This is a genomic window from Nocardioides sp. (assembly GCF_025965415.1).
GTDB lineage: Bacteria > Actinomycetota > Actinomycetes > Propionibacteriales > Nocardioidaceae > Nocardioides.
On record NZ_JAOPWY010000038.1, the window covers coordinates 1 to 55,601 of the forward strand.

Below are 55,601 nucleotides of genomic sequence, written 5' to 3' on the forward strand. Positions count from 1 at the left end.
ACCGTCGGTGTCGACCTTGTTCGGGTCGGTGCCGAACTGGTTGACCTCGGGGCCGTCGGCGATACCGTCGTTGTCGGAGTCGCCGTCGAGGGGGTCGGTGTCGTGCTCGTTGACCTCGTCGCCGTCGCTCAGGCCGTCGTGGTCGGAGTCGTGGTAGCGCGCGTCGGTGCCGCGCTGGGACTCGTCGCCGTCGCTCAGGCCGTCGTTGTCGGTGTCGGGGTTGCGTGGGTCGGTGCCGCCCTGGGACTCGTAGAGGTCGTCCAGGCCGTCGTCGTCGGTGTCGACCTTCAGCGGGTCCGAGGTGTACCCGCCGAACCACCAGTAGCCGTAGACCTCGGTGCCGTCGTAGAGGCCGTCGCCGTCGGTGTCGCGGTTCAGCGGGTCGGTCTCGTGGACGTTGACCTCGGCGCCGTCGGCGAGGTCGTCACCATCGGTGTCGCTGGAGAGGGGATTGGTCTCGTGGACGTTGACCTCGGCGCCGTCCTTCAGGCTGTCGCCGTCGGTGTCGGCAGACGTCGGGCTGGTGTGGTGGACGCGCAGTTCGGCGCCGTCCTTCAGACCGTCGTCGTCGGTGTCGGCGAGCGTCGGGTCGGTGTCGAAGTCGCGGACCTCGTCGCCGTCGAGCAGGCCGTCGTCGTCGGAGTCGTCGTTGGTCGCGTCGGTGCCCAGGTCGGCCTCGACGTTGTCGTTGAGGTTGTCGAAGTCGGTGTCGCGCAGGGTCGGGCTGGAACCGTTGCGCACCTCGTCGCCGTCGTTGAGCGAGTCGCCGTCGGAGTCGACCTTCAGCGGGTTCGAGCGGTGGAAGAAGGCTTCCTTGCCGTCGACGAGCGAGTCGCCGTCGGTGTCGGCGGACGTCGGGTCGGTCTCGAACCAGCGGATCTCCTGGAGGTCATCCAGGCCGTCGTCGTCGGAGTCCTTGGCGTTCGGGTCGGTGCCCAGGTCGCGCTCGTCGGCGTTGCTGATGCCGTCGCCGTCGTTGTCGTCGAAGGAGTCGTCGTAGACCGGAGCCTCGTCGACGACGTTCGGGTCGGTGCCGTCGCCGTAGATCTCCTGCGGGTCGTCGCGGCCGTCACCGTCGGTGTCGGCCTTCAGGGGGTTGATCTTGAAGTCGTTGACCTCGGCGCCGTCGGGGAGGTAGTCGCCGTCGGTGTCGGACTTCAGCGGGTTCGTGCCGTGGGTCTTGACCTCGGCGCTGTCGGAGAGGCCGTCGTCGTCGGAGTCGGCGCGGTACGGGTTCGTGCCGTTGGCCTTCTCCTCGACGTCGCTCAGACCGTCGTTGTCGGTGTCAGCCTTCGGGTCGACCGGGGGGATCGGGTCGACGGGCTTGTCCTTGGCGAGCGGGTCGGTCTTGTCGACGAAGATCTCGACGAAGTCGCTGCGGCCGTCCCCGTCGGAGTCAGCTGCCAGCGGGTCGGTCTTGAACTGGATCTCGACGAGGTCCTTGATGCCGTCGGAGTCAGAGTCCTTGCGGTTCGGGTCGGTGTCGTACTTCTTGACCTCCACACCGTCCGCGAGGCCATCCATGTCGCTGTCGGCCTTCTTCGGGTCCGTGTGTGCCTTGTACTCGCCCCGGTTGCGCAGGCCGTCGTGGTCGGGGTCGGCCTTGGCGTCGTTCTTGTCCGGGTTGGTGCCGTTCTTGATCTCCCACTTGGTGGGGATGCCGTCGCTGTCGCGCGAGGGGGCAGCGGAGGCGGGGGCGGCGAGAGCCAGGCCCGAGGACAGCGCGAGCGCTGAGATCGACAGGGCGGCCGCGATGGTGCGCGAGGACGACTTCAAGGCGTTCAACCTGTTCTGTGAGTGCGGCTCTGGGGAGATCCAGGCGTCGCGATGGGTGCTGCCGGCGGTGCTCCGCCCCGGGCCGTACTCGCGCTCGTTCGAGACCAAGCTGTGGAAGGCTCCGGGCTTCACGATGCGCAAACGGCGCCTGGTTCAGGCTTCCAGAAGGACGCCGTCCTGTCCGCTGAACTACTGGAACCGGCACAGGGAAGAGGTGAACGAGAACCCCTGGGATGGCGGCGCGACGTCGATCCGCACCCCTGATGGCGTCGCTTTCCGGTGCGCCATGGTGACCGGGCACCGTCCCCAGCACCTCACGCCGGCAGAGCTCGCCTTGGTCCCAGGCGGCCCTCATGCACACGGCGTGGCGGATGCGCAGCGTCTACGGCACGGTCCGAGGGATCAGCGGCATGGCGCTCGGTGCAGACACGTGGTGGGCGCTCGGAGTCCTTGCCTCGGGCATGCGCCTGGAGGCCTACATCCCCTTCGAGGACCAGCCGGCGAAGTGGCCCGAGGCGACCGTGAGATGTGGGTCGAGCTGCGTCGCCGGGCCAAGGCTGAGACGAGGCGATTCGCTACGTGAGTGTGGCTCGGGACAACCAGGAGGCGTTGGTGGCGCTCCTGTCGCACCACGGCGCGACCCTGTGGGCGCCGTGGAGCCTGCGGCCTACGTACGAAGCGGCCTTTCTGGCCTCCTGGACTCTCGACCCGGAGGACGGAGCGGAGCACCGGGCGCGTGGTCTGCGCTGCGAGATCCGCGACGCCCTGGAGCAGCGCAAGCACCGGGCCTTGTTCAAGGCGTCCCCTCAGGTAGCCGAACTGATCGCCGATTCCGAGCGCAAGAGTGACGCCCGATCCATGGCCCCCCACACGTCAGAAGCGGCTGCACTCGGCCGCTCCTTTCGACACGCTGCGCCAGCCTGTGGACGTCGCGAACCAGATCGAGACGCTGGCGATCGGGACGCAGACAAGGTGGCGACCTCGATCTGCTCGGAGAGCTCAGACGACGAGCGGCGAGCGGCGGGGGGCGATGCTCAGTGGGTCGGGTCGGCGATGCCGACGTAGCGGGTCTCGAGGTACTCCTCGATGCCCTCGGCGCCGCCTTCGCGTCCCAGACCGGACTGCTTGACGCCGCCGAAGGGCGCTGCCGGGTTGGAGATGATGCCGGTGTTGATGCCGAGCATGCCGGCCTCGATCGCCTCGGTCAGGCGCAGGGTGCGGGCCAGGTCCCGGGTGTAGGCGTAGGCGGCGAGCCCGTACTCGCTGGCGTTGGCCAGCTCGACGGCCTGGGCCTCGGTGGTGAACGTGACGATGGGCGCGACGGGCCCGAAGATCTCCTCGTTCAGGATGCGAGCTGTGGGCGGGACGTCGCTGATCACGGTCGGGGGGTAGAAGTAGCCGGGACCCTCCGCAGGCGTACCGCCAGTGATGATCGTGGCGCCGGCTGACCGGGCGTCCTGCACGAGCTGGTGCACCGCTTCGCGGCTCTTGGCGTCGATGAGAGGGCCGATCTGGGAGCCGTCCTCGGTGCCGCGGCTGACGACGAGCTCACCCATGGCTGCGGCGAGCCGGGCGGCGAACTCGTCGGCCACCGACTCGTGGACGATGAACCGGTTGGCGGCGGTGCACGCCTCACCCATGTTGCGCAGCTTCGCCTTCATCGCACCGTCGACGGTGGCGTCGAGGTCAGCATCCTCGAAGACGAGGAACGGGGCGTTGCCACCGAGCTCCATGCTGGTGCGCAGGACCTGCTCGGCGCTCTGGCGGAGCAGGTCTCGGCCCACGGGGGTGGAGCCGGTGAAGGACACCTTGCGCAGGCGCGGGTCGGCCAGCAGCGGGGAGGTGACGGCGCGGGCGCTCGTGGTGGGGACGACGTTGAGCACTCCGGCCGGCAGGCCGACCTCGTCGAGGATGGAGGTGAGGAGCAGGGTGGTCAGCGGTGTGAGGTTGGCCGGCTTGAGGACCATCGTGCAGCCAGCGGCGATGGCAGGTGCGATCTTGCGGGTGGCCATCGCGAGCGGGAAGTTCCACGGGGTGATCAGCAGGCAGGGTCCGACGGGACGCTTGTGGGTCAAGAGGCGGGTCACTCCGTCAGGGGCGACCGAGTAGCGGCCCGCGATCCGCGGCGCCTCCTCGGAGAACCAGCGCAAGAACTCGGCGCCGTAGGCAACCTCGCCGCGGGCCTCTGCGAGCGGCTTGCCCATCTCGAGGGTCATCAGCAGGGCGAAGTCGTCGGCGCGGGCGGTGACGGCCTCGAACGTGGCGCGCAGCAGCTCGCCGCGGGTGCGGGGTGCCGTGGCGGCCCAGGCGTCCTGAGCGTCCACGGCGGCGGCCAGGGCGGCCTGGCCGTCCTCCGCACTGGCGTCAGCGACGCTGGTCAGCGTCAGGCCGGTGGCGGGGTCCTCGACGTCGAACCTGTCGCCGGAGGACGACTCGACCCATGTGCCGTCGAGGAAGAGCTGCGTGGGCACCTTGGCCAGCAGGTCGCGCTCGACATCGGTGAGGTGCGACGTGTCGTTGCTCATGCGTGCAGTCCTTCGAGGTCGATGATCTGGCGAAGTGCCTGACCGGCGGCGAGGCTGTCCATGGCCTTGTTGATGTCGGCCAGCGGGATGGTGTCGGAGACGAGAGCCTCCACGGGCAGCCGCGAGTCTCGCCACAGGTCGGCGAAGATCGCGACGTCGCGCCTGGGGACCGCCGAACCGAGGTAGCTGCCCACGATGGACCTGCCGCCGGCGACGAGCGCGAGGGGGGAGATCGACGATCGCGCGTCAGGTGCGGGAAGGCCGACGGTGATGGTCGTGCCTCCAGCATCGGTCATCTGGACCGCGGTCTCGAAGGCTCGGGCGTTGCCGGCCGCTTCGATGACGATGTCGGCCCGTATGTCGCCCTCGAGTGCCTCGGCGGGGGAGTAGGTGGCTGCTGCGCCGAGCTTCTCGGCCTGGCGGAGCTTGGTGTCGACCCCGTCGACGCCGATGACCTCGACACCGTCCACGGCGAGCGCGGTGAGCAGTGCCGCCATCCCGACTCCTCCGAGCCCGACCACGCACACCCGCTGGCCCGGCTTGGGGCGCGCGGCGTTGAGGACGGCGCCGCCGCCGGTGAGGACCGCGCATCCGAGCAGCGAGGCGACGGGTGCGGGGACGTCATCGCCCACGGCGACGACAGAACGTTCGTCGACCACGGCGTGCGAGGCGAAGGCTGAGACGCCGAGGTGGTGGTGCACGGTCTCGGTGCCGCGCCGCAGACGGATGCCACCGTCGAGGAGCGCGCCGCGCTCGTTGCTGGCGCTGCCGCGCACGCAGGGGCGGATTCCTTGGGTGGCGCAGCCGGAGCACTCCTCGCAGCGGGGGAGGAACGTCATGACGACGCGCTGGCCCGGGCGCAGGGTGCGCACCTGGGCGCCGACCTCCTCCACGATGCCGGCGCCTTCGTGTCCCAGCAGCATGGGTACGGGTCGGCGTCGATTGCCGTCCACGACCGAGAGGTCGGAGTGGCACACACCGGCCGCCTCCATCCGCACCAGCACCTCGTGGGGCCCGGGCGGGTCGAGCTCGAGCTCGGACACGACGAGAGGGTTGCTGTCGACGAAGGGGGTGGGGTCGCCGATTCGTTCGAGGACTGCTCCGGTGATGCGCACCGATGTTTCCTTCCTGCAAGCCGCGCGGCAGATGCCCTGCGGAGGTGGATGGGTCACGTGAGGGGCGAGGCAGCCTTCATGGGTGGGCTGGCGGCCTCGGGCGACGATGGCGTCGACGGGTCCGCAGCGCCGGCGCCGGGGGCTGCATGGGTGCTCGATCCGGGCTTGGTCTTGAGCTCGAAGCGGCGGATCTTTCCGGATCCGGTGCGGGGGATCTCCGACACCTCCACGATCCGCGACGGGACCTTGAAGTAGGCGAGGTTCTCGCGGCACACGGCAAAGACCGCTTCGTGGTCCAGCGGCTGACCCGACGTGGCCACGATGAAGGCGACCGGCACCTCGCCGAGGTCGCGGTGGGGCTCGCCGACCACCGCGACGTCCTCGACGCCCGGGCAGCTGAAGATCACGGTCTCGATCTCGGCCGGGGCGATGTTCTCCCCGGCTCGGATGATGAGCTCCTTGACGCGTCCGGTGATGGTGACGAACCCGTTGGGGTCGCGTCGCCCCAGGTCTCCGGTCCGGTACCAGCCGTTGGTCAACGATGCCGCAGTCGCTTCGGGCAGCCGGTGGTAGCCGAGCATCACGTTGGGTCCTTGCACCCACAGCTCGCCCTCCTCGCCGGCAGGCACGTCGCTCCCACTGGCATCCACGAAGCGAACCGACACGCCGGGAAGCGGTACGCCGCACGAGCCGGGGACTCGCCCGCCGCGGGGGGCGTTCATCGTCACCATGGTCGAGGTCTCGGTGATGCCGTAGCCGTCGAGGAGCGGCACGCCGGCGTAGTCGTCGAACTCCTCGTTGAGGCTGCCCGACATGATGGCTCCGGCCGAGATGCACAGGCGCAGGTCCGGGGCGTGCAGCCTCCCTGCTTCCGAGCGGCTGTTCAGCAAGTACTGGAACATCGTCGGGACGCCAGGGAAGACCGTGACTCCGTCGCTCGCGAGTCGAGCGGCGACGTCACGCGGGGAGAACTTGGGGAGCAGCGTGGCACGGGCCCCCGCGGCGGTGACTCCGACGACCGAGAGCACGAGGGCGTAGGAGTGGAACAGCGGCAGGCACGACAGCAGGTGGTCGTCGGAGCTCAGCTCCGCGATGGGGATCCAGCAGGCCGCCACCACCCACAGGCACCCGCGCTGGGTCAGGTGAACGCCCTTGGGCCGCCCGGTCGTGCCGCTGGTGTAGAGCATCCAGCAGCAGGTGTCGAGGTCGGTGTCGTCCGGGGCCGCGGCCTGTGGGTCGCGCGCGAGCAGGGCGTCGTACCCCACGAGCCGGACGTCCGGCGGCAGTTCCACGGTGCCGGACAGGTCGGGGTCGTCACCGGTCACGAGCACGGTACGGATGTCCAGGGAGCCTGCTCGGATGCTGGCCAGCATCGCGGGAAGGTGGGCGGTATCCACCACGGCCACAGTCGCTGAGGAGTTCTCGGCGATGTAGGTCAGCTCGGGCACGGTGGCCGTGGGGTTGGCGCAGACGGTGACGACGCCTGCGCGCGGGGCGACCAGGTAGCCCTCGACCACCTCGACGGAGTTGTCGAGGTAGAGCAGCAGCGAGTCGCCGTCGGCCATGCCGAGGTCGACGAGGTGACCGGCCAGCGTGGCAGTCCGCGCCTCGAGCTGTGCGTAGGTGAGGCTCTGGCGGGTGTCTGTGTACGCCACGTGGTCCGGGCGGTTGGCGGCGTGTGCCGCCAGAAGCTTCGGCACGGTGGTGATGACGGAGGTGTCGATCATGGTGGCTCCCTAACTAATGAGTGTTAGTTAGTTGCAGCATAACCAGCGTCCCATGGTTTGACCAGACCCCCTCCCCCGACGACGCAGACGCGGCCGGGTGTTGCTGCAACGCGATCGGTGTCGGCCGCTACTCTCGCGCCATGGTCCTTCCCGGCAATCCTCCCATCGGTCGAGACGACCGGGCCGCGGTGTCCCCGTCCGCGGTGCTCGACGCCGCGCTGACCGTGTTCGCCGAGCGCGGCTACCACGGGACGTCGGTCAAGGAGATCGCCCTGCTGCTGAAGATCCGCACGCCCAGCCTGTACAACCACATGACCTCCAAGCAGGGCCTGCTGGAGGAGATCATCGGCTCCACCAGCCGTGGGGTCTGGGCGGACTTCCAGGCCGCGGTGGACGGCAAGGACGATGTCAGCACCCGGCTGCACGACGCCGTGTACGTGTACGCGCTGCGGCACGCCACGAGACGACGCGAGGCCGTGGTGGTCAATCGCGACATCTCCAGCATCGAGGAGCCTGCCCGCACGGACATCCTGGACCTGCGCCGCCGGCATGAGCACGGGGTCCGCGCGTTGGTGCAGGAAGGTATCGACGCCGGGGTGTTCATGGACCAACCGGCGTCACTGGTCTCCTTCGCGATCCTCGAGATGTGTGTCTCGATCGCTCGGTGGTTCCACCCCGGTCTGGCCTTCACCGCCGAGGACGTGGCCGAGCACTACAGCCGCTACGCACTGCGCATCGCGCGCGGCGAGCAGGATGTCGACGGATCCGATGTCAGCGGATCGGCCCCTGCACCATCCTGACGGCCTGGGTCGCGAAGTTGCGTGCGACGTCCTCCGCGGTGAAGTCGCCGCCCTCGTGGAACCAGCGCGCCGCGCTCACGCACATCTCGCGGATGGCGAAGGAGGCGAGCTTGGCCGAGGGCACGTCGAACAGGCCGCTGTCCACGCCGTCGCTGATGATCTGACGGAACCGGCGCTCCTGGAAGCGCCGTAGTGACTGGGCGCGGCTCAGGTCGTGCTCGGGCAGGTGCCGCGCGTCCTGGTTGACCACGAGCGCCTCGCGGCGGTGGACGGCGTGGCGCAGCGCGTAGGCGTACGTCGCGGCGTAGAGCCGGTCATGCAGGTCGACGTGGGCCTCGATCGCCTCCTCGAGCTCGGCCCCCACGTGCGCCAGGGTCTCGAACACGATCTCGACGAGCAGGTCGGACTTGGCCTCGATGTGGTTGTAGAGGCTGGGTGCCCTCAGGCCGACGGCGTGTGCCACGTCCTTCAGTGAGGTCCCGTAGTAGCCCCGCGTCGCAAAGAGCGTGAGAGCGGCCTCGAGGATGTCGGACCGCGTGACGGGACTCAGCCCCGAGGCGCGCCGATCGAGTCGCGCGGCCGCGCCGTCCTGCTCCTGCGCCAGCTCCTTCATGTCTGTGCCCTTCCGCTGCAAGTCGACTCGGCCCCGGGGTTGACGTGACAGGCATCACCCCTCAGAGTGTGCTAACTAATGCACGTTAGTTACCGAGAGGATACCCCGATGTCCCGACCAAGCACCACCTCAGAACCGGACTGGGCGGCCATTGCGCAGCGTTCTGACTTCCAGCAGCTGGTGGCTCGTCGCCGCCGGTTCGTCGTGTCCGCACTGAGCTTTGCCGCGATCTGGTTCGGCGGGTTCTTGCTGATGACCTCCTATGCGCACGGGTTCATGCAGCAGCTGATCGTGCCCGGGTTGTCGGTCGCCTACGTGCTGGGCTTCTCGCAGTTCGTCATGATCTGGGTCCTGACGGCCCTGTACCTGCGCTCGGCCGGCGGGACGTTCGACGAGCTGGAGCGAGGCGTGGTCGCGGGCGCCGGCTACCGGCACGCCACGGCGGGAGTCGACGCATGAACCTCACCCGGCTCTTCTTCTTCGGTGCCATCTTGGCCATCACGATCGGCATCACGATCTGGGCCTCGCGCCGCACCAGCACGACCAGCGAGTTCTTCGCCGCTGGCCGCTCGGTCACCGGCCGGCAGAACGGGCTTGCCATTGCTGGCGACCTGATGTCGGCGGCAACGTTCCTCGGGTTCACCGGCCTCATCTACCTCGCCGGCTTCGACGGTTGGGTACTGGCGACGGCAGCCATCTTCTCGTTCCTGCTCATCTTGATGCTGTTCGCCGAGCGCATGCGCAACGCCGGTCAGTACACGATGGCCGACGTGCTGTCGTTTCGGCTCTCCCGGCGCCCGGTGCGTGCCGCGGCCGCCAGCACGACGCTGGTGGTCGTGGTCTTCTACCTGATCGCCCAGCTGGTCGGAGCCGGTGTGCTCATCCGCGCACTCACCGGCCTCGACTTCACGGTGGCGGTCATCCTGACCGGCGCCGCCATGCTGGCCTACGTCGTCTTCGGGGGCATGCTCGCCACCACGTGGGTCCAGATCGTCAAGGCCGCCATGCTGCTCGCCGTGGGTGCTGCGATGTGCGTGTTCATCCTGTGGCAGTTCCACTTCAACGTCTTCGAGCTCTTCGACACCGCCGCCTCCAGGCACCCACTGGGAGACAACTACCTCGGCCCGGGCGGGTCCAACCCGAACCCGCTGAACACACTGTCGGCCGGGCTCGCCTACGCGATCGGGACGGCCGCGCTGCCGCACATCCTGATCCGGTTCTTCACCGTCCCCGACGCGCAGGCTGCCCGACGTTCGGTCGGGTGGGCAGTCGGCCTCATCGGCGTCTTCTTCGTGATGACCTCGATCATCGGCTACGGCGCACGTGCCTTGTTGCCGACCGGGTCCGAGGAGGCCACCGCAGGCGGCAACCTCACCGCTCCGCTGCTGGCCCAGCACCTGGGCGGCGGCGAAGGGACCTTCGGTGGCGACGTGTTCATCGCCCTGGTCAGCGCCGTCGCGTTCGCGACCATCCTCGCGGTCGTCGCCGGACTGCTGCTCTCGGCGTCCGGCGCCATCTCCCACGACCTGTGGTTCAACGTGTTGAAGCCGGACGCCAGTGCAGCGGAGCGCGAAGGCACGACCGTGGCGCGTGTCGCCGCCCTGGCCGTCGGCGTGGTCGCGGTCGTGCTGACCATCGCCCTGGGCGACTCGCTCAACGTCGCCCTGCTGGTGGGACTCGCGCTCTCGATCGCAGCGAGCGCGAACTTCCCGGCTCTGGTCCTGTGCCTGGCCTGGCGCAGGTTCAACACCGTCGGCGCACTCGTGGGCATCTTCGGGGGTCTCATCGCATCGGTGACGCTCATCATCCTGGGACCGCAGGTCTGGCCTGGCGGACCCGAGGCTGCACCGTTCCCCCTCACGTTCCCGGTGCTGGTGTCGATCCCGGTCGGCTTCGCCTGCTGCGTCCTCGGCACGCTGCTGAGTCCGCGACGCGTGGAGGACGAGCAGACCTACTACGAGCTGCTCGTGCGGTCGCAGACCGGCATCGGCGCCGAGGCGCCCACCGCACACTGAGCCGGGCAGTCGCGGCGAGGCCGAGCGAGCTGTTGGCTCGCTCGGCCTCGCTGGCGTTCGTCGCTGCCGACCGCTGACTGGTGGGTGGGACGCCGCAGGCCCGGGGACCAAGGTCCGGGACCCGAGCCCGGTCTCACGCCTGCGACTGGGCCTCTAGCTCGCCCAGGGGGCCGCGCAGGTCCTCGGGGATGGGGACGGTCGACTTGGCGGTGCGGTCGATGTAGACGTGGACCCACCGACCAGTGGCCGCGGCGGTGAGGGTCGGGTCAGGTCGTTCTCCGTCGAAGATGCCGATCTCGTAGACGACGCTGGAGTTGCCCAGGCGCTGGACGCGCAGGCCGACGGTGACGTACCCGGGGAAGCTGAGCTCGGAGTGGAAGCGGCACGCCGACTCGGCCACGACCCCGATGACGGCCTTGTGGGCGAAGTCGCCGCCGGTGTGCTCGGCGATCCAGGTGTTGATCGTGGTGTCGAACAGCTCGTAGTACTTGGCGTTGTTGAGGTGTCCGTACATGTCGTTGTCGGACCATCGCGTCAGGTGCGTCATGCGCACTGGGAAGGCCGACAGCGGACGCGGAGAAGGTTCGGTGCTCATAGGACCTCTTTCGTTGTTGACACCTCGTGACGACCGGCATAGTGTCACTAACTAACGCTCATTAGTAAAGGAGAGACCGGTGCACCTCAGTAACACCTTCACCGTCAGCCTCCCCGTGGACCAGGCCTGGGCCACGTTCCTCGACCTAGAACGCATCGCCCCCTGCCTGCCTGGCGCGGCGATCACTGATGTGGACGGCGACTCCTTCGAGGGCGGCGTCAAGATCAAGGTGGGACCGATCTCCGCGCAGTACCGCGGCACCGGGACCTTCGTGGAGAAGGACGAGGCGGCGCATCGCGTGACCATCTCGGCCAAGGGCAAGGACGTCGGCGGTCAGGGAAACGCCGAGGCCACCATCGTGGCGACCCTGAGCCCCCAGGGCGATGGGACGCAGGTCAAGGTCGACACCGACCTCGACCTCTCCGGACGAGTGGCGCAGTTCGGCCGCGGGGTCATCAGCGACGTCACCGGACGGCTGATGACCCAGTTCGCCAAGAACCTCGAGGCCGAGATCAACGCCGGTTCGCTCGGCGCCGACGCCGAAGCTCGCTCGCAGGGCACCTCCGATGGCGAGTCCAAGCCGCGTCCGCGCCAGTCCCTCGACGACGTCGAGCCCCTCGATGTCGTCGGCAGCATGGGTGACCTCGTGGCCAAGTACGCCCTTCCCGCGGCCGGTGCCCTCGTCCTTGCCGGGCTGGGTGTGGTCCTGCTGGGTCGCAAGAGCCGTGCCGGCACCGCTCCGTTCGCCGGAGGCTTCGGTGGCGGGTTCGGAGGCGCTCCTGTCAACATCTTCCTCACCCTGCCCGCCCCTCTTCTCGCACCTGGCACCTACCCGGTCCTCCCTGACCTGCGAGTCGTCTCGTGAGCACCATCAAGGTCGGCAACATCGCCGTCACGCCGCTGCTGGACGGCACTGGTCGCGAGTGCGCCCGGGACGTGCTCCAGCGCGATGGCGACGCCAGCGCGTGGGACGAACACCCCGGAGAGACGGACGCCGACGGCGACCTGCGCCTCACCCTGGGTGGGTTCCTGGTGCGCACCGCAGACCGCGTGGTGCTGGTCGATGCGGGCGTCGGCACCATCGACAACGGCCGCTACCGAGGCGGACTGCTGCTGGAGCAGCTGCGCGAGCAGGGCCTGGACACAGGCGACGTCACCGACGTCGCCTTCACCCACCTGCACTTCGACCACGTCGGTTGGGCCACCCAGAAGGGCCAGGTCGTCTTCGAGAACGCCACCCACCACGTCCACTCTGCCGACTGGAACTTCTTCGTCGAGGACGTCGACAGCGACCCGGGGGCGGTGCGCAAGCTCGCTCCGCTCCAGGCACGCCTCGACCCGTTCGACGCCGGCAAGACACTGGCGCCCGGCCTCGATGCGCGACCCGCGGTGGGGCACACCCCCGGCTCGACGGTGTACGTGATCTCCGACGGGGGCGAACGACTGGTCCTGCTCGGCGACCTGGCGCACCACCCCCTCGAGCTCACCCAGGACGGATGGAGCTTCCACTTCGACCACTCGAAGGAGCAAGCGTCCGCCTCGCGTCGCGAGATCGTCGAGGAGTTCGCCGACACCGAGACGCTGCTGGCCGCTGGCCACTTCCCCTACCTGCGCCCCGGACGGCTCGCCGCCTCGGGCGATTCCCTGACCTGGAACACCCTCTGAAGGAGAGACACACATGGACCTGAAGCTTCACGGAAAGAACGTGCTGGTCACGGGGGCCGGCAAGGGACTCGGTGCCGCCATCGGCCTCGCCTTCGCCCAGGAAGGCGCCAACGTCGCCTTCCACTACAACTCCTCTTCCGAGGGCGCCGAGAAGGCGGCCGCGCAGGCACAGGAGCTCGGCGTCCAGGCCATCGCTGTCGGAGCCGACCTCACCGACCCGGCAGCGGTCACCGCCGCGGTGGACGACGTCAAGGAACGCCTGGGTGCGATCGACATCCTCATCAACAACTCCGCTGCCACCCAGAGCAAACCGTTCCTGGAGACGACCGAGGACGACTGGGCACCCCAGATCGGGGTCACCGTCACCGGCACGCTCCGCGTCACCCAGGCCGTGGCCAAGCAGATGGTCGAGGCGGGCGTACAAGGCTCCATCGTCAGCCTCATGGGCGACTCCGGCCGCGTCGGTGAGTCCCGCCTCCTGGTGACCGCGACCACCCGGTCCACGACCGTCGGGCTGACCAAGTCGCTGGCCAAGGAGCTGGCACGCCACAAGATCCGCGCCAACGCGGTCTCGATCGCCCTGGTGCAGACGGGCAGCCTGGCCGAGCACACCGGCAACGCCGACGAGGAGAAGATGAAGCGCATCCTCTCGGCCTACCCGCTGCGTCGCCTCGGCACTCCCGAGGACGTCACCCCCACCATCCTGCTCCTCGCCTCCGACCTGTCGTCGTGGACCACTGGCCAGATCCTTTCGGTCAACGGCGGCTACGCGATGCCATGAGCAGCACTCGAGGCGCCACCGACCATGACGCACCCACCGGTGCGAAGGGACGCACCGTCCCCCGCAAGGAGGACCTGCGACTGATCACCGGGCGAGGAAACTTCGTCTCGGACATCGAGCTGCCGCGCATGAAGCACGTCGCGTTCCTGCGTAGCCCGTACGGCCACGCCCACGTCACCGGCCGCGACACGAGTCGCGTCGGCGATGCGGCAGACGCCGTCTTCACCGGCGCGTCCCCGGAGTTCCAGGACATCTGCCTGCGAGCCCTCTCGGCGCTGCCGACCTACATCGAGACCCCGCAGCCGCTCCTGGCCAGGGACAAGGTCCGCTTTGCCGGCGAGCCGGTGGCCGCCGTCGTCGCCGCCGACCGCTACCGCGCCGAGGACGCGCTCGAGCTCATCGACATCGACTACGACCCCTTGCCGGCCACCGTCACCGCGTGGCACAAGCCTGAGGTGCCCGTCCACGACGAAGCACCCGACAACGTGCTCCTTCAGCGCGAGTTCGAGGCCGGCGACGTCGACCAGGCGTTCAAGGACTCAGCCGTGGTGGTGGAGCGTGAGCTCACCACCAACCGCCACGCGGGCAACCCGATGGAGTGCCGCGCCGGGGTTGCCCTGTGGGACCGCACGGGGGAGAAGCTCACCTTCTGGTCCGGCACCCAGGTCCCGCACCTGGTCCGCAACATGGTGGCCGAGCTGCTCGGCATGTCCGAGGGCAACGTTCGCGTGATCGCCCCCGACGTGGGAGGCGGGTTCGGCACCAAGGCCGTGCTGTACCCAGAGGACGTCGCACTGTGCGTGATGGCGCGGACCATGCCGGGCACGGCCCTGAAGTGGGTCGAGGACCGCAGTGAGCACCTGCAGGCTGCCGCTCACGCCCGCGACCACCGCTACCTGATGAAGGTCGGGTTCTCCGAGGAGGGCAAGATCACCGCCGTCCAGGGTGACATCACCTGCAACATCGGCGCGTACTCGGTCTACCCCTGGACGGCCGGCATCGAACCGCTGATGGCAGGCGGCCTGCTCACCGGCCCCTACATGGTCGACAACTACCGGTGCGTCACCCGCGGGGTCACCACCAACACCGCCTACGCCGGCCCGTACCGCGGCGTCGCTCGCCCGGCCACGGTCTTCGCGATGGAGACGATGCTGAACCTGGGGGCTGCCGAGCTCGGCCTGACCGATCTGGAGATCCGCCGGATCAACCTCATCCCCGAGGACGCGATCCCCTACCGGATGCCGTCACGGCTGGTCGACGACTCAGGCTGGTACTCCCGCGCCCTGGAGCAGTGCGTCGAGACCATCGGCTACGACGACTTCCTCGTCGAGCAGCAGCGACGCAAGGACGATGACGAGAACCCCATCGGCATCGGGTTCGCCTGCTACAACGAGCTCACCGGCCTCGGCCGCGCGGCCGCGGCCGGCCCCCGGATGCCGTTCCGTACGGGTCACGACGCGTGCACGGTGCGCGCCGAGATCGACGGAAGCATCACCGTGCAGTCCGGTGTGACCAGCCAGGGTCAGGGCCTGGAGACCACCATGGCGCAGGTCGTCGCGGACGCCGTCGGCGTCGACTACGACGACGTCAACGTCCGCATCGGCGACACCAACGAGTCGCTGTGGGGCTTCGGTGCGTTCTCCTCGCGCCAAGCCGTCATCGGCGGCGGCGCCGCCCACACCAGCGGCGAGGCGCTGCGCGAGCAGATCCTCAAGCTCGGAGCAGCGGTCTACGAGCTCCCCCAAGAGGAGCTCCGCATGGAACGCGGACGAGTGCTGCACACCGTCAAGGGCGACATCGGCAGCCTCGCCGAGCTCGCCCGTATCGCCTACATGGAGTCCAACCGGCTCCCGCCCGGGTTCGAGCCCGGCCTGCAGGTCACCCGGTTCTACGACCCCATCCGCGGGGCGTTCTCCGCCGGCGCCCAGGTCGCGATCATCGAGGTCGAGAAGAGCTCAGGCATGCTCAACATCCTCAAGTGGGTGTGCGTCGAGGACGCCGGCAACGTGATCAACCCTCAGGTCGTCGACGGTCAGATCGCCGGCTCCATCGCCCAGGGTCTCGGCGGCACCATGTACGAGCACCTGGTCTACGACGAGCGCGGCAACCTCAGCACCGGCACCCTGCTGGACTACCTGATGCCGACCAGCCACGAGGTCCCTGAGCTCCACATCGGCCACCTGTCCAAGCCCGCCGACAACCCGCTCGGCGTACGCGGTGTCGGCGAGGGCGGGACGCTGGGCCCGAACGCGGTGGTGGCCGGCGCCATCCACAACGCCCTCTCGGTCGAGATGCGACACCTGCCGATCACGCCGGGCCGAGTCTGGGAGGCCATCCAGTGATCGTCTCGACCGATCTCGGTGAGCAGCTGTGGCAGCTGTCCATCGACCGCCACGACCGGCGCAACGCCCTCGACATCGACCACCTCGACCAGCTGCACGACCAGTTCGCCGCGGCGCTCCACGCCGGTGCCCGGTGCGTGGTCGTCACCGGTGAGGGAACGACGTTCAGCGCTGGCGCAGACCTCGACAGCGTCTACGACGACACCTTCACGACCGCTCTCTACCGCACGCTCGGAGCGATCACCGACGCCCCCGTCCCGGTCATCGCCGCCATGAACGGACCTGCCGTTGGTGCCGGCGCGCAGCTCGCCATCGCATGCGACCTACGCGTCGGCGGCGACCGGGCGTTCTTCACCATCCCCACCGCCCGCAACGGCCTGGCCGTCGACAGCTGGACCATCCGACGGCTCGCCCTGCTGACCAACGGCGCCGTGGCCCGCAACCTGCTCATCGGCGCCGCCACGCTCACTGTCGACCTCGCCCGACAGCTCGGTCTGATCGGGCGGGCCGGCGGCCTCGACGAGGCCATCGCGTGGGGCCGCGACATCGTCTCCATGGCACCCCTGAGCCTCGCGCACAGCAAGCGTGCCCTCGAGGTGCTGCTCGAACCAGACGTCGACGGCGCCGCAGAGCTCGAGAATCTCTTCGATGAGTGCTGGGCCAGCGACGACGTCGCTGAAGGCCGCTTGGCGCGCACCGAAGGCCGCACGCCCGTCTTCGAGGGAAAGTGAGACACCGATGAAGGCCGCTCCATTCGACTACGTCCGCGTGGACAGCATCGCCGGATGCGTCCGGGCGCTGCAGGAGGCCGACGGCGACGGCAAGATCATCGCCGGCGGCCAGAGCCTGGCCCCTGTCCTGGCGATGCGCCTGGCACGGCCCTCCCTGCTGGTCGACATCAACCGCATCCCCGGCATCGCGGCCATCGAGCACCGCGACGACGAGCTCAGAATGGGCGCCCTGGTCCGCCACGCCGACCTGCTCGAGCAGCAGCACTCACCGCTCCTGGCCGCGGCAGCCAGGTGGATCGGCCACCCCGCCATCCGCTCCCGCGGAACACTGGGCGGCAGCATCGCTCACTCCGACCCCAGCGCCGAGTGGCCGGTCGTCGCAGCCGCGCTGGAGGCGAGGCTGACCGTCCACGGCCCATCGGGATCACGCGAGGCCGCTGCCGGCGACTTCTTCCTCGGGCCCCTCGAGCCCGACCTGCAGACCGACGAGGTCCTGGTCCGCGTCGACATGCCGATCCCCGAGGCATGGGGCTTCGCCGAGCTCTCCCGTCGCCATGGAGACTTCGGGCTCGTCATGGCCGTCACCGCTCAGGTCCACGGCACGTGGCGCGTGGCGATCGGTGGGATCGCCGGTGTGCCACTGCGCGTGCCCGAGGCCGAGGCGCTGCTCAACGACACCACGAGCCCCGAGAACGTTCGGGCAGCGGCGCAGGCGGCTGCCGCGGCCGTCAGTCCCGGCGACGACCTCCATGCCTCGAGCCGGTACCGCAGCGCCATGGTCGAGGAGTATGCGCACCGCTCGATCACCCAGGCACTCACCCAAGCCACCGCTCGCCCGGTAGGAGTCAGCTGATGCAGGTCAACATGTCAGTCAACGGCACCCACGCCACCGTCGACGTCGAGCCACGCAGGACCCTCGCCGATGCGCTCCGCGAGGACCTCGGCCTGACCGGGACCCACCTCGGCTGTGAGCACGGCGTCTGCGGCGCCTGCACCGTCATGGTCGACGGGCAACCCGTTCGCGCCTGCCTGATGTTCGCTGTGCAGGCCGACGGCGCCTCCGTCACCACCATCGAGGGCCTCGCCTCCGACAGCGGCGAGCTGCACGCCGTACAGAAGGCGTTCTGCGACAAGCACGGCCTGCAGTGCGGCTTCTGCACCCCTGGCATGCTCATCTCTGCGCTCGACCTGCTGCACCGCGAGGAGAAGCCTTCACGCGAGCGGATCCGCGAGGAGATGTCCGGAAACATCTGCCGCTGCACCGGCTACGTCGGCATCGTCGACGCCGTGGAGCAGGCCGCCCAGGAGCTGGCCGACTGGAACAACGCCGGTCCCAGCGACACCACCGAGGACTCGACCGACGTCGCCAGCGCCGGGCAGACGGAGGACGCTGGCACGCCTGGACGAGGCGCCCACGTCCACACAAGCTCGACAGGGACCGCGTGATCGCGACTGCCCGCACGGGGCCGGCGGCTCCGACTCCCCCCGGGGACCCGGCACCCAGGTCATGTGCGCGTCCGCTCGAGCCGGCCGCGTCGCTCTTCCTCCCTCTTCGAGTACGCGGCTCTGCGGATGGCCTCGTCCGACTCGAGTCCGGTGCCCAGGCCGCCGCCGACGGTCGCCGCAGAGGCGACGAACCAGGCAAGCACGAAGAGGTCGCGGTGGTCGAGAGATGAGCCGAGGTAGCTCCCCATCACAGCCGGGTCGAGCACGAACAGCGCCCACAGCAGGTTGACCACGTAGAGCACGAGGTAGCAGATCAGCACGCCGGTGGTCACGGTCACGAGCGTCGAGGTGTTGTAGAGCCGGGACCTGTCCCGAGCCTCGGGCGAGTCCTCGTCCGGGCGGTCCCAGAGGTTCCCGTCGATGATGATCCAGGCGACGACGAGCGCGACCGAGACCACCGTCGCCACGACGAGGCGCCACGGCGAGAGCGAACCCGCAAGGAGCCACACCGTCGAGTTGATCGTCGCGACGGCACCGGTCGCAAGGGCCGCGACCAGTGCGGACTTGAGCCCGGGCACGAGGAGCCACGGCCGATTGGCGAGCACCATCCCGAGGAGCAGGCGCCAGTGTCCGGTCGAGACAGGAAGAGGGACCCGCTGCTCGCGGTCGGCGCTCCGGTCCTCGACCAGGCTGTCGACCAGCGAGCGGACCGCGCGGTGGGAGCGGGACTGCACGCGGAAGCCGCCGAGAGCCGGGAGCGAGACCACTGCTGCTCGTCGCTGGTGGTCGGTCTCGACCAGGAGGTACCTGCCGTCCGGGCCGCGCAGGGGGAGCTCGGTCAGGCCCACGACGACGTCCCACTCCTGGTCGTCGGCCCTGTCGCAGAGCCGATCCACCGCGGTCCCGACGTCCTCGGAACCGGTGGTGAACGGCTCGCTCACCAGGTCCATCTCCCAGGCGCCGCGATCCTGGTCGCGCGGAGGGTCGAGGTCGCAGAACCCACGCGCGATCTCGGTGGGGGACGCAGGATCGGCAACCACGCCGACGCGTAGGGCCCTCATCCCGGCACCGTAGGCACGTCCCATCCTCGGCAACAAGGCAGACGCCGTCGGCATTTCTGCCAATACCCGGGGAGCCCGACGCGCTGCCTTAATGGACGGAGCCGCTCGGTCCCGGGCAGCAGCAGCATCCGTCTCGAGGGAGGCAGCAGCATGAAGGCAGTCGTGTACGAGGGCCCGCGCCAGGTGAGCGTCAAGGACGTCCCGGACGCCCGGATCGAGAGGCCGACCGACGTCCTGGTGAGGATCACCTCGGCGAACATCTGCGGTTCGGACCTCCACATGTACGAGGGCCGGACCGACTTCGAGGTCGGACGATGGTTCGGGCACGAGAACCTGGGCCAGGTCATCGAGGTCGGGGAAGGCGTGGACAAGGTCCAGGTCGGTGAGTACGTCGTCCTCCCGTTCAACATCGCGTGCGGACACTGCAAGAACTGCGAGAGGCAGCTCACGAACTACTGCCTGACCGCGCAGCCGGAGCCGAAGATGGCGGGCGCCGCCTACGGCTTCGCCGACATGGGCCCGTACGGCGGTGGCCAGGCCGAGCTGTTGCGCGTGCCCTGGGGCGACTTCAACTGCCTGCGGCTCGGCGAGGACGCCGAGGAGCGCCAGACCGACTACGTCATGCTCGCCGACATCTTCCCGACCGGATACCACGCCACCGAGATGGCCGGCGTGAAGCCCGGCGACCAGACCGTCATCTACGGCGCCGGCCCGGTGGGGTTGATGGCCGCCCTCTCGGCGACCATCCGGGGGGCGAGCAAGGTCATGGTCGTCGACCGGCAGCCCGACCGGCTGCGGCTGGCCGAGTCGATCGGGGCGATCGCCATCGACGACTCGAAGGTCGATCCGGTCCAGGCCGTGCTGGAGCAGACGATGGGGCTGGGCGCCGACAACGGCTGCGAGTGCGTCGGCTACCAGGCGCACGACCCCGGCGGCCAGGAGCAGCCCAACCTGACGATGAACCGGCTGGTCGCCTCCGTGCGCTTCACCGGCACGATCGGCGTCGTCGGGGTGTACATCCCGCAGGACCCCGGGGCCAGTGACGAGCTGGCCAAGCAGGGCAAGCTCGCCTTCGACTTCGGCATGTTCTGGTTCAAGGGCCAGAAGATGGGCAGCGGGCAGGCGCCGGTCAAGAAGTACAACCGGCAGCTGCGCGACCTGATCGCCGGGGGCAAGGCCGAACCGTCGTTCATCGTCAGCCACGAGCTGCCGCTGGACAAGGCGCCGGAGGCCTACGAGCACTTCGACAAGCGGGACGACGGCTGGACGAAGGTCGTCCTGCACCCCGCCATGGCAGGCGCGTGACATGTCGAGGACGGCAGACGAACGGCGGGCAACCGGCGGCGACGTCGTGGGAGGGCGGCCATGAGCTCGACCATGGAACACGTGACATCACGCGCGGCCCGCGCCGGCCTGACGGTTGTCCGACAGGTTCGCTCGGTCCTCCACCCGGCATCGGACCGGCCGGCCGAGCCGGGCTCGACGGCGTCAGGGTGGCTCGCGGTCACCGTGCTGTGCGACCCGTCGGACCTGGCGGACACGCCGCTGCCCGCGCCGCTCGCCGAGCTCGGCGATGACGTCGAGGTGCGTCTGACCCCCGCCCCCGGCGACAAGGGGACCGAGCTGGCGGTCCGGCTGCGTGAGCGGGGGACCTCGGGCGGCGAGCGCGGTCGCCTCACCGGCAGCGACCTCACGTCCGACCTCCGCTCGGCTCTGCGGAAGGCCAAGCAGCTGATCGAGGTGGGGGAGGTGCTGGTCGTCGACCCCGCACCGCACGGGAGACGCACGGCGACTCCCGGCGGGGTGCTCCTGGAGGCGTGGACCAAGGTGGCTCCCAAGGCGGGTGTGCGATGAAGGCGGTGACGTGGCGCGGGATCAACGAGATCGGTGTCGAGGACGTCCCCGAGCCCACGATCATCAACGACCACGACCTCATCCTCGAGGTGGGTCTGAGTGCCACGTGCGGCTCGGACCTGCACCTGGTCGGCGGCTACATCCCCGCGATGCGTGCGGGGGACGTCCTCGGGCACGAGTTCATGGGCACCGTCGCCGAGGTCGGCGCCGGGGTGACGAGGCACCAGGTGGGCGACCGCGTCGTGGTGGTCTCCTTCACCAGCTGCGGCCGGTGCTGGTACTGCAAGGAGGGGTTGTTCTCGCTCTGCGACAACGGCAACCCCAACCCGGGGATCACCGAGGCGCTCTGGGGCCAGTCGATCGGGGGTTGCTACGGCTACTCGCACGCGATGGGGGGCTGGGCCGGCAGCCACGCCCGCTACATCCGTGTGCCGTACGCCGACCAGGGAGCCTTCGCCATCCCCGACGGCGTCTCCGACGAGCGGGCGTTGTTCGCGTCCGACGCGGCGCCCACCGGCTGGACCGGGGCGCACCAGGCGGGGGTGCGTCCGGGCGACGTCGTCGCTGTCTGGGGCGCAGGCGGCGTCGGCCAGATGGCTGCTCGCGCGTCGATGGTCATGGGCGCCGAGCGCGTCGTGGTCATCGACCGCTACGCCAACCGGCTGGAACAGGTGCGCACGCACATCGGCGCGGAGACCCTGGACTACGAACGGGAGGACGTGCTGGGTGAGCTGCGCGAGCTGACCGGGGGCCGAGGACCGGACGTGTGCATCGAGGCCGTCGGCATGGAGGCACACAGTCCGGGTCCGCAGCACCTGTACGACCAGGTCAAGCAGCAGGCACGGCTCCAGACCGACCGCCCCACGGCGGTGCGCGAGGCGATCTACGCCTGTCGCAAGGGTGGGACCGTGTTCACGCTGGGTGTCTTCGCCGGGTTCGTCGACAAGTTCCCGCTCGGGGCGATCATGAACAAGGCACTGACCTTGCGGGGAGCCCAGCAGCACGGACACCGCTACATCCCCGACATCCTCGAGCTCATGAGCCGTGACGAGGTGCGCACCGAGCACCTGGCCACCCACGTCATGTCGCTGGACGACGGTCCCAAGGGCTACCAGATGTTCAAGGAGAAGGAGGACGGGTGCGTACGTGCCGTCTTCCGGCCGGGTGACTGAGGGGCGTCGCCTCAGGATGCGAGCGGTGACGGGTGGACGTCTACCCCGTCCGTGCGCGGGGCGATGGGGGGAGGTAGCACCCCTCACGCTCCGCGCGGACCGCGGCTGACGTACGCGAGGGCGCACTCAGCTTGTGCATCAGGTGCTCGACGTGCGCGGCGACGGTCCGAGGCGTCACGGTCAACAGGCTGGCGATCTCGTGGTTGGAGCGGCCGTCCACCACGAGCCCGAGCACCTCGAGCTCGCGCGGGGTGAGCCCACGGCAGTCGGCGTGGGGGCTCACCAGCAGGATCGCTCTTGCCAGGCTCGGCACCTCGGTGGCAGCCAGCACGGTGACGCGCACGTAACCGCAGGATCCTCCATCGGTGTCTCGCGCGGGCCACAGGAAGGACCGGTAGACCTGACCGGCGCGCAGGCTCTCGTTGGCGATCTCGACCACGGGCGAGCCCGTGCGAAACACCCGGTCACCGTGCAGTCCGGGGAGCAGGCAGGTGGTGCCGTCCCGCAACAGCACGGCTCCCGCCTCTGCGCCCGGCACGATGCGGGTGCTGGCGAGCAGGGAACGTATGGGCGAGACTCCGCGGGCGACCAGCGGGGCGAGGCGGGCGAGCCGTCCGCGGGTGACGGCGGAGGGCAGCTCGTCGCTGGTGTAGAGCAGCCCCAGGAACCCGACGTGCGCACCGGCCGGCTCGAAGAGGGCGACTCCCAGCCCCTCGCGGTAGCCCGCCGGGATGAGGCAATCGGCCCAGGTGGGCAGGTCGCCCACCGGCACGGGCAGGTCGGCGACGCTGAGTGGTGGTCCACAGCGGTCGAGCCCGGCCAGCTCCAGATCCCGCGCCGTGTTCGAACGGTCGAGGAAGTCGGTGACGGACCTGTCGAGCCCCGCGCTGCCCACGACTGCGTAGACGCTCGACCCCGGGTCGCTCAGGGCCAACCACGCCGCGTCGAAAGGCACCCACCGGCCGAGCCGGCGCATGAAGTCGTTGGCCCGGTCGAGGAGCGGGTCAGTGGATGTGGCGATCGCCAGCATCTCGCGGATGGGTCCATCCTCGGTGTACACGATCACGCTCCCTCCAGCAGCGGTCACCCGAGGAGCGAGCTCCGAGAGAGGCTGGTCGGCACGAACCCGTCAGAGCTCTCCCCGCCGGCTGTGTCCTTCTCGGGTACCCATCCGGGCTCGAGGTCAACGCTCCTGACCAGTGCTATCTGCCGGCCGCTCGAGTGCGAGCCACGATCACCGACCCAGGTTGGTGACGCGGGTTGATCGCCACAGCCAGGACGCCGGTGCCGAACGCGTACGACAACACAGCGTGGCCCAGCAGCACGCGCCGGATCCGGGTGGACGTCGGTTCGGTCCGTGCACCTGGCCGCCGTCGAGCTCCCCTCTTCCGCCTGCGTCCACCCGGATCAGGTGTGAGGACCGCACCTCTGGGGGAGGATGACCGCATGCGGGTGAGGTGGGGGATCGCAGCTGCGGCTGCCGTGGTGCTGTCCGGCGCGCTCGCCGGCTGCGGCCCGGACGGGGGGACCGACGGACCCGCGGATGCTCCCGGCGGTGCTGCCGGGATGACCAGCACCGATCCCGTGAGCACCGACCCGCTCGTCTGGGAGGCCGACGGCGTGGTGCACCTGTCCGACGGCACGGAGGTCGAGCTGGGCGGGCTGCCGTCGTCGTACGTCGTCGCCGGTGACGGGGTCTTCTTCGTCCCGGCCGCGAGCGAGGACGATGCGGAGGTCGGCAGCGTCGCCAGTGCGGACGTCCGGTTCGCCGACGTCGACGGCGACACCTCCGACACCGGGCTGCGCGTGCGCGCCGACACCTTGCGCGCGTCACCGGACGGGAGGTACGTCGTCGGCATCGACGTCGAGTCCGGGGACGAGGACGCCTACGGCACCCCGCTCGCCGAGGTCGTCGTGCTCGACCTGCGCGGAGGACGCGAGGCGGCCCGGACGTCGCAGGGCCTCGGTGACACGGACGACGACCTGGCCGACCTCTACGAGGACGCCGAGATCGGCGTCGCCGCGATCACCGACGAGACGGCGTACGTCGACGGGGTGGACACGACCCTCGCGATCGACCTCGCCACCGGCGAGGTGACCGACGCCGGCGAGGCGCAGGTCCCGGTCCCGGGAGCGCCCGAGAGCCCCGACGGCGCCTGGACGATCCGCCAGGACGGCGACCGCGGCACCGTGCTCGGGGAGGACGGCAAGGCGGTCCCGCTCGACGTGCCGACGCCGCAGTGGACGCTCGACTGGTGGGCCGACGCGCAGACCGTGGTGGGCGTGGCGGTCGACGCCGACGGGACGTCGGCCCTGCTCTCGTGCCTCGTCCCGCAAGGCACCTGCGAGGTCCACGAGGCCTCGACCGGGGCGATGGTCCGGTTCGCCACCGGCGCGACCGACGAGCTCGTGGTGCGTCTGCTCGGAGGTGAGGGATGACCGACCCGGAGATCGAGCACGCCCGGCTGACCTCGGGTGACACGGCCGCCATCGCCGCGGCGACGGAGGGGCTGCACGGCGCCCTGCTCGACGTCGACCGCGCGCAGGAGGACCTGGCGGGTTGCGTCGTGCGCGACTGGGTCGGGCTCGGCGCCGACGCCTACGCCGCCCGGTTGGAGCTCCTGCGCACGGGCGTGGCCCGGACGCACGTCGCACTGGGCATCACGCACTCCGCCGTGGCGACGGCCGAGGACGCCTACGCCTGGTGCGACGACACCGCGGGCTACTTCATCGGCCACTGGCGCTCCCGCCCGGCCGGGATGCCCCCGGTGGTCGAGGAGCTCTTCGCGCGCCTCGTCAACGGCTTGCTCCTGGCCACCGGGACGACGTACAACGCGCGCCTGGCCGGCGTGACCGCCGTGCTCACCGGTGACGGCGAGGACCTCGACGAGCTCAGCGACGAGGCCCGCGAGTGGGTCGAGCAGGGACTGGCCCGCAACCAGGAGTGGCTCGACGACTACGGCAGCACGCTCGGGCCGCGCATCCCGAGCATCGGCGCCTGGGGCGACGGGCGCGGGCTCATCCCGCAGGGGCTGGGCTACGACCCGGCGACGGGCCTGCTGCTCCAGGGCTCCTACGACCAGGACGACGGCGACCCGTCCGTCATGGCGCTGATCGACGAGGTGACCGGCGAGAAGGTCGGCGAGGTGAAGCTGGGCGGCGTGACGCCCGGTGCCCTGGGCCAGGAGTCCGTCGACCACGGCACGCCCGGGCACGCGGGCGGCGTCACCGTCGACGGCGACACCGTCTACGTGACCGACAAGGGCAAGGTCTACACCTACTCCCTCTCCGACATGCGCGACTCCGGCCCCGGCGCGACCGTGCAGCCGCAGTCCGTGCAGACCGTGGCCAACGGCGGTTCCTACTCGGCGATGAAGGACGGCCTGCTCTACCTCGGCACCTTCACCGAGAAGTCGGAGGGCACGCTGCACGTCTACCAGCCCGACGGCAGCGGCGGCTGGGTCGAGATGCCCGACCAGGCCGTCACGACGCCGCCGCGCTGCCAGGGTGTGATCGTCCGCAACGGCGAGTACGTCTTCAGCACCTCCCTCGGACGCGACAAGGAGAGCGCGCTCGTGGTCCAGGGCCAGGACGGGTCGCGGGAGTCCTACCCGTTCCCCCACATGTCCGAGGGCCTGGTCGAGGTGGACGGCAACGTGCTCGTCACCTACGAGTCCGGCGCGACGAAGTACGCCGGCGACGACGAGGACCTGTGGGCGAACCGGCACCTGACCAGCACGCCGCTCTCGGGGCTCGGGCTGTCGGGCGAGCTGTTCATCGGCCCCGAGTCGCTCGAGCTCGTGGCCGCCGAGCTGGAGGCTCCTGCCCGCCGGCTGACCCGCACGTCCCACGACGCGGCGGCCGTGCACCTCTCCGCCGGCGACCTCGGCCGGGTGCCGCAGGCGCCCGAGCTCGCCCAGGCCGTGCGCCGGATGGTCGCGAGCATCGGTGACGGCCTCCGCGCCAGTGGCACGGCCGTGGGCCACGCCGCGGACAGCCTCCGCGCCACCGGCCGGGACGCCGCGCGCACCGACGACGCCGTCCACACCGGGTTCGACCGGGCCCGGCTGGACTGAGCGGGCGGCCCACCCAGCCTCCTGCAAGACTCGCCCGCATGCAGCAGCGAATCCTGGGACGTACTGACCGCGAGGTCTCCGTGGTGGGCCTCGGCACCTGGCAGCTCGGCGCCGACTGGGGCGAGGTCACCGAGACGGACGCGCGGGAGGTCCTGGAGGCCTCCGCGGAGGCGGGCGTGACGTTCTACGACACCGCCGACGTCTACGGCGACGGCCGCAGCGAGCAGCTCGTCGGCCGCTTCGTCGCGGCGCACCCCGACGCGGGCTTCACCGTCGCGACCAAGATGGGGCGTCGCGAGGACCAGGTCCCGGCGAACTACGTCGAGGCCAACTTCCGGGCCTGGCTCGATCGCTCGCGTCGCAACCTCGGGGTCGACACCATCGACCTCGTCCAGCTGCACTGCCCGCCGAGCGCGGTCATCGACGACGACGCGACGTACGACGTCCTCGACCGGCTCGTCGAGGAGCAGGTCATCGCGGCCTACGGCGTCAGCGTCGAGACCGCCGCCCAGGCCCTGAGCGCGATCGCCCGTCCCCACGTGGCGAGCGTGCAGATCATCCTCAACGCCTTCCGGATGAAGCCCCTCGACGAGGTGCTCCCCGCAGCCGAGGCCGCCGGCGCCGGCATCATCGCCCGCGTGCCGCTCGCCTCCGGCCTGCTGTCGGGGAAGTACGGCCTCGACACCACGTTCGCGGCCGACGACCACCGGACCTACAACCGCGACGGCAGCGCCTTCGACGTGGGGGAGACCTTCTCCGGCGTCGACTACGCCACCGGGGTCGAGGCGGCGCAGGAGTTCACCCGCATGGTGAAGGACAGCGGGCTCGACGCCACCGCCGCCCAGGTCGCGCTCGCCTGGGTGTGGCAGCAGCCCGGCGTCTCCACCGTCATCCCCGGGGCGCGCAACGTGACCCAGGCGCAGGCCAACGCCGCCGCGGGAGAGGTCGCACCCCTGCCGGCAGCACTCCTCGACCTGGTCAGCGACCTCTACGACGGACGCATCCGCGCACAGGTCCACGACCGCTGGTGAGGGGCGCCGGGGCTAGCCTCGACGCATGTCACCCAAGACCGCGACCACCACCGACGTCGGCCTCGACGAGCTGCTGGACTTCGTACGCCCCCGGCACCACATGGTGCTGATCACCAGCCGGGCCGACGGGTCCCCGCAGTCCTCGCCGGTGACCGGCGGCGTCGACGACAACGGCCGGATCGTCATCTCGTCCTACCCCCAGCGGGCCAAGACGAAGAACGCTCGCAAGCACCCGGACGTCTCCGTGCTGGTGCTCTCCGAGGAGTGGGACGACGCGTGGGTCCAGGTCGACGGGACCTGCGAGGTGCTCGACGCCACCGAGGGGCCCGAGGCGCTCGAGGGCTTCGTGGAGTACTTCCGCAACATCGCCGGCGAGCACTCCGACTGGGACGAGTACCGCGCGGCCATGGTGAAGCAGGGCAAGTCGCTCCTGCGGATCACGCCGACGCGGTGGGGCCCCGTGGCCACGGGCGGCTTCCCGCCCGAGGGCTCCTGACCGACGGGGAGGGCCATCAGGCACCTTTCACCCCGTTTGCCACGATGAAGGGCATGTCCACCACGACCCGCGAGCCCGCCTGGCAGCAGGCCGCGCTGCTCACGGGCGGGTTCGTGGCGCTGCTGTGGATGCTCGAGATCGTCGACGCGTCGTCGGGCCACCCGCTCGACGCGTACGGCGTCCAGCCCCGCTCCGAGGACGGGCTCGTCGGCGTGGCCGTCGCCCCGTTGCTGCACTTCGGCTTCGAGCACCTGGTCGGCAACACCGTGCCCGTGCTGGTCCTCGGCTTCCTGACCCTGGCGACGGGGATCGCGCGCGGCCTCGCGGCGACGGCGATCATCTGGGTCGTCGGTGGGCTCGGGGTCTGGCTCTTCGCCCAGCCCGGCAGCAACCACGCCGGCGCGTCGGTGCTGGTCTTCGGCTGGATCGTCTTCCTGGTCGTGCGCGGCTTCCTCAACCGCCGCCCGACCGAGATCCTCATCGGCGTCGCGGTCTTCCTGCTCTACAGCGGAGCCCTGCTCGGCGTCCTGCCCGGACAGCCCGGCGTCTCGTGGCAGGGCCACCTCTTCGGAGCGGTCGGCGGGTTCCTCGCCGCGCGCGTGCTGACGACCCGTGCGCGCGGTGAGTCGAGCCGCGCGTGAAGAGCGGGTCGCGGGGTACGGGGCAGCATGCAACGCGCAGCAGCCCAGACCCCCTCCGGCTCACGTCCTGATCGCACGGACGACCCCGACCACCCCGCCAAGCCCGACTCTCCCGGCGACCTCACCAGGACGTCGTGGACCTACGTCGCGCGCAAGACGTGGCGCGAGTTCTCCGACGACCAGTGCACCGACCTCGCCGCGGCGCTGACCTACTACGCCGTCCTGGCACTGTTCCCGGCCGCGCTCGCGATGCTCTCCCTGGTGGGGCTCGTGGGGCAGGGCCCCGACACCGTCGACGCGCTCCTGCAGGTGCTGCGCAGCGTCGGGGCCGGCGGTGCGGCCGACACCCTCGAACCCACGCTGGTGCAGCTCAGCACGTCCTCGAGCGCGGGGCTCGGCCTCGTCCTCGGCCTCGCCGCCGCGCTGTGGTCGGCCTCGGGCTACGTCGGTGCGTTCGGTCGCGGGATGAACCGGGTGTACGAGGTCGGCGAGGGCAGGCCGGTGTGGAAGCTGCGGCCCACGATGCTCCTGGTCACCCTCGTGACCGTCGTGCTCACCGCGCTCGTCGCGCTCAGCCTGGTGCTCACCGGCCCGGCCGCCGAGGCGGTCGGCGACGTCATCGGGCTCGGCTCGACCGCCGTCCTGGTCTGGAACATCGCCAAGTGGCCGGTGATGCTGCTGGTCGTCATGCTCATCGTGGGCCTGCTCTACTACGCCACTCCCAACGTCAAGCAGCCGAAGTTCCGGTGGATCAGTGTCGGCGCGGCCGTGGCGATCGTGGTCTGGCTCGTCGCGTCGGCGGCCTTCGGCGTGTACGTCGCCAACTTCAGCAGCTACGACAAGACCTACGGCTCGCTCGCCGGCGTCGTCGTGTTTCTGCTCTGGCTCTGGATCACCAACCTCGCCCTGCTCTTCGGCGCCGAGCTCGACGCCGAGCTCGAGCGCGCCCGCGAGCTGCAGGCGGGGATGCCCGCAGAGAAGGACATCCAGCTCCCCCCGCGTGACACCCGCAAGATCGAGAAGGCGGCCGAGAAGGAGCGCGCCGACGAGCTCCGCGGGCGTCGGATCCGGCAGACCCACGGCCGCGACGACGACCCCGCCGTCCCCGACCCCGCCGATCCCGACGGCACCGGCCGCCGCTCCGGCGACACCGAGGGCTCCACCCGTTGAGCGGGTCCGCACGCGTCGTCCTGGTGACGGGCGCGTCCAGCGGCATCGGTGAGGCCGTCGTACGACAGGCGGCCGCCCGCGGCGACCACGTGGTCCTGCTCGCCCGCGGCCGCGAGGCGCTGGAGCGGGTGGCCTCGGACTGCGAGCGGCTCGGTGCCGCCTCGGTGCTCGTCGCGCCCGCCGACGTCGGTGACGACGCGGAGGTCGCCACCGCCGTGTCCGCCGTGATCGCGCGGCACGGGCGGCTCGACGTCGTCGTGAGCTGCGCCGGCGTCGTGGCCTACGGCCGCATCCCCGACGTCCCGGCGGACGTGTTCGACGGGGTCGTGACGACCAACCTCCTCGGTCCGGTCAACCTCGTCCGCCACGTGCTGCCGCTGCTTCGGCAGCAGGACGCCGGGAGCGTGGTGCTCGTCGGGTCGGTGATCGGACACATCGGTGTGCCCGACATGGCGGCGTACGTCGTCAGCAAGTGGGGCGTGCGCGGCCTCGTGCGCCAGCTGCGCGTCGACAACCGTGACCGGCCCGGCCTCCGCATCGGCTACGTCGCCCCCGGAGGGGTCGACACCCCGATCTACCGCCAGGCGGCGACGTACGGCGACTCGGTCGGGCGGCCGCCCTTCCCGGTGTCCTCGCCCGAGCGGATCGCCAGGCGAGTGCTGGAGGTGGCCGACCACCCGCGCCGCAGCGGTCAGGTCGGCATCGGCAACAACGTCATCCGACTGGGCTTCACCACGCTGCCGTGGGTCTACGACCGGCTGGTGGGCCCGCTGTTCACCGTGGTCGCGCAGGACCTCGTGGCGCCAGTGGTGCACGGCCCCGGCAACGTGCTGGCGACGCGCCAGGAGCACAACGCGCTGAGGGGAAAGCAGGGCAGTGCCCTGCTCGGGATGGTCGCCAACCTCGTCGCGCTGGCCTCGCGGCGGTTCCGGCGCCGGTCATAGTCGGCCGGGGTCGTCCTCGGAGTCCTTGTCGGGGTTGTCGGGGTTGCCGGGGGTGCCGGCGAGGTCCGTCTCCGGGTCGTTCACCGGGTCGGTGTCGAGGTGCGTCTGGGGGTCGGCGTGCGTCTCGGGAGCGGTGTCGTCGGGGGTGGTCATGGCGTCTCCTTGGCGAGCGGGGTGTGCGGTCTCCTCTGGAGTACCCCGTGGCGGGAGAGAAAGTCGTTCCGCCCCCGCATGGCACCGTCGGAGCGTGGGTACCCGGTTGTCACGTCGGGGCCGCCCGCCGCGGCCTCGACGGCCACCCCCCGCGAGACCCGCCGGGGACACCCTCCCGTACGCCGTGCGAGGGGTCCCCGGCGCTCGCGCATCATCGCCCGGCCCCGGGGTACGTGTCGGCATGACCGACCTGACCTGCCTCGTCCTGAACTGCACGCTCAAGCGCTCACCGGCCGAGTCCAGCGCGGAGCTGCTGGGCACCCAGGTCCTGGAGGCGTTCGCCGACCTCGGGGTCGCGGGCTCGATGACACGGGTCGTCGACCATGACGTGCGCTTCGGGGTGAGCATCGACGAGGGTGACGGTGACGCCTGGCCCACTCTCCGCGAGCAGATGCTCGGCGCCGACGTGCTCGTCCTGGCGACACCGATCTGGATGGGCCAGCCCGCATCGGTCTGCAAGATGGTCCTCGAGCGGCTCGACGCCGAGCTCTCCGAGACCGACGACGACGGGCGTCCGCTGACCTTCGGCAAGGTCGCCGGCATCGGTGTCGTCGGCAACGAGGACGGCGCGCACCACGTGAGCGCCGAGGTGTTCCAGGCCCTCAACGACGTCGGTTTCACCCTCCCGGCGCAGGCGGCGACGTACTGGGTCGGGGAGGCCATGCAGGCCGTCGACTTCAAGGACGTCTCGCCGACCCCGGAGGCCACGGCCGGCACGACCCGGATGCTGGCGCGCAACGCGACGCACCTCGCCACCCTGCTCGCTGCCACTCCCTATCCGGCAGCCGGCTGAGTCGACCGGTCCCGCGTGTCAGTGGACGCGGAGCGGGCTGTGCGAGAGCTGGGCCAGCAGGTCGCGCGGCCCGTCGTAGACCCACGAGGCGCCCGCCGAGCGCAGGCGCTCGGCGCCGGTGCCACCACTGCGCAGTCCGATGCTGGGAACGTCCGCCGCCTCGGCGGCGAGGGCGTCCCACACGGCGTCGCCCACGGCAATGGCGTTGCCTCCACCGGCGCGGGAGACGGCGAGCCGGACCAGGTCGGGGGCCGGCTTGCTGGGCACGTCGTCCGACGCGGCCACCACGGCGGTGAGCCGGGACCGGGCGTCGACGAGGTCGAGCAGCTCGTCGACGAGGTCTCCGGGGGACGAGCTGGCCACCACGACCCGGTGGCCGTGGTCGGCCAGGGTCTCGACGAGGTCCGACGCCCCGTCGAGGGCGCAGATGTTCCGCAGGCCTGCTCGGAAGTGCGTGTCGTGGAGCGCGCGGACGTCGTCGCCGACCGCGGTCTCGGCGCGGTCCCCGGCCACGTGGGCGACCAGTCGGTCACCGCCCATGCCGATGGCCTCGTGGGTGCGCACGCCACTCACGTTGAGACCGACGTCGTGGAAGGCCGCCTGCCAGGCGACGACGTGGTGGTAGACCGATTCGACGAGCGTGCCGTCCAGGTCGAGCACGACGACGGGGTGCTGCGGTTCTGTGGCCACGTCGAGGCGTACCCCGTGAGCGCGATCCGTATGCGCCTAAAGTCGACCGCCCGGGCGGGTGTGGTGTCCCACGGTCGGGGTGGAGGACCATCGGAAAGGTCCGGGGGATCCCACCGCTTGCGAGGGGGCACGTCATGGAACTACTGCCCCAGAGCAGAGAAGCACTGGACGAGTACGTCACGCCGTCGGTCGACGACGTCGAGGGTCTGCTCAGGGTGATCGAGGGCTGGGCAGTGCGAGCCGTGCCCGAGTGCGTGGCGCTGAGCGTCACGATGCTCGACGACGACCTGACCTTCACCCTCGTGGACCCCGAGACCCGCGTGGAGAGAGCGCCGATCGACACCGAGTGCGCCGAGGAGTGCGACGACGACCCCGCCGACTCCCCGGCCCTCGACGAGAGCGGATGGGCCGACATGGCGCGCGAGCGCGCGTTCGACGGCATCGCCAGCACCGTGTGCCTGCCGGTCGTCGAGGACGGGCGCGCCGTGCTCAACATCGACCTCTACGCCTCCACCGCCCATGCCTTCCACAACCGCATCGACGGCCTGGTCGAGGCCCTGGGCGCCTGGCAGGCCGGCGCGGTGACCAACGCCGACCTCGGCTTCGACACCCTCCGCCGCGCGGAAGCCGCTCCCGAGCGGCTGCGCGAGCAGCGTCTGGTGGACGTCGCGGTGGGACTCGTGGCCGCCACCGCAGGAGTCACGACCGACGAGGCCCTGACGCTCCTGCGCGAGGCCGCCGCCGTCGTCGGGATCGCCGAGTCACAGGCTGCCGGTGTGGCGCGACACCTGTTGGGGTGGAACGGGTAGGACGCCGGGACGCATGCGTCTCGCCCATCGGGGTACTGCAGGCCCATGGACCGACACAGTGTTTCCGCCGCCCGGCACGTCAAGGTGGCGATCATGGACGAGAGCGAGCTCGTCGTGCAGGGCATCCGCGCGATGCTCGAGCCGCACGCCGCCTTCGTCACCCTGGTGCCCCACCGCGCCGAAGGGGCCGCCGCTCTGTGCGACCTCACTCTCTACGAGCCCTCCGCCCACCGTCGTACGACGGGCGTGCGCGGGGTGCCGCAGCGCTTCCCCACCCGCATGGTCGCCTTCGGCTGGGACTGCAGCCCCCAGGCGGTCTCGACCGAGATGTCCCGCGGCGCCGCGGGCTTCGTGAGCAAGTGGCTGCCCGCACGCCGCCTGGTCTGGAACCTGTTGCAGATCTCCGAGGGCCGCGTCGTCGTCGACGCCTGGTCGGGGCAGCAGGAGACCACCCAGCCGGCAGTGGAGAAGTGGCCGTTGACCCAGCGCGAGACCGAGGTCCTCTCGATGATCGCGTCAGGTCGCGCCAACCGGGAGATCGCCGAGGAGACCAACCTCAGCATCAACTCGGTGAAGTCCTACATCCGTGGCGCCTACGCCAAGATCGAGGTCTCCTCCCGCTCCCAGGCCGTGCTCTGGGCGATCCAGCACGGTCTCCTGGTGTCGGCTGAGTCCGACCCCACGAGCCACCGCGTGTCCGCCCAGCCCGTCCGCGCGTGACTCGCTTCGGCTACTTCCTCTCCTGCGAGGAGTACACCCCTGACCAGCTGCTCGACCAGGCTCGCCTGGCGGAGAAGGCGGGCTTCGACGCCCTCTGGATCAGCGACCACTTCCACCCGTGGACAGAGGCACAGGGCGAGGCGCCCTTCGTCTGGTCGATGATCGGCGCCGTCTCCCAGGTGTGCGACCTCCCGGTGACGACGGCAGTGACCTGCCCGACCGTGCGCACCCATCCGGCGATCATCGCCCAGGCCGCCGCCACCTGTGCGGTGCTCCTGGGCGAGGGACGTCTCACCCTCGGTGTCGGCAGCGGGGAGGCGCTCAACGAGCACGTGCTCGGCGACGTCTGGCCCCACACCGAGCTGCGGCTGGAGATGCTCGAGGAGGCTGTGGAGGTCATCCGACGGCTCTGGACCGGCGAGGTCGTGTCCCACGAGGGACGTCACTACACCGTGGACACCGCACGCATCTACACGCTGCCCGACACCCCTCCGCCGATCTACATGAGCGCGTTCGGGCCGAAGGCGCTCGACGTGGCCTGCCGCATCGCCGATGGCTTCATCACCACCAAGCCCGATGCCCGGTCGGTGGAGCAGTTCCGGGCGGCCAAGGGGGCCGAGGCGCCCACGCAGGCCGGTTTCAAGGTGGCGTGGGGTGCCACGCGTGACGAGGCGATCGACACGGCCTACGCCATCTGGCCCAACTCCGGCGTGCCGGGTGAGCTGAGCCAGGTGCTGCCCAGCCCGCAGCACTTCGAGCAGGCCGCCGAGCTGGTGACGCGGGAGAAGTTCGCGGAGAAGGGAGCCTTCGGGCCGGACGTCTCCGAGCACGTCGAGGCCTACACGCCCTTCGTGGACGCCGGCTTCGACGAGGTGTACGTCGCGAACATGGGACCCCACTACGCCGACATGCTGGCCGCCTACGGGTCGGACGTCCTCCCCGAGCTCCGCAGCCGACGCTAGTCGTCGTACTCCGGGTCGCCCTCGACGTCGGCGGGCCGGGCCTCGTGGCCCTTGCGGCCCCGGGTGCGGCGGAGCTCCTTCATCTCGGCCTCGAAGACGTGGCGCTGCCCCTCGACGAGGTCGTCGAGCGCGCGCTGGTGGAGCCCCTTGGCGCGGGCGTAGAAGCCGTCGTCGAACGCCTCCACCATCTGGAACGACCACATGCCCGGGATCGGGTTGCCGCCGAGCACGTCGCGGTCGAGCGCGTCGGCGAGGTCGTCGTGACCTGCCGCGCGGATCAGCTCCACCGCCTCCTCCATCGTGGTCTCGGCACTGCCCATGAGCCGGTGGAAGGCGTAGAGGTGGCCGCGGCCGTCCTCGACGTGGTCGAGGGCGGCGGACAGCTTGCCGAGCGCCTCGATGGTGGCGTCGCTGACCCCGTCGGGTCGACGGTGCTCCGGCGCGGGCTGGTCGGCGGCGGGTCGGTCGGAGGCGTCGGGGGTGGTCATGGACCGAGCGTCACAGGACCGTCCGGCCGCCACCACCCCACAACGGGCGGGACCGGCCGTCGCGCCGGGACAGGTCGAGGCCGCAGGGGCGTATGCCCGACGACCAGGACGGGAACTGGCAGGCATGGACAATCCTCTGACACACCGACTCGACCACGCGGCGACCGCGGTGGTGCCGGCATGAAGGCGGTCACCTGGCAGGGCCGCCAGGACATGCAGGTCGTCGACGTGCCCGACCCCGTCGTGGAGGAGCCGACGGACGTCGTCGTGGAGATCACGTCGACGGGGTTGTGCGGCTCGGACCTCCACCTCTACGACCCGCTGACGCCGTTCATGACGACGGGCGACGTCGTCGGCCACGAGCCGATGGGCATCGTGCGTGAGGTGGGGTCGGCCGTCGAGACCCTCCAGGTGGGCGACCGGGTGGTCGTCCCCTTCAACATCAGCTGCGGGTCGTGCTGGATGTGCGACCGCGGCCTCTTCAGCCAGTGCGAGACCACGCAGAACCGCGACACCGGCACGGGCGCGAGCCTGTTCGGCTACAGCAAGCTCTACGGTCAGGTGCCCGGTGGGCAGGCCGAGATGCTGCGCGTGCCCTTCGGCGACACGCTCCCGATCAAGGTGCCGCACGGCCCGCACGACGACCGCTTCCTGTTCCTCTCCGACGTGCTTCCGACGGCCTGGCAGGCCGTCGAGTACGCCGACGTCGAGGAGGGGGGCACCCTGCTCGTGGTCGGCGCCGGACCCATCGGCGACATGGCGGCGCGCATCGCGCTGCACCGCGGGCTGCGCGTGATCGCTGTCGACTCGGTGCGTGAGCGTCTCGCGCGGGTGCACGGTCGTGGGGCGGAGACGATCGACCACACGGAGGTCGACGGCATCGGCGATCGCGTCCGCGAGCTGACCGACGGCCGCGGTGCCGACGCCGTCATCGACGCCGTCGGGATGGAGGCGCACGGCTCGCCGGTCGCCGAGACCGCCCAGAAGGCGCTCGGCCTGCTCCCCAAGAAGGTGCAGGAGAAGGTCATGCTCAACGTCGGCACCGACCGGTTGGCCGCGCTGCTCAGCGCGATCGACTCGGTCCGCCGCGGCGGCACGATCAGCATCTCCGGCGTGTACGGCGCGCCGACCGACCCGCTGCCGATGTTCGAGCTCTTCGACAAGCAGGTCCAGCTGCGGATGGGCCAGGCCAACGTCCGCAGGTGGAGCGACGACATCCTCGCGCTGCTGCAGCAGGACGAGGACGTCCTCGGTGTCGAGTCCTTCGCGACGCACCACCTCCCCCTCGAGGACGCCCCTGAGGCCTACCGGAAGTTCCGGGACAAGGAGGACGGCATGGTCAAGGTGGTGTTCACCCCATGAGGATGCCCAAGCCCCGCGGCGCGCTGAGCGAGTGGCTCGTCGCGCGTCTCGCCGCCGCGTCGCCCGAGGCCTCGCGCGGACCGGCCCCCGCCGCCGACTCCCGGGACGACGAGGCGATCGCCCTCTGGACGCTCCACGAGCTGTCCTACCGCGGCTTCGAGGACGCCTCGGACCGCGGTGAGCGGGAGCCCGAGGTCCTCGTGGTGCGCCACCTCCTCGAGGACGCGCTCGAGGATCGCCTGCGCTCGCGGTGGGCCGACGAGGCCGGCTCGGCCGACCCCGCCCCCGCGGCCGACGACGTCCCGGCCGCGCTCGAGGCGCTGGTGGCCGCGGACGACGGGCCGTCGCTCGCCGACCACGTACGCCGTCACGCCGACGTCGACCAGGTCCTGGAGATGCTGCGCCAGCGCTCCGTCTACCAGCTCAAGGAGGCCGACCCCACGACGTGGGTCGTGCCCCGGCTCCCGACCCGGGCCAAGGCGGCCCTGATGGAGCTCCAGTTCGACGAGTACGGCAACGGCGACCCCAACCGGCTGCATGCGCACCTCTTCGCCCGCGGACTCGAGTCGGTGGGCCTGCGCTCGGAGTATGGCGCCTACGTCGACGACGCGCTGCCCGAGACGCTGGAGCTCAACAACTCGCTGACGATGTTCGGCCTGCACCGACGCCTGCGCGGCGCGGCGATGGGCCACCTGGCGGCCTTCGAGATGACCAGCTCGATCCCGGCGCGCAAGATCGCGCAGGGCCTGGGGCGGCTCGGTCTCGACGGCGCCATGGTCGGCTACTACGACGAGCACGTGGAGGCCGACGCGATCCACGAGCAGGTGGCCGCCCATGACATCTGCGGGACCCTCGCGGAGGACGAGCCCGAGCAGGCGGCCGAGATCCTCTTCGGCGCGTTCACCTGCCTGGACCTCGAGTCCCGGGTCGCCGGTGCGCTGTTCAGCGCCTGGGGGGTGGACGCGTGAGCGCCGACGACTTCGACCACCCCGACGTGGTGCTCTACCCCCACGGCCCGATGCTGGTGCGCGGAGCCACCTCGATCCAGGACGCCGACGGCACGGTCCACCGGGTCGAGCGACCGGTGGTGGCCCTGTGCCGCTGCGACAAGTCGAGCCGGCTGCCGTGGTGCGACGGCACCCACAAGGTGATCCCGCGCCGCTAGGTCGCCCGTCGCGTCCGGCGGCGGGGAAGCGCCCGTGTGCGGTGCTGCCAGAGAGCCGCACGCGCCGCGTTGGCACCCGCCGCCCCGTGCACCCCGCCACCGGGGTGCGCCGCGGCCGAGCCCAGGAAGAGTCCGTCCACGCCGGTCGCCGACCGCCCGCGCATCGAGGGGACGGGGCGGAAGACGAGCTCCTGGTGCAGCTGCGAGGTGCCGCCGTTGACGGCGCCACCGATGAGGTTGGCGTTGCGGGCCTCCAGCTCGTGCGGCCCGAGGACGCGCCGCGCCAGGACGACGTCGCCGAAGCCCGGGGCGCGTTCCTCGATCCGGGCCTGCATGCGGTCGGCGAAGCGCTCGCGGTCGTCGTGGTCCCAGGTCCCGCGGACCTCGTCGCCGGCGTCGTGCCGGGTCGCGCCGGGCTGCGGGACGTGCGTGTAGGCCCAGAAGGACTCGGTGCCGGCCGGCGAGCGGGTCGGGTCGCTGGTCGTCATCTGGCCGGTGAGGAGGAAGGGCCGGTCGGGCACCACGCCGGAGGACACCTGGCCCAGCGTCTGCGTCATCTCCTCCACCGAGTCGGCGACGTGCACCGTGCCCGGCACGTCGATCGGCCGGTTGGTCCAGGGCACCGGCCCGGACAGGGCCCAGTCGACCTTGACCGTCCCGGGGTCGAGCTCGAAGTGGCGCATGCCCCGGACGAGTCGCGGGGGCAGGTCCTCGGCGCGCACGAGTCCGCCGAAGAGGTGGGGGGCCGCGACGTCGGCGACCACCGTGCGGGCGTCGTACCTCTGTCCGTCCCGGGTCTCGACACCGCTCACGCGGCCCTCTCGTACGACGATCCGCGTCACCTCCGCGTCGACCACGAGCTCGCCCCCGAGGCTCGTGAACCGTGCGACCAGGGCGTCGGTGAGGGCCTGGGCGCCTCCGCGTGGCACGGGGAAGCCGACCGTCTGCCCGAGCATCGTCATGAGGACGCCGAAGACGCCCGAGCCGGGCGAGCTGAGCGGGAAGTCCGCGTGCCCGGCGTTGCCGGCCAGCAGCAGCCCACCCGCGGGCCCGCCGAAGAGCTCGCGCCCCAGCGAGGCGACCGGCGTCGCCAGCTTCCGGACGAGGTCCAGGCCGCCCGCCCGCGCCAGGGCGGGCAGCAGCCGCGCACCCGCGCGCACCGGTGGGAACGGTGTGGTGAGCCCGTCGACCAGCGCGGGGCCGATGCGGTCCCACGTGCGGCAGAGCTCCAGCCACGCGTGGCTGTCGCCCGGGTGGAGCGCCTCCAGCCCGGCAGCGGTGATGGCCCGGTCGCGGTGCAGCACGGCCCACTCGCCGTCGCCGAACGGGTGCCCCAGCACGGCGGGCGCGTGCTCCCAGGCCAGACCGTGGTCCTCGAGCCGCAGCGACGAGATCGCCCGTGAGGCCACCGCGAGCGGGTAGAACGCGCTGAAGGTGTCGTGCACGAAGTCGGGGTGCACCTCCCGGTCGCTGCGCACCGCTCCGCCCGGGGAGGACTGGGCCTCCAGCACGAGCACGCTCCAGCCGGCGTCGGCCAGGACGTTGGCCGCGACCAGTCCGTTGGGCCCGGCGCCGACCACGACGGCGTCGTACGAGCGACTCGTCGGTGCGGTCACCGCGCCCGACCCTCGGCCACGAAGGCGAGTCGTCGGAGCGTCTCGACGTTGCGGACGTGCAGCTGCGGGTCCTGGATGGGCTTGGGGATCAGCGCGCCGGGGCCGGCGGTCGCCTGCTCCACGATCGTCACCTCGGTCGAGTCTCCGGCGGGCCGGAGCGAGATCTCCACGTGCGCCTGGCCCGCCGGCCACCCCCGGGCGAGGAGCAGCAGGCGCGTGCCCTCGTCGATCTCGAGCACCTCGGTGGTGTCGTCGATCAGGGCGGGCCACACACCCACGCTGTGGTGCAGTCGCGACCCGACCGCGGGCCACGTGTCGTCGACGTCCCGCATCCGGGAGGCGCCCACCACGAAGAGTGGGTAGAGCCAGCCGTCGGCCAGCACCGACCACACCTGCGCCGGGGTCGCCGCGATGGACCGGGTCGTCGTGCTCATGGCGTGCTCGTCGTCTGCATCACTCTGCGTACCCAGTGACGGGGCGCGCATGCGGGTCTCCCCGTCGCGGACCTGCCCGGCGCGGACCTCAGGTGGGGAGCTCGCCGTGGGCCAGCACGTGCTCGGCGACGATGCCGATCTTCGTACGACTGCTCCGCGCCGCGGTGCGCAGGGCGTTGAAGGCGGCGACGGCGTCGACGGACTGCTGGGCCATGAGGTAGCCCACCGAGCGCTCGATCACGACGCGGTAGTCGAGGGCGTACTGCAGCTGCTTGGCCATCTCGCCGGCCGTGTGGGCCTGCACCGCGGCGGACAGGGTGGTGGCGATGACCTCGGCGTAGCGGGCGAGCGCGACGACCTCGCTCTCGTCCCAGTCGTGGGGCTGCTCGAGGTAGACGTCCAACGTGCCGACAGGCACGCCGCCGAGGCGCACGGGAGTGCCGAGGACCGCACGCACCGGCTGGTCGACCATCGCCGCCGCGAGCCGCGGCCACCGCTCCGACTCCGCGGTGACGTCGCGGGACGTGACGACGGTGGCCTTCACGTAGGCCTCGGTGCAGGGCCCCTCGCCGGCGTCGGCCTCGGTCTTCTCCAGGATCCGCCCGGGTCCGTCGGTGGCCGCGACGTAGCGCAGCATGTCCTGCTCGTCGGCGATCAGGATCCCGGCACCACCGACGCCGAAGAGGTCGACGCAGGCTTCGAGGACGGCCTCGAGGGCGGTGATGACACTCCCGTTGTCCTCGCGGGAGCGCGTCAGCCGCCGCAGGCTCTCGGCGAGCGCGGCCTCAGCGATGTTCATGGAGCGGGATCATTCCCCGTTCGCGGCCCCGAGGGCCAGCCCGAGGGCGGCAGCTGGCCCACGAAGGTCTCGAGGAGGGCGTGCGCCTGGGCGTCGGCCGACCCGTCGTGGGTGGAGACGAGGACGCGCGCGACCGTGCGGACCTTGGTGTTGCTGTCCTGCGAGATGCGGAGCATCGTGCGCCACGCCTGCTCGGTGCTGCACTCGAACCGGGCCGAGAGCAGGCCGATGGCCATGCCGATGTCGCGCTGCGACTTCATGGCCTCCTGGAGGTGGGCCACCTCGTCGCGGAGAGCCTCGGGGGCTCCGGGGGCTCCGGGGGCTCCGGGGGCTTCGGGGGCTCCGGCAGCCTCGGGGGCTTCGGGGGCTCCGGCAGCCTCGGGGGCCTCGGTGGCCTGCTGGGGCCGCGAGGGGTCGCCGGAGTGAACGTGCTTGCCAGACATGCGCGTCACCTTTCAATGACGTCAGGTCCGCGGACACAGGGCGGAGCGCCAATTCGAACGAACTCACTCTACAAGGTCCGCCCAGTCCCTCCCTGAGGGTGGGTTGTCGGGAGATCGCCTAGACTTTCGGATGACTCGAGCAGCTGGGTCGTCGTACTCCTCATGAGGCGGTGTGTCCCGTGCCCCATCGGTCCAGGCGTGGAGCGCCCGAGGTCTTCGAGTTCGTGGGCGAGGGCGACGAAGCGGTGAGATGGCTCGACGCGGTCTATGGCACGAGCCTGCGGATGACCGGCCCCCTCGGCGTGGTCCGACATCACCGCGAGGACCACGGCACCATCGCGTTCGACCACATGAAGATCGACGCGGACTTCTCCTTCGACTCCGATGCGATGCCGGCCCTGCTGGTGGTCGACGTGTTCGGCGGGGTCACCGAGTACACCCGCGATGGGATGACCGACCGCATCGTCGACGGGGACACCGCGCTGGTGGCGGGCTGGGACATGCCGTTCGCCGGGCGCGCGGACCACCAGGACATTCGGGCAACGACCGTGACGGGTGCGGCGTTGATGACGGCCGTCGAGGAGGTGGCCCCCGACTACCCGTGGGAGCACATCACCTTCACGTCCTACGTCCCGCACTCGCCGGCGGCTGGTGCGCGCTGGCGCGCGATCGTCGACCAGCTGAGCTCGATGCTGCCGCCCGACGCCAGCCCGGCGCAGAGCGATGCAGCCGCCCGGCTGCTCGGGCACACCCTGCTGCAGACCTTTCCCAACAACGTCGTCGTCCGCGCTGACCACGAGGTGGACCGCGACCCCGCCGACGATGCACCCTCCACCGTGCGCCGCGCGGTGCGCATCATCGAGCAGCAGCCGGCCGAGGAGCTGAGCCCCGCCGACCTGGCCCGGGAGTGCGGCGTCACACCCCGCACCCTGCAGTACGCCTTCCGCCAGCACCTGGGCTGCACCCCGCAGGACTACCTGCGCCGGATCCGTCTCGACCTGGCCCGCCGCTCGATGCGCGAGGGAACGGTGGCGTCGGTGAGCGACGCGGCGGCGAGCTACGGCTTCTTCAACCCCGGTCGCTTCGCTGCCGACTACCGGCAGGTCTTCCACGAGAACCCCGGACAAACCTTGCACAGATCCGACATCTGAGCGGCAATTTCGCTTTGCGGCTGTCCCACTGGTCTGGACCGGGGGAGAGTGGGGCCACTTGCTGGAGACCACGGTGAGCGCCCTGCCCGTTGGAAGGGACCGACCCATGGTTCCCGTTGCCCTTGCTCCACAGATCCCGCTCCCCGCTCCCACGCACCTCTCGTCCCAGCCGCCCCTCGAGGGCCAGGACCGCGCCCGTCGTACGGACGGCATCGTCGCCGACCTCCGACTGGTGCCGGCCGAGACCCCCGGCTCGCGGAGCCTCACCGACCAGCTCATCGAGACCAACGCCGGTGTGGCGCGCTCGATGGCCGCCCGCTACCGCAACCGCGGCATCGACCTGGACGACCTCGAGCAGGTCGCCCTGCTCGGCCTCACCAAGGCCGCCCAGCGCTTCGACCCCGACGCCGGGCACGACTTCCTGTCGTACGCCGTCCCCACCATCCGCGGGGAGCTGCGACGACACTTCCGTGACTCCGGCTGGATGGTGCGACCGCCACGGCGGGTGCAGGAGCTGCAGTCACGCATCTCCCGTGCACAGCGCGAGCTCGAGACCCAGCTCCACCGCTCGCCACGGCCCACCGAGGTGGCCGTCCACCTCGGTGAGTCGCTGGAGTCCGTCGTGGAGGCGTTGACCGCCGACGGCTGCTTCATGCCCACCTCGTTGGACGGACCCGTCGGTGACGGCTCCTCGACGCTCGGCGACCTGCTGGGTCATCACGACCGCGCGCTGGACTCGGCCGAGGCGAGGATCGTGCTCGGCCCCGTCGTCAGCAGGCTGACCGAGCGCGACCGGCTCATCGTGCAGCTGCGCTTCGTCGAGGAGCGCACCCAGCAGGAGATCGCCGAGTCCGTCGGACTCACGCAGGCGCAGGTATCGCGGGTGCTCACGCGCATCCTCGGCGACCTCCGCTCGGAGCTCCTCGAGACGTCGGTCGCCTGAGAGGCTCGGGGGTCGACGTCAGGAGTCGAAGCCCAGTCCCGCCGCGTCGAGCACGCGGAGGAACGCGTTGCGCCGCCCCTCGCGGTGGTCGGCCCGGTCGAGCGACCACCGTGTCAGGTTGATGCCGACCGAGGCCAGCGGCTCGGGCGGGAAGGGCAGCGGTCGCTCGCGCACCATCCGCAGCTCGGTGCGCTCCGTCGGCACGCCCGCCAGCAGGTCGAGCACGACCTCGCCGGCGAACCGCGTGGCGCCGACACCGAGCCCGGTGAAGCCGGCGGCGTGCGCGACCCGGCCGCCGTGGGTCAGGCCGTAGAACGCGGTGAACCGGGTGGACGTGTCGATCGCGCCGGCCCACCGGTGGGTGAACCTCACGTCAGCCAGCTGCGGGAAGGTCGCGAGGAAGTGCGACGCGAGCCGCGCATGGCTCTCGGGGCGGTCCTCGTGGCGGACGCCCATCCTCCCGCCGGCGGGATAGATCGCGTCGTACCCGCCCCAGAGGATGCGGTGGTCCGCGCTCAGGCGGGCGTAGTGGAACTGCTGGGCCAGGTCGCCCAGCCCCTGCCGGCCCTGCCAGCCGATCGAGGAGAGCTGCTCGGCGGAGAGCGGCTCGGTCATCAGGACGTAGTCGTAGACCGGGACGGTCATCAGCCGGTTGCGCCGCACCAGTGCGGGGAAGACGTTGGTGGCCAGCACGACGTGGTCGGAGGTCACCGTCGCCCGGTCGGTGTGCACCTCGACGGAGCCTGACGACGTACGCCGCAGGCCGGTCACGGCCGAGTGCTCGTGGACCCCCACGCCGAGGTCGACCGCGACCCGCGCGAGCTCGAGCGCCAGCCGGGCCGGATGGAGCATCGCGCTCTGGCCGGGGTGCAGCGCCCCGGCGAGGAAGAGCGGGCTGTCGATCTCGGCCCGCACCCCGGCACGGTCGAGGAAGCCGGGCGACTCGCGCAGCCACCCGACCTGGTGCTCCTCGACGGCCACCGACAACGCGCCGGTGCGCTCCCACTCGCAGTCCAGCCCGAGCTCGCGCACGTCGGACTCGAACGCGTCGAGGTTCTCCGCCCCCAGCCGCGCCAGGACGTCGTACTCCTCGGGCCAGCGGTTGCGCCCGTTGTCCTCGCCGTGGGTGAGCGAGGCCTCGCAGAAGCCGCCGTTGCGGCCCGACGCCGCCCACCCGACGGTGTGCGCCTCGAGGAGCACCACCCGGCGACCGGGGTCCCGGCGCTTGGCGTGCACCGCCGACCACAGGCCGAGGTAGCCGCCGCCGACGATCGTCAGGTCGGCCCGGGTCGGTGAGGTGAGCTCGGGGTGGCGCGCACCCGCCTCGACGTCGTCGAGCCAGAACACCGCCTGCTCGCTGCCCTCGAGCGAGCGCGCGACCAGGCGCGGGTCCGGGGCGTGCCGCTCGTAGGCAGTGCGGTGGACGGCCACGGCTGCGGTCGTCGACTCAGCCGGCGGCCGCGGTGAGCGCGGCGTCGAGGATCGCCAGGCCCTCGCGTGCCTCGTCGTCGGTGGTGGTGAGGGGCGGCACGACGTGGATGCGGTTGTAGTTGCTGAAGGGCAGCATCCCGCGCTCCTGGCACCCCTTCACGATCGCGCCCATCTGCGGGCTCGAACCGCCGTACGGCGCCAGCGGCTCGCGCGTGGCCCGGTCGCTGACCAGCTCGAGCGCCCAGAAGGCGCCGGTGCCGCGCACCTCGCCGATCCATTCGTGGCGCTCCGCGAGGGCGCGCAGGCCGGGGCCGATCACGTCCTCGCCGAGCCGCGCGGCACGGTCGACGACGTCCTCGTCCTCCATCGTGCGGATGGTGGCGACGGCGGCCGCACACGCGAGCGGGTGACCGGAGTAGGTGAGACCGCCGGGGTAGGTGCGGTGCGCGAAGGTCGCGTGGATCTCGTCGCTGATCGCGACGCCGCCGAGCGGCACGTAGCCGGAGTTCACGCCCTTGGCGAAGGTGATCAGGTCGGGCGTGATGCCCGCGTGCTCGACGGCGAACCAGCGACCTGCGCGACCGAAGCCCGACATCACCTCGTCGGCGACGAGCACGATGCCGTGCCGGTCGCAGATGTCGCGGACCCCGGCGAGGTAGCCCGGCGGTGGGACCATGATCCCCGCCGTGCCGGGGATGGCCTCGAGCACGATCGCCGCGATCGTGCCGGGTCCCTCGAGCGCGACGACCTGCTCGAGGTGCTCGAGGGCGCGCTGGCACTCCTCGTCCTCCGTCGTCGCGTGGAAGGCGCTGCGGTAGAGGAACGGTCCGAAGAAGTGGACCGTCCCGGCCGAGCCGTGGTCGCTGGCCCAGCGGCGGGGGTCGCCCGTCATGTTCACCGCGAGGTGGGTGCCGCCGTGGTAGCTGCGGTAGGTCGTCAGCACCTTGTGGCGGCCGGTGTGCAGCCGCGCCATCCGTACGGCGTGCTCGTTGGCGTCCGCGCCTCCGTTGGTGAAGAAGACGTGGTCGAGGTCGCCGGGTGTGTGGCTCGCGATGAGGCGGGCCGCCTCGGAGCGGGCGCCGTTGGCGACTGCCGGGGCGACGGTGCACAGGTGCGCCGCCTGCTCCCGGATCGCCGCGACGATCCGCGGGTGCTGGTGGCCGAGATTGGTGAAGACCAGCTGCGAGCTGAAGTCGAGGTAGCGCCGGTCGGCGCCGTCCCACACGTGGCTGCCCTCGGCGCGGGTGATCACCATCGGGGAGATCTCGGCCTGGGCGGACCACGAGTGGAAGACGTGCGCGCGGTCGAGCTCGTAGGCCCGCCCGGCGTCGTACGTCCCTGACAAGTCACTGCGCAGGTCGGTGCGGTCGTTCATCAGCTCAGTCATTGCGCGGGAATCCCAGCTCGAGGCCGCCCTCGGGGCGGTTGGCGGGGTCGATCCACCGGGTGGTGACGACCTTGCCGCGGGTGAAGAAGTGGACGCCCTCGGTGCCGTGGGCGTGGGTGTCGCCGAAGAGCGAGCGCTTCCAGCCGCCGAAGGAGTAGTAGGCCACTGGGACGGGGACCGGCACGTTGACGCCGATCATCCCGACGCTCACGTCGGCCTCGAAGCGGCGGGCCGCGCCGCCGTCGTTGGTGAAGACGGCGGTGCCGTTGCCGTACTCGTTGGCGTTGACCAGCGCGACCGCCTCGTCGTACGACCCGACGCGGACCACCGACAGCACGGGGCCGAAGATCTCCTCGCGGTAGATGTCCATGTCGGGCGTGACGTCGTCGAAGAGCGTCGGTCCGAGCCAGAAGCCGTCCGTGCCGCCGCGGGCGGCGACATCGCGACCGTCGACGACGACCTTGGCGCCGGCCGCCTCGCCGGAGTCGATGAAGGAGCTGACCCGGTCGCGATGGGCCTTCGTGACGAGCGGGCCCATGTCGGCCTCCTTGCCCGTGCCGGTCGCCTCACGGGTCGCACCGGTCGAGCCGTCGCCGATCAGCAGGGTGCGGGTGCGGTCGGCGATCCGCGCGACGAGCTCGTCGCCGATCGGGTCGACCGCGACGAGCACGCTGATCGCCATGCAGCGCTCGCCCGCGCTGCCGTAGCCGGCGTTGACCGCGGAGTCGGCCGCGAGGTCGAGGTCGGCGTCGGGGAGGACGACCATGTGGTTCTTGGCACCACCGAGGGCCTGGACGCGCTTGCCGTGGCGGCTCGCGGTCTCGTAGACGTACTCCGCGATCGGGGTGGAGCCGACGAAGCTGATCGCCTGCACGTCCGGGCTGGTGAGCAGCGCGTCGACCGCGGTCTTGTCGCCGTGGAGGACGTTGAAGACACCGTCGGGGAGACCGGCCTCCTGCCACAGCGCGGCGAGCCAGTTGGCCGCGCTCGGGTCCTTCTCGCTCGGCTTGAGCACCAAGGCGTTGCCGTCGGCGATCGCGATCGGGAAGAACCACATCGGCACCATGGCAGGGAAGTTGAAGGGGCTGATGATCCCGACGACCCCGAGGGGCACGCGCTTGGAGTGGACGTCGACACCGGTCGACGCCTCCTCGCTGTGGCCGCCCTTGAGCAGGTGGGAGATGCCGCAGGCGAACTCGACCACCTCGAGCCCCCGGGAGATCTCGCCCATCGCGTCGGAGTGCACCTTGCCGTGCTCGGCCGTGATGATCGCGGCGAGCTCGTCCTTGCGGCTGTTGAGCAGCTCGCGGAAGGCGAAGAGCACCTGCGTACGCCGCGCGAGCGACGTGGTGCCCCACCCGCGGGCCGCGCGGGCGGCGGAGGCGATGACGTGGGTGGCGTCCGGCTCGCTGGCGAGCGCCACTCGCCCGGTGACGCGGCCGGTGGCGGGGTTGGTCACGTCGGCCCAGCCGGTGGGGGAACCGGTCAGCGCGGCGCCGTCGACCCAGTGCACGATGTCAGTGGTGGTCTCGCTCATGCCCCTCATCGTGCGCCGCGCGGCCCTCGTGCACGGGTGTCGGAACGTAGGCTTTGCGCCCCGGATCCTGACGATCCGTCGCCCCCGCGCGTAGGCTGCGGTGCCGTGGCGGAGATGACGCCGGGCGTGACGCTCGACGAGGCGCTGGCGCTGCCCAGCTTCCGCCGGGCTGCCCCCGCGGTGGTCGCCGGCCGCGCGGGTCTCGACCGCCCCATCCGCTGGGTGCACGCCACCGAGCGGCTCGACGTCGGCCAGCTGCTGCGTGCCGGTGACCTGCTGCTCACGATGGGCACCGGGCTGCCGTCCGACGACGACGCGGCGGGGCTGGCGGCCTTCGTCGACGAGCTGGTCGACGTCGGCAGCGTGGGCCTGGTCGTCGAGCTCGGCCGCCGGTGGGAGGCCGCCCTCCCCGAGGCCCTGGTCGCCGCGTGCGAGCGCCACGGCCTGCCCCTGGTCGCCCTCGGGCAGGAGACGCGCTTCGCGGCGCTCGCCCAGGAGGTCGGCGAACGGGTCGTCGACCGGCAGCTCACCGAGCTGCGCGAGGCCCAGCGGGTGCACGAGACGTTCACCGAGCTCGGCAACAGCGCGGCCGGACCGGTCGAGATCCTCCAGGCGGTGCAGCGGCTGGCGGCCGGGCCGGTCGTGGTGGAGAACGCGCAGCACCGGCCCCTGGACTACTTCGCCGGCCCCGACGACGCCGGCGGCTTCCTCGACGGCTGGCCGGCGCGCTCGCGGCGGGTCGAGGTGGCGGGCCGGACCGGGTGGGACGCCGGCAATGGCTGGCTGGTCGCGCGCCTCGGCACCGCCGACCGGTCCTGGGGCCGGCTGGTCATCGGCTCGCCGACCGCGCCGACCCAGCGGCTGATCGCCGTCGCCGAGCGGGCCGCGGCGGCCCTCGCCCTGCACCGCCTGCACGACCGCGACCGCGGCACGCTGATGCGGCGTACGCACCTCGAGCTGCTCGCCCGGCTGAGCGACGACCCCGACTCCGATGACGTGCTGCGCCGCTGCGAGCTGGCGGGGTTCCCCGTGCGCCGTCGGACCTTCGTCGGCCTGGTGGTCCGTCCCCGCGTCGGCTCGTCGTCCCCGGCCGACCTCGACGAGGTCGCCGCGACGGTCGTGCGGGCCGCGCACGGCCTGCGGCTGCCGGCCCTGGTCTGCGAGGTCGAGCGCGACCTGCGGGTGCTGGTCTCGGTCGCTCCCTCGGCCGACGCCGACGACCTGGTCGACCGGTTGGCGGCGCGGGTGCTCGCTCACCACGACGTCGTCCTGGCGGCCGGGCGGGCAGTCGTCGAGCGCTCCGGCATCGTCCGGACGGTGACCGAGGCCGGTCAGGTCGCCGACGCGGCGCCGCAGTCGCGCCGCGGGCAGGGGCAGGACCCCGACGTGCACCGCCTCGCCGACCTCCACCTGCGCGGGCTGCTGGCGCTGCTGGGGGAGGACGACCGGATGCGGCTGTTCGTCGAGCGCGAGCTCGCCCCGCTCAAGCAGCACGACCGCGCCGACGGCACCCGCACCGACCTCCTCGCGGCCCTGCGCGCGCTGGTGCTCCACCCGGTGAGCAAGACCGAGGCGGCCGCCAGCCTGCACCTCTCGCGGGCGGCGTTCTACGATCGGCTGGCGCGCATCGAGGCGATCCTCGACGCCGACCTCGACGACCCCGACGTACGCGTCTCGCTGCACGTCGCGCTCCTGGCAGACGAACTGTCCGGGCCGGCGACGAAGTGACGACAGATCGTCGGTCCGCCGCGGCTGCGCGGAGGGGGGACGATGGCGCCGTGTTCCGTGTGCTCGACGTCGCCGCCGCCGTGCCGACGGCGCCGCTCGACCCCGCGACGGTCGTCGACGGGTCGCCCGAGGCCGGCTCGCGGGCGCTCGCGGCGGTGGCCGGTGTCGAGGTCGGGGTGTGGGAGATGAGCCCCGGCACGGCCACGGACGTCGAGGTCGACGAGGTGTTCGTCGTGCTCTCCGGCTCGGCCACGGTGTCCTTCGAGGACGGCGAGTCGGTGGCGCTCGGCCCCGGATCCGTGGTCCGGCTCCGCGCCGGCGAGCACACGACCTGGGTCGTGCACGAGACCCTCCGCAAGATCTACGTCGCCTGACTGGGAGTCCACATGAACGACACGATCCGCAACTTCGTCGACGGCGAGCTCGTCGAGTCCGCGACGACCGCCTTCATCGACCTCGTGGACCCGGTCACGGGGGAGGTCGACGGCCGCTCTCCGGTCTCGCTGCCGTCGGAGGTGGATGCGGCGTACGCCGCCGCGGAGCGCGCGTCGGCGTCGTGGAAGCGGCTCACGCCCGGACGCCGTCAGGCCCTCCTCCTCGACCTCGCCGCCGCCGTGGCCGAGCGCCGCGACGAGATCAGCGAGGTGCAGGCCCGCGACACCGGTCAGCCGGTGCGCCACATCGCGAGCGAGGAGGTCGACCAGGGCGTCGACCAGCTGCGCTTCTTCGCCGGTGCCGCGCGTCTGCTGGAGGGGAAGTCGGCGGGGGAGTACCTCGAGGGGCACACGTCCAGCATCCGCCGCGAGCCGATCGGCGTGGTCGGCCAGGTGACGCCGTGGAACTACCCCTTCGCGATGGCGATCTGGAAGATCGCGCCCGCGCTCGCCGCGGGCAACACCATCGTGCTCAAGCCCAGTGACACCACGCCGCGCTCCACGGTGCTGCTCGCCGAGATCGCCGGCGCGATCCTGCCGCCCGGCGTCCTCAACGTCGTCAACGGCGACGCGACCACGGGCCGGCACCTCGTCGAGCACCCGACCCCGGGGCTGGTCGCGATCACCGGCTCCGTGCGCGCGGGCATCGAGGTCGCCTCGTCGGCGGCCAGGAACCTCAAGCGCGCGCACCTCGAGCTCGGCGGCAAGGCCCCGGTCGTGGTGATGGCGGACGCCGACCTCCCGCGGGCGGCGGGGTTGATCGCGGCGGCCGCCTACTTCAACTCCGGCCAGGACTGCACCGCCGCGACCCGCGTGATCGTGCACCGCAGCGTCCACGACGAGCTCGTCGACCTTCTGGTGGCGGAGGCCGAGGGCACCCGGCCCGGCCCGCCGTCCGACGCCGAGGCCGACTACGGCCCGCTCAACAACGCCGCCCACTTCGCCAAGGTGGAGGCGTTCCTCGCCGACCTGCCGGACCACGCGACGGTCCGCACGGGCGGCACCCGCCACGGCGACACGGGATTCTTCTTCGCGCCCACCGTCGTCAGCGGCGTACGCCAGGACGACCGGATCGTGCAGGAGGAGGTCTTCGGGCCGGTGCTCACCGTGCAGGCGTTCGACGACGAGGCGGAGGCCGTCGCCCTCGCCAACGGGGTGCCCTACGGTCTCGCCGGCAGCGTGTGGACGCGCGACCACGGGACCGCCGACCGGCTCACGCGCGAGCTCGACTTCGGGTGCGTGTGGGTCAACACCCACATCCCCTTCGTGTCCGAGATGCCGCACGGAGGCTTCGGCCGCTCGGGCTACGGCAAGGACCTGTCGGGTTACGGCTTCGACGACTACACGCGCATCAAGCACGTGATGACCGCCCACTACTGATCCGGCCGCGGGTCCTCCGGGACGCCGACGTCGTAGACGTCGAGGAGCTGGGCCAGGGTGCGGTAGTAGCCGACGAGGACCACCAGCTCGGTGATCGTGGTGGTGCCGAGCCTCGCGCGGAGGTCGTCGTACTCCTCCTCGGCGAGGCGGGCGCGCCCGTCCAGCAGCTGCCGGCAGAAGGCGTACGCCGACTCCTCGACCGGGTCGGGGGACGTGAACGTGCCGGCGGCGAGGTCGGCCAGCTCGTCGGCGGTGAGGCCCACAGCCCGGCCGACGCGCTCGTGCGCGTACTGCTCGAAGCGGCAGCCGGTGTGCGTGGCGACGGCGAGGATCGCGATCTCGCGGACCCGGCCGGAGAGGCCGGTGGCATAGCGGATCGCGCTGCCGAGCTCCTGGAGCGGGGCACCGAGCGCCGGCTCGTGGACCATCACGCCGAAGGGGCCGGTGAGCGCTCCGTCGGCGGTGGTGAGGGGGAAGTGCTGGGGACCGGAGGCGCGGGGGCCCGAGGTGATGCGCCGGTGCAGGTCGCGCTGCTCGTCGGTCATCGCGGCGGGGTCCAGGTCGGTCAGGCGCATGCACCCAGCATGCCCCCGGGTTTGGCATGCTGGCTGCATGCGCTTCACCGAGCACGAGCTGACCGTCGCCGTGACCGCCGCCGCCAAGATCGTGGCCCGCGGCAAGGTCCGGCGCCGCGCCCAGGACGACGCGGCCTGGGACGCGATGAGCAAGATCGACCGCTACCACCTCCTCGAGGCGGTGGGCAGCCAGGTGCTCCCCGTCCTGCTGGCGCTCCCGGACGTCGAGGTCGAGGCGGGGACCCGCCCGACCTTCACCGACGCGCAGATCGCCGCCGCCGTGGAGGAGACGCTCGGCGACAGCGGCGTCGGACGCATCCGCCAGAAGGTGGCGGTGGCCGCGCGCCTCACCCTCGTGCGTACGGCGCTCGCGCAGCTGCCGGTGCGGCAGGACCCCGACGCGCTCGTCGTGCCGGACTCGCCCTGACTCGGCTCCTCGAGAACCTGAGAGTGGCGCTCAGGTTGGGTGCGTACCGTCGAGGACGATGACTTCCCTGATGCGCACCACCCGAACCCGTACTGCCCTCGGCGCCCTCGCGGCGACCGCACTGCTCACCCTCTCCGCCTGCGGTGGGGGCGACAGCGACTCCGCGAGCGCCGACAAGGACGCCTCCGCCAGCGCATCGCCGAGCGACAGTGCCTCCTCGGACGCCTCGGCCGGCGCACAGCCCGACCTCGAGGGCATTCCCGACGTCGTCGCCGAGGTGAACGGCGAGGAGGTGACCAAGGAGGAGTTCGTCCCGATCTACGAGTCGACCTTCCAGCAGGCCGCCGCCCAGGCGCAGACGACCGGCGAGGCCCCCGACGAGGACGCCCTGAAGAAGCAGACCGTCGACGACCTCGTCTCCACCGAGCTGCTGGCCCAGGAGGCCGAGTCCCGCGGCGTCGAGGTCAGCGACGAGGACGTCGACGCCGAGCTGACCTCCCTGGCCGAGCAGAACCAGCTCGGGTCGGCCGAGGAGCTGCTGGCGGCGGTCGAGGACCAGGGCGTGACCGAGGACCAGGCCCGGTCGCAGGTCGAGACCCAGCTCATGGTCGAGGCGCTCGTCGTCGACGAGGAAGGCCCGATCGAGCCGACGGACCAGGAGCTCCGCAAGGTCTACGCGCAGGCCAAGGCGCAGCAGGCGCAGTCGGGTCAGGGCGGCCAGAAGATCCCGCCGTTCGCCGAGGTCCGCGACCAGCTCGCGGAGCAGGCCATGCAGCAGCAGGTCGCCGAGGTCGCGGGCGCACTGGTGAAGGACCTGCGCAAGGACGCGAAGATCACGATCAACCTCTGATTCGATAGCGTTGCGCGGGCCGCGCCACTGATCGCGCTGCCGCCCGCCGCGGTTGGCAACGGGTTCCTCATTGGAGCCCGCCGGTACACCGCGCGAGAAATCCGGCGATGTTGCCCTCATGTAGGCCCGTGAGGGACTAATGTGCAGCGCGTGTATCAGTCCTGTGTGAGCCGACGGCATCGGGCTCGTCGGGTCGGGCCGGGGGCCCGACCGTGAGCCGGCCTGCGCCGCTCCCGCTGCGCTGGACGCTCGGCTTCGCGCTCGCCTACGCCGCCCTAGCGGTCCTGGCGCGACTGACGGTCCGGGACGGTCAGGCCGTGAGCCTGGTGTGGCCGGGCGCCGGCGTCGCCATGCTCTGGCTGCTCGCGGAGTCGCCGCGCCGGGCGGCGTGGGTGCTGGTGCCGCTGACCGTGATCCACGCCGGGGTCGCTGGGTTCACCAACGCGCCGGCGGGCATCGTCGTGCTGGGCGCGGTGTCGCTCGCGTGCCAGACGTGGGTCACGGTGCTGCTCCTCAGGCGCTGGTGCCCCACCCTCCTCGGCGCCGGCGGGACCGAGAGCTTCCGCTCCCCCCGGTCCCTGGCCTACACGTGTCTCGCGGCGGCGCTCGGCAGTGCGGTCGGTGCCCTGATCGGGTCGCTCGGTGTGTGGCTGCACTCCGGCGTCGGCTGGAACGCCTGGGTGCCGCAGGCGTGGTTCGCCCGGCACTTCGCCGGCATCCTCGTGGTCGGCTGCGTCGGGCACCTGGCGTGGGAGTGGCGCACCAGCCCCGTCGCGCCGCGGACCCGGGCCGGGAGCCGACGGGAGTTCGTCGTCATGTGGGCGGTCTCCGTGCTCGTCGTGCTGACCGTCTTCCTCCAGCCGCTCCCCCTCGTCTTCCTCGTCATGTCGCTCTGCGTCTGGTCGGCGGCGCGCTTCCCGACCTACCTCGCCGCGCTGCACGCCCTCGCCCTGGGCGTGGGCGGCCTCCTGCTGACCCTCGGGGGCCTCGGCCCCTCCGACGTCCTCGACGACCCGGTGCAGAAGGCCCTGGTGGGGCAGCTCTTCCTCGTCGCCGTACTGCTGACCGGCCTCGGCGTGGGCACGCTGAGCGACCGCATCGACGAGCTGGTGGTGCGCATGGGGGAGGCGCGGGCGCGCGCGGCCGAGCAGGCCGAGCTGCTCGCGGAGATGACCGAGAGCATGGATGAGGGACTGATCGTCCTGGACCGCGAGGGCAGGATCGAGCGCAGCAACGGTGCGAGCCGGCGCCTCGCCCACCGGGTCAGCCCGGGAGCGGCCGACGCGGTGGCCCTGGCCAACCTGGTGCAGCTGGTGCTCCACCCGGATGCTGCCCACACGAGCGCCACGCGCGCCGAGCTCGGGGCGGGGGACGTGCTCCTGCCCCTCGGCTCCGGCGACGACCTCGTGCTCGCGGTGTCGCGGGCCGTGCTCGCCAGCCAGCGCGGCGACGACGGCCGCTCGGGTGTCCTGCTCGTGCTCCAGGAGGTGACCGAGCACCGCAAGGGACTCCAGCCCCTGGTCGGCTTCGCCTCGACCGCGGCCCACGACCTGCGCGGACCGCTGACCGCGATTCGCGCCTGGCTCGACCTCGCCGCGGTCGACCTCGCCGACGACAGCGACACGCTGGCGTCGATCAAGCGCGCCGAGCTGGCGTCGGTCCAGATGGCCGGGCTGATCGACGACCTGCTCGCGCAGGCCGTCGCCGAGGCGGGTGACCTCGAGGTCCACGACGTCGAGCTCTGCGGCCCGGACGGGGCTGTGGTCCAGGCCGCCGCGCTCCTGGGGCCGGACGACGTGCTCGAGGTGTCCGACGACGGGCTGCCGTCCGTGCACGCGGACGAGGTCGCCCTCAGGCAGCTGTTCGCCAACCTCGTCGGCAATGCCGTCAAGTACGCCCGCCCCGGGGTGCCCGCGCGGATCCTCGTGAGGGCCCAGCGACTGGGCTCGCGCGTGGTGGTCGAGGTCGAGGACAACGGCGTCGGTGTCGACGAGCACGAGCGGGCCCTGATCTTCCAGAGGTTCCACCGCGGCGACACGGTGCGTGCCGGGCTCCGTGGCACCGGCATGGGGCTGGCCATCTGCCAGACCATCGTCCAGCGGCACGGTGGCTCGATCGAGTGCCTCGCTGCCGACTCGGGGCAGGGGTCGGTCTTCCGGTTCGACCTGCCGGCGGCCAAGGTGGAGCCCGTCAGCCTGCTGCCCACGCCGCCCGCGCCGCTCCACGACGAGGAGCTGGCCACCGCCTAGGCGGGCGCTCAACCTCTTCGCGTGGGCGTCCGCTCGCTCCGCTCGCGTCCGCCAGGCTCAGACGTTCCGGCGGTACTGCCCGCCCACCTCGAAGAACGCCTCGGTGACCTGCTCGAGCGAGCAGACCCGGGCGGCGTCCATCAGCACGGCGAACACGTTCTCCCCGGAGATCGCGGCGTCCTTGAGCCGGGCCAGCGCCTGCTGCGCCTCGGCACCGTGCGCGGCCTGGAAGGCACGCACCCGCGTCAGCTGCGACTCCTTCTCCGCCTCGGTGGCGCGGGCCAGCTCGATCTCCTTGGGCTGGGCGTCGGCGGCGCTCTCCTTGACGAAGGTGTTGACGCCGATGATCGGCAGCGAGCCGTCGTGCTTGCGGTGCTCGTAGAGCATCGACTCGTCCTGGATCCGCCCGCGCTGGTAGCCGGTCTCCATCGCGCCGAGC

54 protein-coding genes and 1 pseudogene (1 of these 55 running past the window's edge) are annotated in these 55,601 nt (G+C 71.4%); 35 read left to right on the plus strand and 20 right to left on the minus strand.

Annotation, left to right across the window (positions count from 1 at the left end):
* The 4 genes and pseudogenes from JWN97_RS04480 to JWN97_RS04495 form a co-directional block, all read right to left on the minus strand.
* Positions 1–1,776, minus strand: a pseudogene (locus JWN97_RS04480) (hypothetical protein); the annotation flags it as partial.
* 1,034 nt (positions 1,777–2,810) lie between these two features.
* Positions 2,811–4,301, minus strand: coding sequence for an NAD-dependent succinate-semialdehyde dehydrogenase (locus tag JWN97_RS04485; protein ID WP_297618944.1), 1,491 nt, complete (start codon positions 4,299–4,301; stop codon positions 2,811–2,813).
* Positions 4,298–5,416 (minus strand): alcohol dehydrogenase catalytic domain-containing protein, encoded by a 1,119-nt coding sequence (locus tag JWN97_RS04490; RefSeq protein WP_297618948.1) that lies wholly within the window; start codon positions 5,414–5,416, stop codon positions 4,298–4,300. The genes JWN97_RS04485 and JWN97_RS04490 overlap by 4 nt, the downstream gene beginning before the upstream one ends.
* A gap of 53 nt (positions 5,417–5,469) precedes the next feature.
* Positions 5,470–7,143 (minus strand): class I adenylate-forming enzyme family protein, encoded by a 1,674-nt coding sequence (locus JWN97_RS04495; protein ID WP_297618951.1) that lies wholly within the window; start codon positions 7,141–7,143, stop codon positions 5,470–5,472.
* A 203-nt stretch (positions 7,144–7,346) separates the two neighbouring features.
* Here JWN97_RS04495 and JWN97_RS04500 point away from each other — a divergent pair, with 203 nt between their 5' ends.
* On the plus strand, positions 7,347–7,943 hold the full coding sequence (locus tag JWN97_RS04500; protein WP_297618954.1) for a TetR/AcrR family transcriptional regulator: 597 nt from the start codon (positions 7,347–7,349) through the stop codon (positions 7,941–7,943).
* Here the strand turns inward: JWN97_RS04500 and JWN97_RS04505 are convergent.
* On the minus strand, positions 7,915–8,556 hold the full coding sequence (locus tag JWN97_RS04505) for a TetR family transcriptional regulator (RefSeq protein WP_297618957.1): 642 nt from the start codon (positions 8,554–8,556) through the stop codon (positions 7,915–7,917). The genes JWN97_RS04500 and JWN97_RS04505 overlap by 29 nt on opposite strands.
* Before the next feature lie 108 nt (positions 8,557–8,664).
* On the opposite strand from JWN97_RS04505, the gene JWN97_RS04510 reads away from it, so the two are divergent.
* Positions 8,665–9,015 (plus strand): DUF485 domain-containing protein, encoded by a 351-nt coding sequence (locus JWN97_RS04510; RefSeq protein ID WP_297618960.1) that lies wholly within the window; start codon positions 8,665–8,667, stop codon positions 9,013–9,015.
* Positions 9,012–10,571: a sodium/solute symporter gene (locus JWN97_RS04515; RefSeq protein ID WP_297618963.1), complete on the plus strand. Its 1,560-nt coding sequence runs from the start codon at positions 9,012–9,014 to the stop codon at positions 10,569–10,571. Before JWN97_RS04510 ends, JWN97_RS04515 begins: the two co-directional genes overlap by 4 nt.
* A 133-nt stretch (positions 10,572–10,704) precedes the next feature.
* On the opposite strand, the gene JWN97_RS04520 is transcribed toward JWN97_RS04515, so the two are convergent.
* Positions 10,705–11,118, minus strand: a complete 414-nt coding sequence (locus JWN97_RS04520) for a thioesterase family protein (RefSeq protein ID WP_297618965.1) — start codon at positions 11,116–11,118, stop codon at positions 10,705–10,707.
* Between the two features lie 127 nt (positions 11,119–11,245).
* On the opposite strand from JWN97_RS04520, the gene JWN97_RS04525 reads away from it, so the two are divergent.
* From JWN97_RS04525 to JWN97_RS04555, 7 genes are read left to right on the plus strand one after another with little or no spacing between them, the layout of a single operon-like run.
* The gene (locus JWN97_RS04525) at positions 11,246–12,031 is read left to right on the plus strand and encodes an SRPBCC family protein (protein ID WP_297618968.1); all 786 of its coding nucleotides are present in this window, start codon (positions 11,246–11,248) and stop codon (positions 12,029–12,031) included.
* Positions 12,028–12,831 (plus strand): MBL fold metallo-hydrolase, encoded by an 804-nt coding sequence (locus JWN97_RS04530; RefSeq protein ID WP_297618972.1) that lies wholly within the window; start codon positions 12,028–12,030, stop codon positions 12,829–12,831. Before JWN97_RS04525 ends, JWN97_RS04530 begins: the two co-directional genes overlap by 4 nt.
* Positions 12,832–12,844: 13 nt before the next feature.
* Entirely contained in the window at positions 12,845–13,612 is a 768-nt protein-coding gene (locus JWN97_RS04535; protein ID WP_297618975.1) for an SDR family oxidoreductase, read from the plus strand.
* Entirely contained in the window at positions 13,609–15,954 is a 2,346-nt protein-coding gene (locus JWN97_RS04540) for a xanthine dehydrogenase family protein molybdopterin-binding subunit (protein ID WP_297618978.1), read from the plus strand. Before JWN97_RS04535 ends, JWN97_RS04540 begins: the two co-directional genes overlap by 4 nt.
* Complete coding sequence (locus JWN97_RS04545) at positions 15,951–16,685, plus strand: enoyl-CoA hydratase (RefSeq protein ID WP_297618981.1); 735 nt, start codon at positions 15,951–15,953, stop codon at positions 16,683–16,685. Before JWN97_RS04540 ends, JWN97_RS04545 begins: the two co-directional genes overlap by 4 nt.
* Before the next feature lie 7 nt (positions 16,686–16,692).
* The gene (locus tag JWN97_RS04550; protein WP_297618984.1) at positions 16,693–17,538 is read left to right on the plus strand and encodes an FAD binding domain-containing protein; all 846 of its coding nucleotides are present in this window, start codon (positions 16,693–16,695) and stop codon (positions 17,536–17,538) included.
* A complete protein-coding gene (locus JWN97_RS04555; RefSeq protein WP_363321252.1) occupies positions 17,538–18,131 on the plus strand; it encodes a (2Fe-2S)-binding protein in 594 nt (197 codons plus the stop codon). Before JWN97_RS04550 ends, JWN97_RS04555 begins: the two co-directional genes overlap by 1 nt.
* A 59-nt stretch (positions 18,132–18,190) precedes the next feature.
* Here the strand turns inward: JWN97_RS04555 and JWN97_RS04560 are convergent, their stop codons facing one another.
* A complete protein-coding gene (locus JWN97_RS04560) occupies positions 18,191–19,192 on the minus strand; it encodes a hypothetical protein (protein WP_297618986.1) in 1,002 nt (333 codons plus the stop codon).
* Between the two features lie 150 nt (positions 19,193–19,342).
* On the opposite strand from JWN97_RS04560, the gene JWN97_RS04565 reads away from it, so the two are divergent.
* From JWN97_RS04565 to JWN97_RS04575, 3 genes are all read left to right on the plus strand, one after another.
* Positions 19,343–20,497 (plus strand): glutathione-independent formaldehyde dehydrogenase, encoded by a 1,155-nt coding sequence (locus JWN97_RS04565; RefSeq protein WP_297618989.1) that lies wholly within the window; start codon positions 19,343–19,345, stop codon positions 20,495–20,497.
* An 81-nt stretch (positions 20,498–20,578) separates the two neighbouring features.
* Positions 20,579–21,046 carry a hypothetical protein gene (locus JWN97_RS04570; protein ID WP_297618995.1) on the plus strand — a complete coding sequence of 156 codons (468 nt, stop codon included), beginning with the start codon at positions 20,579–20,581 and terminating at the stop codon, positions 21,044–21,046.
* The gene (locus tag JWN97_RS04575; RefSeq protein WP_297618998.1) at positions 21,043–22,218 is read left to right on the plus strand and encodes a zinc-dependent alcohol dehydrogenase; all 1,176 of its coding nucleotides are present in this window, start codon (positions 21,043–21,045) and stop codon (positions 22,216–22,218) included. Before JWN97_RS04570 ends, JWN97_RS04575 begins: the two co-directional genes overlap by 4 nt.
* A gap of 40 nt (positions 22,219–22,258) precedes the next feature.
* Here JWN97_RS04575 and JWN97_RS04580 read toward each other — a convergent pair whose 3' ends face one another.
* On the minus strand, positions 22,259–23,278 hold the full coding sequence (locus tag JWN97_RS04580) for a LuxR C-terminal-related transcriptional regulator (protein WP_297619001.1): 1,020 nt from the start codon (positions 23,276–23,278) through the stop codon (positions 22,259–22,261).
* Between the two features lie 386 nt (positions 23,279–23,664).
* On the opposite strand from JWN97_RS04580, the gene JWN97_RS04585 reads away from it, so the two are divergent.
* Genes JWN97_RS04585 through JWN97_RS04615 form a run of 7 tightly spaced genes read left to right on the plus strand, consistent with a single transcriptional unit; the run spans position 23,665 to position 30,576 of the window.
* A complete protein-coding gene (locus tag JWN97_RS04585) occupies positions 23,665–24,657 on the plus strand; it encodes a hypothetical protein (RefSeq protein WP_297619003.1) in 993 nt (330 codons plus the stop codon).
* On the plus strand, positions 24,654–26,294 hold the full coding sequence (locus tag JWN97_RS04590) for a hypothetical protein (protein WP_297619006.1): 1,641 nt from the start codon (positions 24,654–24,656) through the stop codon (positions 26,292–26,294). The genes JWN97_RS04585 and JWN97_RS04590 overlap by 4 nt, the downstream gene beginning before the upstream one ends.
* Before the next feature lie 38 nt (positions 26,295–26,332).
* On the plus strand, positions 26,333–27,325 hold the full coding sequence (locus JWN97_RS04595) for an aldo/keto reductase (RefSeq protein ID WP_297619009.1): 993 nt from the start codon (positions 26,333–26,335) through the stop codon (positions 27,323–27,325).
* Between the two features lie 25 nt (positions 27,326–27,350).
* Positions 27,351–27,821, plus strand: coding sequence for a PPOX class F420-dependent oxidoreductase (locus JWN97_RS04600; RefSeq protein ID WP_297619012.1), 471 nt, complete (start codon positions 27,351–27,353; stop codon positions 27,819–27,821).
* Between the two features lie 53 nt (positions 27,822–27,874).
* Complete coding sequence (locus tag JWN97_RS04605; protein WP_297619015.1) at positions 27,875–28,462, plus strand: rhomboid family intramembrane serine protease; 588 nt, start codon at positions 27,875–27,877, stop codon at positions 28,460–28,462.
* Between the two features lie 27 nt (positions 28,463–28,489).
* On the plus strand, positions 28,490–29,632 hold the full coding sequence (locus tag JWN97_RS04610) for a YihY/virulence factor BrkB family protein (protein ID WP_297619018.1): 1,143 nt from the start codon (positions 28,490–28,492) through the stop codon (positions 29,630–29,632).
* Entirely contained in the window at positions 29,629–30,576 is a 948-nt protein-coding gene (locus JWN97_RS04615) for an SDR family NAD(P)-dependent oxidoreductase (protein WP_297619021.1), read from the plus strand. The genes JWN97_RS04610 and JWN97_RS04615 overlap by 4 nt, the downstream gene beginning before the upstream one ends.
* Here JWN97_RS04615 and JWN97_RS04620 read toward each other — a convergent pair.
* The gene (locus JWN97_RS04620; RefSeq protein WP_297619024.1) at positions 30,571–30,729 is read right to left on the minus strand and encodes a hypothetical protein; all 159 of its coding nucleotides are present in this window, start codon (positions 30,727–30,729) and stop codon (positions 30,571–30,573) included. The two genes, JWN97_RS04615 and JWN97_RS04620, sit on opposite strands and share 6 nt — an antisense overlap.
* A gap of 241 nt (positions 30,730–30,970) precedes the next feature.
* Here JWN97_RS04620 and JWN97_RS04625 point away from each other — a divergent pair, with 241 nt between their 5' ends.
* Complete coding sequence (locus JWN97_RS04625; RefSeq protein WP_297619027.1) at positions 30,971–31,582, plus strand: NAD(P)H-dependent oxidoreductase; 612 nt, start codon at positions 30,971–30,973, stop codon at positions 31,580–31,582.
* Between the two features lie 18 nt (positions 31,583–31,600).
* On the opposite strand, the gene JWN97_RS04630 is transcribed toward JWN97_RS04625, so the two are convergent.
* Positions 31,601–32,272 carry an HAD family hydrolase gene (locus JWN97_RS04630; protein ID WP_297619030.1) on the minus strand — a complete coding sequence of 224 codons (672 nt, stop codon included), beginning with the start codon at positions 32,270–32,272 and terminating at the stop codon, positions 31,601–31,603.
* Between the two features lie 134 nt (positions 32,273–32,406).
* Between JWN97_RS04630 and JWN97_RS04635 the strand changes: the two genes are divergently transcribed.
* From JWN97_RS04635 to JWN97_RS04645, 3 genes are read left to right on the plus strand one after another with little or no spacing between them, the layout of a single operon-like run.
* Positions 32,407–33,081: an ANTAR domain-containing protein gene (locus JWN97_RS04635; protein ID WP_297619033.1), complete on the plus strand. Its 675-nt coding sequence runs from the start codon at positions 32,407–32,409 to the stop codon at positions 33,079–33,081.
* Positions 33,082–33,126: 45 nt separating this feature from the next.
* Positions 33,127–33,801 carry a response regulator transcription factor gene (locus JWN97_RS04640; protein ID WP_297619035.1) on the plus strand — a complete coding sequence of 225 codons (675 nt, stop codon included), beginning with the start codon at positions 33,127–33,129 and terminating at the stop codon, positions 33,799–33,801.
* Positions 33,798–34,763: a TIGR03557 family F420-dependent LLM class oxidoreductase gene (locus JWN97_RS04645; RefSeq protein WP_297619039.1), complete on the plus strand. Its 966-nt coding sequence runs from the start codon at positions 33,798–33,800 to the stop codon at positions 34,761–34,763. Before JWN97_RS04640 ends, JWN97_RS04645 begins: the two co-directional genes overlap by 4 nt.
* Here the strand turns inward: JWN97_RS04645 and JWN97_RS04650 are convergent.
* Positions 34,760–35,251 carry a hypothetical protein gene (locus JWN97_RS04650; protein ID WP_297619041.1) on the minus strand — a complete coding sequence of 164 codons (492 nt, stop codon included), beginning with the start codon at positions 35,249–35,251 and terminating at the stop codon, positions 34,760–34,762. The two genes, JWN97_RS04645 and JWN97_RS04650, sit on opposite strands and share 4 nt — an antisense overlap.
* 180 nt (positions 35,252–35,431) lie before the next feature.
* On the opposite strand from JWN97_RS04650, the gene JWN97_RS04655 reads away from it, so the two are divergent.
* From JWN97_RS04655 to JWN97_RS04665, 3 genes are read left to right on the plus strand one after another with little or no spacing between them, the layout of a single operon-like run.
* Positions 35,432–36,613 (plus strand): alcohol dehydrogenase catalytic domain-containing protein, encoded by a 1,182-nt coding sequence (locus JWN97_RS04655; RefSeq protein WP_297619044.1) that lies wholly within the window; start codon positions 35,432–35,434, stop codon positions 36,611–36,613.
* 2 nt (positions 36,614–36,615) lie between these two features.
* Positions 36,616–37,581, plus strand: coding sequence for an iron-containing redox enzyme family protein (locus tag JWN97_RS04660; protein ID WP_297619047.1), 966 nt, complete (start codon positions 36,616–36,618; stop codon positions 37,579–37,581).
* Positions 37,578–37,778 carry a CDGSH iron-sulfur domain-containing protein gene (locus JWN97_RS04665; RefSeq protein ID WP_297619050.1) on the plus strand — a complete coding sequence of 67 codons (201 nt, stop codon included), beginning with the start codon at positions 37,578–37,580 and terminating at the stop codon, positions 37,776–37,778. Before JWN97_RS04660 ends, JWN97_RS04665 begins: the two co-directional genes overlap by 4 nt.
* Here JWN97_RS04665 and JWN97_RS04670 read toward each other — a convergent pair.
* From JWN97_RS04670 to JWN97_RS04685, 4 genes are all read right to left on the minus strand, one after another.
* Positions 37,775–39,394, minus strand: coding sequence for an NAD(P)/FAD-dependent oxidoreductase (locus JWN97_RS04670; RefSeq protein WP_297619053.1), 1,620 nt, complete (start codon positions 39,392–39,394; stop codon positions 37,775–37,777). The two genes, JWN97_RS04665 and JWN97_RS04670, sit on opposite strands and share 4 nt — an antisense overlap.
* Complete coding sequence (locus tag JWN97_RS04675) at positions 39,391–39,828, minus strand: SRPBCC family protein (RefSeq protein ID WP_297619056.1); 438 nt, start codon at positions 39,826–39,828, stop codon at positions 39,391–39,393. Before JWN97_RS04675 ends, JWN97_RS04670 begins: the two co-directional genes overlap by 4 nt.
* A gap of 88 nt (positions 39,829–39,916) precedes the next feature.
* Positions 39,917–40,627 carry a GAF and ANTAR domain-containing protein gene (locus JWN97_RS04680; RefSeq protein ID WP_297619059.1) on the minus strand — a complete coding sequence of 237 codons (711 nt, stop codon included), beginning with the start codon at positions 40,625–40,627 and terminating at the stop codon, positions 39,917–39,919.
* A complete protein-coding gene (locus tag JWN97_RS04685) occupies positions 40,624–41,070 on the minus strand; it encodes an ANTAR domain-containing protein (protein ID WP_297619062.1) in 447 nt (148 codons plus the stop codon). Before JWN97_RS04685 ends, JWN97_RS04680 begins: the two co-directional genes overlap by 4 nt.
* A gap of 179 nt (positions 41,071–41,249) precedes the next feature.
* On the opposite strand from JWN97_RS04685, the gene JWN97_RS04690 reads away from it, so the two are divergent.
* A complete protein-coding gene (locus JWN97_RS04690) occupies positions 41,250–42,221 on the plus strand; it encodes a helix-turn-helix domain-containing protein (protein ID WP_297619065.1) in 972 nt (323 codons plus the stop codon).
* A 106-nt stretch (positions 42,222–42,327) separates the two neighbouring features.
* Complete coding sequence (locus tag JWN97_RS04695) at positions 42,328–43,164, plus strand: sigma-70 family RNA polymerase sigma factor (protein WP_297619067.1); 837 nt, start codon at positions 42,328–42,330, stop codon at positions 43,162–43,164.
* An 18-nt stretch (positions 43,165–43,182) separates the two neighbouring features.
* Here the strand turns inward: JWN97_RS04695 and JWN97_RS04700 are convergent, their stop codons facing one another.
* The 3 genes from JWN97_RS04700 to JWN97_RS04710 are packed head-to-tail and all read right to left on the minus strand — an operon-like array spanning position 43,183 to position 47,519.
* The gene (locus JWN97_RS04700) at positions 43,183–44,595 is read right to left on the minus strand and encodes an FAD-dependent oxidoreductase (RefSeq protein ID WP_297619071.1); all 1,413 of its coding nucleotides are present in this window, start codon (positions 44,593–44,595) and stop codon (positions 43,183–43,185) included.
* 16 nt (positions 44,596–44,611) lie between these two features.
* Positions 44,612–45,982: an aspartate aminotransferase family protein gene (locus JWN97_RS04705; RefSeq protein ID WP_297619074.1), complete on the minus strand. Its 1,371-nt coding sequence runs from the start codon at positions 45,980–45,982 to the stop codon at positions 44,612–44,614.
* Positions 45,975–47,519: a CoA-acylating methylmalonate-semialdehyde dehydrogenase gene (locus tag JWN97_RS04710; protein WP_297619076.1), complete on the minus strand. Its 1,545-nt coding sequence runs from the start codon at positions 47,517–47,519 to the stop codon at positions 45,975–45,977. The genes JWN97_RS04705 and JWN97_RS04710 overlap by 8 nt, the downstream gene beginning before the upstream one ends.
* Positions 47,520–47,633: 114 nt before the next feature.
* Between JWN97_RS04710 and JWN97_RS04715 the strand changes: the two genes are divergently transcribed.
* The 3 genes from JWN97_RS04715 to JWN97_RS04725 are packed head-to-tail and all read left to right on the plus strand — an operon-like array spanning position 47,634 to position 51,061.
* Positions 47,634–49,247, plus strand: coding sequence for a PucR family transcriptional regulator ligand-binding domain-containing protein (locus tag JWN97_RS04715; protein ID WP_297619186.1), 1,614 nt, complete (start codon positions 47,634–47,636; stop codon positions 49,245–49,247).
* Positions 49,248–49,297: 50 nt separating this feature from the next.
* Entirely contained in the window at positions 49,298–49,621 is a 324-nt protein-coding gene (locus tag JWN97_RS04720; protein ID WP_297619079.1) for a cupin domain-containing protein, read from the plus strand.
* A gap of 12 nt (positions 49,622–49,633) precedes the next feature.
* Complete coding sequence (locus JWN97_RS04725) at positions 49,634–51,061, plus strand: aminobutyraldehyde dehydrogenase (RefSeq protein ID WP_297619083.1); 1,428 nt, start codon at positions 49,634–49,636, stop codon at positions 51,059–51,061.
* Here the strand turns inward: JWN97_RS04725 and JWN97_RS04730 are convergent.
* On the minus strand, positions 51,055–51,636 hold the full coding sequence (locus tag JWN97_RS04730) for a carboxymuconolactone decarboxylase family protein (protein WP_297619086.1): 582 nt from the start codon (positions 51,634–51,636) through the stop codon (positions 51,055–51,057). The genes JWN97_RS04725 and JWN97_RS04730 overlap by 7 nt on opposite strands.
* A 37-nt stretch (positions 51,637–51,673) precedes the next feature.
* On the opposite strand from JWN97_RS04730, the gene JWN97_RS04735 reads away from it, so the two are divergent.
* From JWN97_RS04735 to JWN97_RS04745, 3 genes are all read left to right on the plus strand, one after another.
* Entirely contained in the window at positions 51,674–52,063 is a 390-nt protein-coding gene (locus tag JWN97_RS04735) for a hypothetical protein (RefSeq protein WP_297619089.1), read from the plus strand.
* Between the two features lie 70 nt (positions 52,064–52,133).
* Positions 52,134–52,913, plus strand: coding sequence for a SurA N-terminal domain-containing protein (locus JWN97_RS04740; protein WP_297619092.1), 780 nt, complete (start codon positions 52,134–52,136; stop codon positions 52,911–52,913).
* Between the two features lie 212 nt (positions 52,914–53,125).
* A complete protein-coding gene (locus tag JWN97_RS04745) occupies positions 53,126–55,162 on the plus strand; it encodes an ATP-binding protein (RefSeq protein WP_297619095.1) in 2,037 nt (678 codons plus the stop codon).
* A gap of 57 nt (positions 55,163–55,219) precedes the next feature.
* On the opposite strand, the gene icmF is transcribed toward JWN97_RS04745, so the two are convergent.
* Positions 55,220–55,601, minus strand: the end of a protein-coding gene (gene icmF / locus JWN97_RS04750) for a fused isobutyryl-CoA mutase/GTPase IcmF (RefSeq protein WP_297619098.1). Its footprint extends 2,843 nt past the window's final position; only the last 382 of its 3,225 coding nucleotides appear in the window; its start codon lies off the right edge, out of view — the gene reads right to left on this strand; it ends in the stop codon at positions 55,220–55,222.

Bases quoted from the DNA above. Each gene is read 5' to 3' on its own strand.
- JWN97_RS04600 (WP_297619012.1), top strand. From the start codon at position 27,351: ATGTCACCCAAGACCGCGACCACCACCGACGTCGGCCTCGACGAGCTG.
- JWN97_RS04510 (WP_297618960.1), top strand. From the start codon at position 8,665: ATGTCCCGACCAAGCACCACCTCAGAACCGGACTGGGCGGCCATTGCG.
- JWN97_RS04650 (WP_297619041.1), bottom strand. From the start codon at position 35,251: ATGACCACCCCCGACGCCTCCGACCGACCCGCCGCCGACCAGCCCGCG.
- JWN97_RS04675 (WP_297619056.1), bottom strand. From the start codon at position 39,828: ATGAGCACGACGACCCGGTCCATCGCGGCGACCCCGGCGCAGGTGTGG.
- JWN97_RS04740 (WP_297619092.1), top strand. From the start codon at position 52,134: ATGCGCACCACCCGAACCCGTACTGCCCTCGGCGCCCTCGCGGCGACC.
- JWN97_RS04730 (WP_297619086.1), bottom strand. From the start codon at position 51,636: ATGCGCCTGACCGACCTGGACCCCGCCGCGATGACCGACGAGCAGCGC.
- JWN97_RS04515 (WP_297618963.1), top strand. From the start codon at position 9,012: ATGAACCTCACCCGGCTCTTCTTCTTCGGTGCCATCTTGGCCATCACG.
- JWN97_RS04625 (WP_297619027.1), top strand. From the start codon at position 30,971: ATGACCGACCTGACCTGCCTCGTCCTGAACTGCACGCTCAAGCGCTCA.
- JWN97_RS04520 (WP_297618965.1), bottom strand. From the start codon at position 11,118: ATGACGCACCTGACGCGATGGTCCGACAACGACATGTACGGACACCTC.
- JWN97_RS04605 (WP_297619015.1), top strand. From the start codon at position 27,875: ATGTCCACCACGACCCGCGAGCCCGCCTGGCAGCAGGCCGCGCTGCTC.
- JWN97_RS04710 (WP_297619076.1), bottom strand. From the start codon at position 47,519: ATGAGCGAGACCACCACTGACATCGTGCACTGGGTCGACGGCGCCGCG.
- JWN97_RS04505 (WP_297618957.1), bottom strand. From the start codon at position 8,556: ATGAAGGAGCTGGCGCAGGAGCAGGACGGCGCGGCCGCGCGACTCGAT.
- JWN97_RS04595 (WP_297619009.1), top strand. From the start codon at position 26,333: ATGCAGCAGCGAATCCTGGGACGTACTGACCGCGAGGTCTCCGTGGTG.
- JWN97_RS04550 (WP_297618984.1), top strand. From the start codon at position 16,693: ATGAAGGCCGCTCCATTCGACTACGTCCGCGTGGACAGCATCGCCGGA.
- JWN97_RS04485 (WP_297618944.1), bottom strand. From the start codon at position 4,301: ATGAGCAACGACACGTCGCACCTCACCGATGTCGAGCGCGACCTGCTG.
- JWN97_RS04620 (WP_297619024.1), bottom strand. From the start codon at position 30,729: ATGACCACCCCCGACGACACCGCTCCCGAGACGCACGCCGACCCCCAG.
- JWN97_RS04565 (WP_297618989.1), top strand. From the start codon at position 19,343: ATGAAGGCAGTCGTGTACGAGGGCCCGCGCCAGGTGAGCGTCAAGGAC.
- JWN97_RS04535 (WP_297618975.1), top strand. From the start codon at position 12,845: ATGGACCTGAAGCTTCACGGAAAGAACGTGCTGGTCACGGGGGCCGGC.
- JWN97_RS04540 (WP_297618978.1), top strand. From the start codon at position 13,609: ATGAGCAGCACTCGAGGCGCCACCGACCATGACGCACCCACCGGTGCG.
- JWN97_RS04715 (WP_297619186.1), top strand. From the start codon at position 47,634: ATGACGCCGGGCGTGACGCTCGACGAGGCGCTGGCGCTGCCCAGCTTC.
- JWN97_RS04705 (WP_297619074.1), bottom strand. From the start codon at position 45,982: ATGACTGAGCTGATGAACGACCGCACCGACCTGCGCAGTGACTTGTCA.
- JWN97_RS04590 (WP_297619006.1), top strand. From the start codon at position 24,654: ATGACCGACCCGGAGATCGAGCACGCCCGGCTGACCTCGGGTGACACG.
- JWN97_RS04680 (WP_297619059.1), bottom strand. From the start codon at position 40,627: ATGAACATCGCTGAGGCCGCGCTCGCCGAGAGCCTGCGGCGGCTGACG.
- JWN97_RS04685 (WP_297619062.1), bottom strand. From the start codon at position 41,070: ATGTCTGGCAAGCACGTTCACTCCGGCGACCCCTCGCGGCCCCAGCAG.
- JWN97_RS04640 (WP_297619035.1), top strand. From the start codon at position 33,127: ATGGACCGACACAGTGTTTCCGCCGCCCGGCACGTCAAGGTGGCGATC.
- JWN97_RS04560 (WP_297618986.1), bottom strand. From the start codon at position 19,192: ATGAGGGCCCTACGCGTCGGCGTGGTTGCCGATCCTGCGTCCCCCACC.
- JWN97_RS04495 (WP_297618951.1), bottom strand. From the start codon at position 7,143: ATGATCGACACCTCCGTCATCACCACCGTGCCGAAGCTTCTGGCGGCA.
- JWN97_RS04585 (WP_297619003.1), top strand. From the start codon at position 23,665: ATGCGGGTGAGGTGGGGGATCGCAGCTGCGGCTGCCGTGGTGCTGTCC.
- JWN97_RS04660 (WP_297619047.1), top strand. From the start codon at position 36,616: ATGCCCAAGCCCCGCGGCGCGCTGAGCGAGTGGCTCGTCGCGCGTCTC.
- JWN97_RS04555 (WP_363321252.1), top strand. From the start codon at position 17,538: ATGCAGGTCAACATGTCAGTCAACGGCACCCACGCCACCGTCGACGTC.
- JWN97_RS04695 (WP_297619067.1), top strand. From the start codon at position 42,328: ATGGTTCCCGTTGCCCTTGCTCCACAGATCCCGCTCCCCGCTCCCACG.
- JWN97_RS04610 (WP_297619018.1), top strand. From the start codon at position 28,490: ATGCAACGCGCAGCAGCCCAGACCCCCTCCGGCTCACGTCCTGATCGC.
- JWN97_RS04735 (WP_297619089.1), top strand. From the start codon at position 51,674: ATGCGCTTCACCGAGCACGAGCTGACCGTCGCCGTGACCGCCGCCGCC.
- JWN97_RS04655 (WP_297619044.1), top strand. From the start codon at position 35,432: ATGAAGGCGGTCACCTGGCAGGGCCGCCAGGACATGCAGGTCGTCGAC.
- JWN97_RS04725 (WP_297619083.1), top strand. From the start codon at position 49,634: ATGAACGACACGATCCGCAACTTCGTCGACGGCGAGCTCGTCGAGTCC.
- JWN97_RS04635 (WP_297619033.1), top strand. From the start codon at position 32,407: ATGGAACTACTGCCCCAGAGCAGAGAAGCACTGGACGAGTACGTCACG.
- JWN97_RS04575 (WP_297618998.1), top strand. From the start codon at position 21,043: ATGAAGGCGGTGACGTGGCGCGGGATCAACGAGATCGGTGTCGAGGAC.